General features: G+C 31.2%; 57 protein-coding genes, 1 rRNA gene and 1 other annotated feature (1 of these 59 running past the window's edge). Of the genes, 3 read left to right on the forward strand and 55 right to left on the reverse strand.

What is annotated here, in order from left to right; translation table 11 throughout:
- A 16S ribosomal RNA gene (locus C7U55_RS06915) occupies nucleotides 1-308 on the reverse strand; the annotation flags it as partial.
- A gap of 321 nt (nucleotides 309-629) precedes the next feature.
- Nucleotides 630-1,079: a D-aminoacyl-tRNA deacylase gene (gene dtd, locus C7U55_RS06925; RefSeq protein ID WP_106987942.1), complete on the reverse strand. Its 450-nt coding sequence runs from the start codon at nucleotides 1,077-1,079 to the stop codon at nucleotides 630-632.
- Nucleotides 1,080-1,153: 74 nt separating this feature from the next.
- Between dtd and C7U55_RS06930 the strand changes: the two genes are divergently transcribed.
- Complete coding sequence (locus tag C7U55_RS06930) at nucleotides 1,154-2,422, forward strand: replication-associated recombination protein A (protein ID WP_106987943.1); 1,269 nt, start codon at nucleotides 1,154-1,156, stop codon at nucleotides 2,420-2,422.
- Here the strand turns inward: C7U55_RS06930 and miaA are convergent.
- From miaA to C7U55_RS07075, 30 genes are all read right to left on the reverse strand, one after another.
- Nucleotides 2,419-3,342 (reverse strand): tRNA (adenosine(37)-N6)-dimethylallyltransferase MiaA, encoded by a 924-nt coding sequence (gene miaA, locus C7U55_RS06935; RefSeq protein ID WP_106987944.1) that lies wholly within the window; start codon nucleotides 3,340-3,342, stop codon nucleotides 2,419-2,421. The genes C7U55_RS06930 and miaA overlap by 4 nt on opposite strands.
- Complete coding sequence (mutL, locus tag C7U55_RS06940) at nucleotides 3,342-5,132, reverse strand: DNA mismatch repair endonuclease MutL (RefSeq protein WP_106987945.1); 1,791 nt, start codon at nucleotides 5,130-5,132, stop codon at nucleotides 3,342-3,344. Before mutL ends, miaA begins: the two co-directional genes overlap by 1 nt.
- Nucleotides 5,133-5,141: 9 nt before the next feature.
- Nucleotides 5,142-7,646 carry a DNA mismatch repair protein MutS gene (gene mutS, locus C7U55_RS06945; protein ID WP_106987946.1) on the reverse strand — a complete coding sequence of 835 codons (2,505 nt, stop codon included), beginning with the start codon at nucleotides 7,644-7,646 and terminating at the stop codon, nucleotides 5,142-5,144.
- 107 nt (nucleotides 7,647-7,753) lie between these two features.
- Nucleotides 7,754-8,233 (reverse strand): outer spore coat protein CotE, encoded by a 480-nt coding sequence (cotE, locus tag C7U55_RS06950; RefSeq protein ID WP_048924483.1) that lies wholly within the window; start codon nucleotides 8,231-8,233, stop codon nucleotides 7,754-7,756.
- A 57-nt stretch (nucleotides 8,234-8,290) separates the two neighbouring features.
- A complete protein-coding gene (locus tag C7U55_RS06955) occupies nucleotides 8,291-9,793 on the reverse strand; it encodes an IMP dehydrogenase (protein WP_106987947.1) in 1,503 nt (500 codons plus the stop codon).
- A gap of 91 nt (nucleotides 9,794-9,884) precedes the next feature.
- Nucleotides 9,885-10,220, reverse strand: a complete 336-nt coding sequence (locus C7U55_RS06960; protein WP_106987948.1) for a YlbF family regulator — start codon at nucleotides 10,218-10,220, stop codon at nucleotides 9,885-9,887.
- Nucleotides 10,204-11,646, reverse strand: a complete 1,443-nt coding sequence (gene miaB, locus C7U55_RS06965; RefSeq protein ID WP_106987949.1) for a tRNA (N6-isopentenyl adenosine(37)-C2)-methylthiotransferase MiaB — start codon at nucleotides 11,644-11,646, stop codon at nucleotides 10,204-10,206. Before miaB ends, C7U55_RS06960 begins: the two co-directional genes overlap by 17 nt.
- A 90-nt stretch (nucleotides 11,647-11,736) precedes the next feature.
- The gene (locus C7U55_RS06970; RefSeq protein ID WP_022000709.1) at nucleotides 11,737-11,982 is read right to left on the reverse strand and encodes a hypothetical protein; all 246 of its coding nucleotides are present in this window, start codon (nucleotides 11,980-11,982) and stop codon (nucleotides 11,737-11,739) included.
- A 74-nt stretch (nucleotides 11,983-12,056) separates the two neighbouring features.
- Nucleotides 12,057-12,317: a stage V sporulation protein S gene (locus C7U55_RS06975; protein WP_106987950.1), complete on the reverse strand. Its 261-nt coding sequence runs from the start codon at nucleotides 12,315-12,317 to the stop codon at nucleotides 12,057-12,059.
- A gap of 57 nt (nucleotides 12,318-12,374) precedes the next feature.
- Nucleotides 12,375-13,160 carry a TIGR00282 family metallophosphoesterase gene (locus tag C7U55_RS06980; RefSeq protein ID WP_106987951.1) on the reverse strand — a complete coding sequence of 262 codons (786 nt, stop codon included), beginning with the start codon at nucleotides 13,158-13,160 and terminating at the stop codon, nucleotides 12,375-12,377.
- Between the two features lie 69 nt (nucleotides 13,161-13,229).
- On the reverse strand, nucleotides 13,230-14,786 hold the full coding sequence (gene rny / locus C7U55_RS06985) for a ribonuclease Y (RefSeq protein ID WP_048924477.1): 1,557 nt from the start codon (nucleotides 14,784-14,786) through the stop codon (nucleotides 13,230-13,232).
- Between the two features lie 375 nt (nucleotides 14,787-15,161).
- The gene (gene recA, locus C7U55_RS06990) at nucleotides 15,162-16,181 is read right to left on the reverse strand and encodes a recombinase RecA (RefSeq protein ID WP_106987952.1); all 1,020 of its coding nucleotides are present in this window, start codon (nucleotides 16,179-16,181) and stop codon (nucleotides 15,162-15,164) included.
- A 35-nt stretch (nucleotides 16,182-16,216) separates the two neighbouring features.
- Entirely contained in the window at nucleotides 16,217-16,687 is a 471-nt protein-coding gene (locus tag C7U55_RS06995) for a CinA family protein (RefSeq protein ID WP_106987953.1), read from the reverse strand.
- On the reverse strand, nucleotides 16,687-17,280 hold the full coding sequence (gene pgsA / locus C7U55_RS07000) for a CDP-diacylglycerol--glycerol-3-phosphate 3-phosphatidyltransferase (protein ID WP_106987954.1): 594 nt from the start codon (nucleotides 17,278-17,280) through the stop codon (nucleotides 16,687-16,689). The genes C7U55_RS06995 and pgsA overlap by 1 nt, the downstream gene beginning before the upstream one ends.
- On the reverse strand, nucleotides 17,280-18,278 hold the full coding sequence (locus C7U55_RS07005) for a helix-turn-helix domain-containing protein (protein ID WP_106987955.1): 999 nt from the start codon (nucleotides 18,276-18,278) through the stop codon (nucleotides 17,280-17,282). Before C7U55_RS07005 ends, pgsA begins: the two co-directional genes overlap by 1 nt.
- A gap of 159 nt (nucleotides 18,279-18,437) precedes the next feature.
- Nucleotides 18,438-19,793, reverse strand: a complete 1,356-nt coding sequence (locus tag C7U55_RS07010) for a sodium-dependent transporter (RefSeq protein ID WP_106987956.1) — start codon at nucleotides 19,791-19,793, stop codon at nucleotides 18,438-18,440.
- A 115-nt stretch (nucleotides 19,794-19,908) separates the two neighbouring features.
- Complete coding sequence (gene fucO / locus C7U55_RS07015; RefSeq protein WP_106987957.1) at nucleotides 19,909-21,054, reverse strand: lactaldehyde reductase; 1,146 nt, start codon at nucleotides 21,052-21,054, stop codon at nucleotides 19,909-19,911.
- A gap of 137 nt (nucleotides 21,055-21,191) precedes the next feature.
- Nucleotides 21,192-21,947, reverse strand: coding sequence for a sensor domain-containing diguanylate cyclase (locus C7U55_RS13965; protein WP_106987958.1), 756 nt, complete (start codon nucleotides 21,945-21,947; stop codon nucleotides 21,192-21,194).
- Between the two features lie 244 nt (nucleotides 21,948-22,191).
- Nucleotides 22,192-24,171, reverse strand: coding sequence for a bilirubin reductase, long form (bilR, locus tag C7U55_RS07025; RefSeq protein WP_106987959.1), 1,980 nt, complete (start codon nucleotides 24,169-24,171; stop codon nucleotides 22,192-22,194).
- A 1-nt stretch (nucleotide 24,172) separates the two neighbouring features.
- Nucleotides 24,173-26,086: an oxidoreductase gene (locus C7U55_RS07030; RefSeq protein WP_106987960.1), complete on the reverse strand. Its 1,914-nt coding sequence runs from the start codon at nucleotides 26,084-26,086 to the stop codon at nucleotides 24,173-24,175.
- Between the two features lie 128 nt (nucleotides 26,087-26,214).
- Entirely contained in the window at nucleotides 26,215-27,264 is a 1,050-nt protein-coding gene (locus C7U55_RS07035; protein WP_106988034.1) for a helix-turn-helix transcriptional regulator, read from the reverse strand.
- 67 nt (nucleotides 27,265-27,331) lie between these two features.
- Nucleotides 27,332-28,252, reverse strand: coding sequence for an aldo/keto reductase (locus C7U55_RS07040; protein WP_106987961.1), 921 nt, complete (start codon nucleotides 28,250-28,252; stop codon nucleotides 27,332-27,334).
- Between the two features lie 11 nt (nucleotides 28,253-28,263).
- Nucleotides 28,264-28,683, reverse strand: coding sequence for a PPC domain-containing DNA-binding protein (locus C7U55_RS07045; protein ID WP_106987962.1), 420 nt, complete (start codon nucleotides 28,681-28,683; stop codon nucleotides 28,264-28,266).
- A 14-nt stretch (nucleotides 28,684-28,697) separates the two neighbouring features.
- A complete protein-coding gene (locus C7U55_RS07050; protein ID WP_106987963.1) occupies nucleotides 28,698-30,053 on the reverse strand; it encodes an MATE family efflux transporter in 1,356 nt (451 codons plus the stop codon).
- A gap of 59 nt (nucleotides 30,054-30,112) precedes the next feature.
- The gene (locus tag C7U55_RS13705) at nucleotides 30,113-30,286 is read right to left on the reverse strand and encodes a hypothetical protein (protein WP_164488715.1); all 174 of its coding nucleotides are present in this window, start codon (nucleotides 30,284-30,286) and stop codon (nucleotides 30,113-30,115) included.
- 126 nt (nucleotides 30,287-30,412) lie between these two features.
- Complete coding sequence (locus C7U55_RS07055; RefSeq protein ID WP_048924463.1) at nucleotides 30,413-31,630, reverse strand: iron-containing alcohol dehydrogenase; 1,218 nt, start codon at nucleotides 31,628-31,630, stop codon at nucleotides 30,413-30,415.
- A 131-nt stretch (nucleotides 31,631-31,761) separates the two neighbouring features.
- A complete protein-coding gene (locus tag C7U55_RS07060; RefSeq protein WP_106987964.1) occupies nucleotides 31,762-32,652 on the reverse strand; it encodes a LysR family transcriptional regulator in 891 nt (296 codons plus the stop codon).
- A gap of 72 nt (nucleotides 32,653-32,724) precedes the next feature.
- Nucleotides 32,725-33,240 (reverse strand): DUF5662 family protein, encoded by a 516-nt coding sequence (locus C7U55_RS07065; RefSeq protein ID WP_106987965.1) that lies wholly within the window; start codon nucleotides 33,238-33,240, stop codon nucleotides 32,725-32,727.
- A complete protein-coding gene (gene scpB / locus C7U55_RS07070) occupies nucleotides 33,227-33,805 on the reverse strand; it encodes an SMC-Scp complex subunit ScpB (protein ID WP_106987966.1) in 579 nt (192 codons plus the stop codon). Before scpB ends, C7U55_RS07065 begins: the two co-directional genes overlap by 14 nt.
- A complete protein-coding gene (locus tag C7U55_RS07075; protein WP_106987967.1) occupies nucleotides 33,805-34,533 on the reverse strand; it encodes a segregation and condensation protein A in 729 nt (242 codons plus the stop codon). Before C7U55_RS07075 ends, scpB begins: the two co-directional genes overlap by 1 nt.
- 95 nt (nucleotides 34,534-34,628) lie before the next feature.
- Here C7U55_RS07075 and C7U55_RS07080 point away from each other — a divergent pair, with 95 nt between their 5' ends.
- A complete protein-coding gene (locus C7U55_RS07080) occupies nucleotides 34,629-35,450 on the forward strand; it encodes a hypothetical protein (protein ID WP_106987968.1) in 822 nt (273 codons plus the stop codon).
- An 87-nt stretch (nucleotides 35,451-35,537) separates the two neighbouring features.
- On the opposite strand, the gene C7U55_RS07085 is transcribed toward C7U55_RS07080, so the two are convergent.
- The 23 genes from C7U55_RS07085 to C7U55_RS07195 form a co-directional block, all read right to left on the reverse strand.
- Nucleotides 35,538-36,809, reverse strand: coding sequence for a spore germination protein (locus C7U55_RS07085; protein ID WP_106987969.1), 1,272 nt, complete (start codon nucleotides 36,807-36,809; stop codon nucleotides 35,538-35,540).
- Nucleotides 36,806-37,156, reverse strand: a complete 351-nt coding sequence (gene spoVAE, locus C7U55_RS07090) for a stage V sporulation protein AE (protein ID WP_048924456.1) — start codon at nucleotides 37,154-37,156, stop codon at nucleotides 36,806-36,808. Before spoVAE ends, C7U55_RS07085 begins: the two co-directional genes overlap by 4 nt.
- A complete protein-coding gene (locus tag C7U55_RS07095; protein WP_106987970.1) occupies nucleotides 37,153-38,157 on the reverse strand; it encodes a beta-ketoacyl-[acyl-carrier-protein] synthase family protein in 1,005 nt (334 codons plus the stop codon). The genes spoVAE and C7U55_RS07095 overlap by 4 nt, the downstream gene beginning before the upstream one ends.
- On the reverse strand, nucleotides 38,135-38,578 hold the full coding sequence (gene spoVAC / locus C7U55_RS07100; RefSeq protein WP_106987971.1) for a stage V sporulation protein AC: 444 nt from the start codon (nucleotides 38,576-38,578) through the stop codon (nucleotides 38,135-38,137). Before spoVAC ends, C7U55_RS07095 begins: the two co-directional genes overlap by 23 nt.
- A 71-nt stretch (nucleotides 38,579-38,649) precedes the next feature.
- The gene (gene trpA, locus C7U55_RS07105; protein WP_106987972.1) at nucleotides 38,650-39,423 is read right to left on the reverse strand and encodes a tryptophan synthase subunit alpha; all 774 of its coding nucleotides are present in this window, start codon (nucleotides 39,421-39,423) and stop codon (nucleotides 38,650-38,652) included.
- Nucleotides 39,416-40,597 carry a tryptophan synthase subunit beta gene (gene trpB / locus C7U55_RS07110; protein ID WP_106987973.1) on the reverse strand — a complete coding sequence of 394 codons (1,182 nt, stop codon included), beginning with the start codon at nucleotides 40,595-40,597 and terminating at the stop codon, nucleotides 39,416-39,418. The genes trpA and trpB overlap by 8 nt, the downstream gene beginning before the upstream one ends.
- Nucleotides 40,587-41,180: a phosphoribosylanthranilate isomerase gene (locus tag C7U55_RS07115; protein WP_106987974.1), complete on the reverse strand. Its 594-nt coding sequence runs from the start codon at nucleotides 41,178-41,180 to the stop codon at nucleotides 40,587-40,589. The genes trpB and C7U55_RS07115 overlap by 11 nt, the downstream gene beginning before the upstream one ends.
- Nucleotides 41,167-41,958 (reverse strand): indole-3-glycerol phosphate synthase TrpC, encoded by a 792-nt coding sequence (gene trpC, locus C7U55_RS07120; protein WP_106987975.1) that lies wholly within the window; start codon nucleotides 41,956-41,958, stop codon nucleotides 41,167-41,169. The genes C7U55_RS07115 and trpC overlap by 14 nt, the downstream gene beginning before the upstream one ends.
- Nucleotides 41,959-41,969: 11 nt before the next feature.
- Nucleotides 41,970-42,977 carry an anthranilate phosphoribosyltransferase gene (gene trpD / locus C7U55_RS07125; protein ID WP_106987976.1) on the reverse strand — a complete coding sequence of 336 codons (1,008 nt, stop codon included), beginning with the start codon at nucleotides 42,975-42,977 and terminating at the stop codon, nucleotides 41,970-41,972.
- Nucleotides 42,970-43,548: an anthranilate synthase component II gene (locus C7U55_RS07130; RefSeq protein WP_106987977.1), complete on the reverse strand. Its 579-nt coding sequence runs from the start codon at nucleotides 43,546-43,548 to the stop codon at nucleotides 42,970-42,972. The genes trpD and C7U55_RS07130 overlap by 8 nt, the downstream gene beginning before the upstream one ends.
- Nucleotides 43,532-45,004: an anthranilate synthase component I family protein gene (locus C7U55_RS07135; protein WP_106987978.1), complete on the reverse strand. Its 1,473-nt coding sequence runs from the start codon at nucleotides 45,002-45,004 to the stop codon at nucleotides 43,532-43,534. The genes C7U55_RS07130 and C7U55_RS07135 overlap by 17 nt, the downstream gene beginning before the upstream one ends.
- 46 nt (nucleotides 45,005-45,050) lie before the next feature.
- Nucleotides 45,051-45,287: a binding site (T-box leader), on the reverse strand.
- A gap of 72 nt (nucleotides 45,288-45,359) precedes the next feature.
- Nucleotides 45,360-46,130, reverse strand: coding sequence for a pyrroline-5-carboxylate reductase (proC, locus tag C7U55_RS07140; RefSeq protein ID WP_106987979.1), 771 nt, complete (start codon nucleotides 46,128-46,130; stop codon nucleotides 45,360-45,362).
- 43 nt (nucleotides 46,131-46,173) lie between these two features.
- Nucleotides 46,174-47,256 (reverse strand): cell division protein FtsZ, encoded by a 1,083-nt coding sequence (ftsZ, locus tag C7U55_RS07145; RefSeq protein WP_106987980.1) that lies wholly within the window; start codon nucleotides 47,254-47,256, stop codon nucleotides 46,174-46,176.
- Between the two features lie 19 nt (nucleotides 47,257-47,275).
- A complete protein-coding gene (locus C7U55_RS07150; RefSeq protein WP_106987981.1) occupies nucleotides 47,276-48,538 on the reverse strand; it encodes a cell division FtsA domain-containing protein in 1,263 nt (420 codons plus the stop codon).
- Nucleotides 48,539-48,634: 96 nt separating this feature from the next.
- The gene (locus C7U55_RS07155) at nucleotides 48,635-49,387 is read right to left on the reverse strand and encodes a cell division protein FtsQ/DivIB (protein WP_106987982.1); all 753 of its coding nucleotides are present in this window, start codon (nucleotides 49,385-49,387) and stop codon (nucleotides 48,635-48,637) included.
- A 1-nt stretch (nucleotide 49,388) separates the two neighbouring features.
- Complete coding sequence (murB, locus tag C7U55_RS07160) at nucleotides 49,389-50,303, reverse strand: UDP-N-acetylmuramate dehydrogenase (RefSeq protein WP_106987983.1); 915 nt, start codon at nucleotides 50,301-50,303, stop codon at nucleotides 49,389-49,391.
- A gap of 2 nt (nucleotides 50,304-50,305) precedes the next feature.
- Nucleotides 50,306-51,382 carry an undecaprenyldiphospho-muramoylpentapeptide beta-N-acetylglucosaminyltransferase gene (gene murG, locus C7U55_RS07165; protein ID WP_106987984.1) on the reverse strand — a complete coding sequence of 359 codons (1,077 nt, stop codon included), beginning with the start codon at nucleotides 51,380-51,382 and terminating at the stop codon, nucleotides 50,306-50,308.
- Nucleotides 51,383-51,523: 141 nt separating this feature from the next.
- On the reverse strand, nucleotides 51,524-52,702 hold the full coding sequence (locus C7U55_RS07170) for a HAMP domain-containing sensor histidine kinase (protein ID WP_227212619.1): 1,179 nt from the start codon (nucleotides 52,700-52,702) through the stop codon (nucleotides 51,524-51,526).
- A 122-nt stretch (nucleotides 52,703-52,824) separates the two neighbouring features.
- Nucleotides 52,825-53,478, reverse strand: coding sequence for a response regulator transcription factor (locus C7U55_RS07175; RefSeq protein WP_048924441.1), 654 nt, complete (start codon nucleotides 53,476-53,478; stop codon nucleotides 52,825-52,827).
- Nucleotides 53,479-53,578: 100 nt separating this feature from the next.
- On the reverse strand, nucleotides 53,579-54,931 hold the full coding sequence (gene glmM / locus C7U55_RS07180) for a phosphoglucosamine mutase (RefSeq protein WP_048924440.1): 1,353 nt from the start codon (nucleotides 54,929-54,931) through the stop codon (nucleotides 53,579-53,581).
- A gap of 12 nt (nucleotides 54,932-54,943) precedes the next feature.
- Nucleotides 54,944-56,347 carry a CdaR family protein gene (locus C7U55_RS07185; RefSeq protein ID WP_162297427.1) on the reverse strand — a complete coding sequence of 468 codons (1,404 nt, stop codon included), beginning with the start codon at nucleotides 56,345-56,347 and terminating at the stop codon, nucleotides 54,944-54,946.
- Nucleotides 56,340-57,152, reverse strand: a complete 813-nt coding sequence (cdaA, locus tag C7U55_RS07190) for a diadenylate cyclase CdaA (protein WP_106987987.1) — start codon at nucleotides 57,150-57,152, stop codon at nucleotides 56,340-56,342. The genes C7U55_RS07185 and cdaA overlap by 8 nt, the downstream gene beginning before the upstream one ends.
- 162 nt (nucleotides 57,153-57,314) lie before the next feature.
- On the reverse strand, nucleotides 57,315-57,605 hold the full coding sequence (locus C7U55_RS07195; protein ID WP_106987988.1) for an MFS transporter: 291 nt from the start codon (nucleotides 57,603-57,605) through the stop codon (nucleotides 57,315-57,317).
- Between the two features lie 54 nt (nucleotides 57,606-57,659).
- Here C7U55_RS07195 and C7U55_RS07200 point away from each other — a divergent pair, with 54 nt between their 5' ends.
- Nucleotides 57,660-57,671, forward strand: partial view of a hypothetical protein gene (locus C7U55_RS07200; RefSeq protein WP_106987989.1) — the 5' end (the start) only. It continues 510 nt past the right edge of the window; the window shows 12 of its 522 coding nt (coding positions 1-12); the start codon lies at nucleotides 57,660-57,662; its stop codon lies beyond the right edge, outside the window.

Raw genomic sequence — 57,671 nt, forward strand, 5'->3', positions numbered from 1 at the left:
GTGTGGCCGGTCACCCTCTCAGGTCGGCTACGCATCGTCGCCTTGGTGGGCCGTTACCCCTCCAACTAGCTAATGCGCCATAAGTCCATCCTCTACCTATGCCGTAGCATATTTCATATCATCTCCATGCGGTTATGACACCTATGCGGTCTTAGCTATCGTTTCCAACAGTTATCCCCCTGTAAAGGCCAGGTTACTTATGTATTACTCACCCGTTCGCCACTCTTCACATATGTGAAGCGTTCGACTTGCATGTATTAGGCACGCCGCCAGCGTTCATCCTGAGCCAGGATCAAACTCTCCATTGTCCTTCTATCTCTTCAGACAACTTTGGTCTGTTTAGCTCTTTTTTCTTTTAAACTTAAATTGACGTTGTGTTTTATTCTTTCCTGTTCAGTTTTCAATGTCCTCTCACTCGTCTCTCTCGTCGAGTGCTCATTTATACTACCATCCATTTCTTCTTTTGTAAAGCTTTTTCTCTATCTTTTTTTATCTTTTTTCCTGTTCCCTTCCTTTTTCCCCTCTGTATCGATGTTTTTTATCCCTCTCTTTTTTTACCTTTTTTTCTTCTTTGTCTAATATACTGTGCTTTTACAACAAAAGAAGGCCTTTTCAGTGGCCTTCTTTTGCTATAAAATTTCTTTACTGTCTAAAATAATTGTTGTTGGACCATCATTGATTAATGAAACATTCATCATAGCACCAAAAATTCCCGTTTCTACATGAACTCCTTTTTTTTCAAGATATTCATTAAAATATTCATAAAGCGGTTTTGAAAGATCAGGTTTTGCTGCATCCAAGAAACTTGGTCTTCTTCCTTTTTTACAATTTGCATATAAAGTAAATTGTGAAATAGATAAAATTTCCCCTTTTACATCCATTAAAGATAAATTTAATTTTTCATTTTCATCTTCGAAAATCCTCAAATTAATTAATTTATCCGCCATCTTTTCTACAACTTCTTTATTATCATCATTGGTAATTCCTACTAATAACATGAAGCCTTCATCAATTTTCCCATTGACTTTTCCCTCAATTTCAACGCTTGCTTTGCTTACTCTTTGTATAACTAATCTCATTTCATTTCTACCTTTCTTTTTCTAAAAGTGTTATAATCATTATACTTCATTTAAAAAAAAGGGGGAAGAATTTTATGAGTGGAACTCTTGCATACAATATGCGTCCTCAATCTTTATCGGATATTTTAGGACAAGAACATATTATTGGTGAAAATGGACTTTTTACTAAATTTGTTGAAAAAAATCATCCAATGTCTGTCATTTTATATGGACCACCTGGTTGTGGTAAAACAACATTAGCTATGGCTCTTGCCCATGATTTAAATATGCCCTTTCGTACTTTTAATGCTTCAACCGGTAATAAAAAGGAAATGGATTTAATTATTGAAGAGGCAAAATTATCAAATGGTCTTTTTGTCATTATAGATGAAATTCATCGTATGAATAAAATGAAACAGGATAATCTTCTTCCCTATGTAGAAAGTGGATTACTTATTATTGTTGGTTGTACAACAGCTAATCCTTATCATTCTATTAATCCTGCCATTCGCTCAAGATGTCAAATCGTTGAAGTAAAGCCACTTCAAAAAGAGCATATTATCCAAGGATTACATAAAGCTTTAAAAAGCGAAAAAGGCTATCATAATCAATATACATGCGATGAAGAAGTCTTTAAACATATTGCTCGTTTATCCTCAGGGGATATTCGTTTTGCCTATAATTGTCTCGAAGTTTGTTCAATCATTGCTCATGAAAATCATATTACGATTGAAGACGCTAAAAATGCTTTAACACAAGCTAACGCACAATTTGATAAAGATGAAGATCAATATTACGATACTTTAAGTGGATTACAAAAATCCATTCGTGGAAGCGATCCTAATGGAGCTATGTACTATTTTGCAAAGCTTATTGAATATAATGATATTGAATCTTTAGAAAGACGTGTTCTTGTTTGCGCCTATGAAGACGTAGGACTCGCAAATCCCAACGCTTGTATGCGCACTGTCGCTGCTTTCCAAGCAGCTCGCACAGTCGGTTTTCCTGAAGCAAGAATTCCTATTGCCAGTGCCATCATTGATTTATGTCTATCCCCTAAATCTAAATCATCAGAAGCAGCTATTGACGCAGCCTTAGCTTCGCTTAATCATCAATCACTATCTGCACCAGAATATTTAAGATTAACACCTGTTGGATTAGATGATGATGAAAAATATAACTATGATCGTCCTGAATTATGGGAATATATTCAATATCTTCCCGATCCGATTGCTCAAAGTCAATTTTATGTTCCATGGATGACAAGCAACTATGAAAAAGCACTTGCCGAAAATTATCGTCGAATTCTAAAACATGGCCGCACAAATCAAATGAAAAAATTAAATCATACTAAAAAATCCTAATTTTTATTAGGATTTTTTAAATCACGAGAAACTTCCTCTATCGTCTTTGAAAAATTTTCAAGACAGACATCATACCAATGAACATCAAATTGATTTTTAAACCAAGTATATTGTCTTTTAGCATATTGTCTTGAATGTTTCTTGATGTTTTCGCTTACTTCATTTAAGTCACATTTTCCTTCAAAATAATCAAACCATTCTTTATAACCAATTGCTTTCATACTTTGGTTTTCTCTTGTAAGACCTTGTTTAATTAATGATTCCATTTCTCCTTGTAAACCATTTTTCATCATTAAATCGACTCTTAAATTAATACGCTCATAGAGTAATTCTCTTGGTAAAGTCAATCCAACAAAATAAGCATCATATAAACAAATATGTTCTTGTTCATTAATCATTTCACTTTTCTTTTGACCTGTTTGTTCATAGATTTCAATAGCTCTTAAAACACGTCTTCGATTATTGAAATGAAGAATTTTTGCACTTTCTTCATCAATTTGTTTTAAATGAGCATAAAGTTGTTCATTTGTATAATCTTTATATTTTTTATTGATTTCATCATGATTATTTTCCATTTCACTAAAAGTATAATCATATAATGCCGCCTTTATGTAAAGACCTGTTCCACCTACAATAATGGGTACATGTCCTCTATTTGTAATTTCTGTAATTTGTTTTCTTACTGTTTGTTGAAAATCATGCACACTATATTGATCTTTAGGATCTAATATATCAATACAATGGTGTGTAACACCTTCCATTTCTTCAATAGTTACTTTAGCCGTTCCAATATCCATTTGACGATAAACTTGCATTGAATCACCACTAATGACTTCACCATTTAGTTTTTTTGCAAGAGCTACCCCCATTTTTGTTTTTCCTACACTTGTAGGTCCAATAACAACGATTACTTTTTCCATTAGACGACCCTCTTAAATAATTTTTCTAAATCATATGCTGAATAATGAATAATTGTTGGTCTTCCATGAGGACAGACATAAGGATTATCACAACGCATGAGATTATCAACTATTGTTTGCATTGATTCAATTGATAAATGACTATTTCCTTTAAGCGATGCTTTACAACTTAAAGTAGCAATAGCATGTTCTTGCAAAGAAAGTAAATCAATTTTATTGTCTTTTAATACTTGTTGAATCATATCTTCAATAAAAAGATGTTCATTAATTTGATTCATCCACATTGGAAGTTGTTTAATAATAAAGCCATTACCAAAAGGATCTAAATAAATCCCTACTTCTTTTAATAACTCTTTTCTTTCTTCAATAATCATACATTCACTTAAAGGATATTCTACCGTGATCGGTACTAATAAATCTCTCATTGTCATATCTGGATGACTATATTTTTCTAAGAAATATTCATAATTGATTCTTTCTTGAGCTGCATGTTGATCAATTAAATACATGCCCTCTCCATCTTCACCAACAATATATGTTCCATGAATTTGTGCTTTAACAAAGATTTTCTTTTTCATTTCTTTTAGCGGTGTTTCTTTAATTTCTTCAACAATTTTTTGTTCTGAAATTTCTTGATTTATAGGTGATGCTTGATATTCTTCTTTTTCTTCATAAATATAAGAAGGCATTGTTCTTTCAATTGGTTGAACTTGTAATGGTGGTACTTCTTGTCTAAAATCGATTTCTAAATCTAATTGATCTAATTGTGGCTTAAAGACTGGTTTTTCTTCTTTTGCTTGATAAGTTAAATTGACTCCTTCTAGAGTTTTCGAAACACCATCAAAAATAAGTTGTTTCAATTCACTTTCTTTAGAAAATTTAACTTCTAATTTACTTGGATGTACATTCACATCAACAAGATAAGGATCAATTTCTATATTGATAATAGCAATTGGATAACGATTATCTGCCAAATATTTGCGATAAGCTTGATTAATAGCATCAATAGCAATTTGATTTTTAACAATACGATGATTGACTAAAGTGACAATATGATTTTTACTTGCTCGATTGATTTCAATCTTACCAATATATCCTTCAACTTCAAATTCATCATTTTCTACTTTTAAATTCAACATATTTTTAACAACTGATAAACCATAAATTTGATGAATAACTTCTAATAATTGACCATTACCATTTGTTTTATAAGTCACTTTTCCATTATGCATTAAAGTAAAGGCAATATTAGGATGCGATAAAGAAAGTCTTTCTACATAATTTTGAATATGAGCAAATTCAGCGTTGACTGATTTTACATATTTTAAACGTGCTGGAACATTTTGAAAAAGTTTTGTAACAGTAATTTTTGTTCCTCTTTTTAAATCACTTTGTTTTTGTTCAATGAATTTTCCAAATTCATAAACCACTGTTGAACCACTTTGACCATCACTGGTTTTTAATTCAAAGTGAGAAATTGAAGCAATTGAAGGAATTGCTTCACCTCTAAAACCAAGTGTTTGAATACAAAAGAGGTCTTGATCATTGGTAATCTTACTTGTGGCATGTCTTGAAAAACAAAGTTTTGCATCTTCTTGATCCATTCCTAAACCATCATCAACAATTTCAATAAGATTCATTCCTCCTTCTTCAATAATAATATCTATTTTAGAAGAAGAAGCATCGATACTATTTTCTACAAGTTCTTTGACAACATTGGCCGGTCTTTCAATAACTTCACCTGCCGCTATTTTATTTGCTAAGATTTCATCGAGTTGTTTTATCTTCATTTTATACCTCTATTTTAATAACTTTTTTAATTCAATAAGTGTTGATAAAGCATCTAATGGTGATAAGGCCATTGGATCAATTGTTTTTAAATATTTTTCAACTTCACTTTCTTTTTCAATAATTGTTACTTTTTCTTCTACTAAACGATCTTCTACATTATTTTCTTCTAATGTTTCTAAAACACGATTGGCACGTTGAATAACTTCATCAGGTAATTTTGCTAGTTTAGCAACATTGACCCCATAGGATTTATTTGATTTTCCTTTTTTAATTAAATATTCAAAAACAAGATGATCATTATCTACACGGGCACTAGCATGTACATTTTGAATACCTAATCCTTTATCTTCTAAGAATGTAAGTTCATGGTAGTGGGTAGAAAATAAGGTCATGCAATGAATATTTTTGGCGATATATTCAATCATTGCCTGAGCAATAGCCATTCCATCAAAAGTCGCTGTGCCTCGACCAATTTCATCAAATAATATCAGTGAATTTTCATTTGCATAGCGTAAAGCATTGTTTGCTTCTAACATTTCTACCATAAATGTTGATTGTCCACTAATTAAATCATCACTTGCCCCAATACGCGTAAAGATTTGATCAAAGATGGTAAGATTAGCATATTTTGCAGGGACAAAAGAACCAATTTGAGCCATGATGATCATAAGGGCTACTTCTCGCATATAAGTTGATTTACCACCCATATTTGGTCCAGTAATTAAAACAACTGGATTCTTTTCATCAATAGAAACATCATTAGGAACATATTGACCATGTCCCATGACTTTTTCAATCACACCATGTCTTCCTTCTGTAATTTCTAAAGTTTTATTATTATTGAAAATAGGTCTTACATAGCTATTTTCACTTGCCAACATTGCAAGTGATTGATAAACATCGACTTGAGCAATGATTTTTGCAATATCTTGAATGAGATGTACTTCTTTTTTGATTTCATTTCTAATTTGAGTAAATAAAACATATTCTAATTTTTCTATTTTATCTTGTGCCGATAAAATCTTACTTTCCATATCTTTTAATTCAGGTGTAATAAATCTTTCAGCATTCGATAAACTTTGTTTTCTTGTATATTCAAATTCATCTTTAACTTGATCTAAGCTACCCTTAGTAACTTCAATATAATAACCAAAAACACGATTATACCCTACTTTTAAGTTTTTAATTCCTGTTTTTTCTCTTTCTTTTTGTTCAAAATCGATCAACCATTGTTTTCCATGATTTCTTAAATAACGAAGTTCATCAAGATCTTCACTAAAGTGATCTTTAATAATATTTCCTTCTTTAATTGTAAGAGGTGGATTATCAATGATAGCATCATCAATCAGCTTCGTAATATGAGATAAATCAATAAGTTGATCGGCAAGTTGATTTGTAAGATCTTCATTAAATGAATAGAGTTGTTGTTTTAATTCAGGAATCACTTTTAAAGAAGAAGCAATCCATTTTAAATCGCGCGCATTAATATTTCCAAAAGCAATGCGACTTGAAAGTCTTTCTAAGTCATATACTTCTTTTAAGATTTCTTTAATGGATTCTCTTTGAATAAATTGTTGCGTAAAGATTTCAACAATATCTAATCTTTTTTCAATTGCTTGTCGATTTAAAAGAGGACGATCGATATAGTTTTTTAAAAGACGTGCCCCCATAGCTGATTTCGTCATATCTAAAAGCCAAAAGAGTGAACCATATTTTTCATGATCTCTTGCATTTTCAGTAAGTTCTAATGATTTTTTTGTATAGAGATCCATTGTCATATAATCTTTATTATTAATTTCTTCAATGATTTGAAGATGTTCTAAATCTCTTTTTTGTGTTTCAATTAAATAATTTAAAAGTAAAGTGGCAACTTTTATTTGTTTTAAATCTTTAATATTTTTAAAGATATCTTGGTATTTTTCATTAAAAGTCTCATTATCATAACGTGATACCATAATGCCTTCATGGAAAGAATATGTACAATTACTTTCAACAACGATTTCTTTTATTTCCATTGTTGCAAGCTGATTATTTAAAATATTATCTTGTTTATCAATATTAACAACTTGGAATTCACCTGTTGTAATATCACAAAAAGCTAATGTATAAACAAAATCAAAAGTCATCATACAGGCAATATAATTATTTCTATTTTGTGTTAATGATTCATCAAAAATAGTACCTGGTGTAACAATTTGAACGACACCACGTTCAACGATTCCTTTTTTACCAGGATCTGTTAGTTGTTCGACGATTGCCACTTTATGACCATTGTCTACAAGCCTTTGAATATATCCACTTGCACTATGAAAAGGGACACCACACATTGGAACTCTTTCTTTTGCTCCTGCATTTTTCCCTGTCAAAGCAAGTTCTAACTCTTTTGAAACCATGATGGCATCATCAAAAAACATTTCATAAAAATCACCTAAACGGAACATCACAATAGAATCTTTATTTTGTTCTTTGATTCCTAGATATTGCATCATCATTGGACTATATTTTTCTTTCATCCTACCACTCTCCTTATTGATACTTTGATATTATAACATGATGGTGGTCGGGAAGAAACTAATTTAATTGTTCATTTCCGACAAAAAGTCGGAAATGAATGCTTGTCTTATGTGATAAAATCTTGGTTTATTTTCATATCGATTTCTGGCGTTTCTTCATTTTTACTTTCTACGAGAATCGTTGTATCTCCTATGATTTTTAAAGACATTTGTTTTTCTATTTCAAGATGCACGGTTTTATTTTCAAGCTTTGCATGGATACATCTTGGTAAATAGAGACTTTCTACAACAACTTCATCCTTTTGGCTCGTTTCATGATTTTTAATACTTAAATCAATTTCATCACAATAAGTCACCTTTTGTTTCAATAAGAAACTGTCATTTAAATGACTATACCAAATATGCAAATCAAAACTACCCTCAATCACCGGTTGTTGTTTAATAACACCTCGATATTGATGATTGCAAATCCAGCACCCTAAAATCTTATCAATATCATTAACAAGATAATCATGCTTTGAAATCGTCTTTTTTGTTCCTTTTGCAAGCGTTGCCTTTGTCATTATTTCATACACTTTTCCAGACATTTTGTCACCCCATATAAGAATATGTCAGAAAATAAAAAAAAGACTTCGTTTGAAGTCTTATTTTTGTTCTTTTGAATCTTTTAATACAACGTCATGTGCTCCACCTTCAACAATTGAAGTTGCAGAAACAAGTGTGATTTTTGCTTTTTGTTGTAATTCAGGAATCGTTAAAGCACCACAGTTACACATTGTATGTTTGATTTTTGATAAAGATAATCCCACGTTATCTTTTAAGCTACCAGCATAAGGTACGTAAGAGTCAACCCCTTCTTCAAAGGAAAGTTTTGAATCTCCACCCATATCATAACGTTGCCAGTTACGAGCACGAGCAGAACCTTCACCCCAGTATTCTTTCATATATTGTCCATTAATTTGAACTTTATTTGTAGGAGATTCATCGAATCTTGAGAAATATCTACCAAGCATAATAAAGTCAGAACCCATCGCTAAGGCTAATGTCATATGGTAATCATGAACGATACCACCATCTGAACAAATTGGTACATAAATACCAGTTTCTTTAAAGTATTCATCTCTTGCTTTTGCTACTTCGATTGTTGCAGTAGCTTGTCCACGACCAATACCTTTTTGTTCACGAGTGATACAAATCGATCCTCCACCGATACCAATTTTAACAAAGTCAGCACCACATTCTGCTAAGAATCTAAATCCTTCAGCATCAACTACATTACCAGCACCTACTTTTACAGTATCACCGTAATTTTCTCTAATCCAGTCAATTGTTAGTTTTTGCCATTCTGAGAATCCTTCTGATGAATCAATACATAATACATCAGCTCCTGCTTCTACTAAGGCAGGTACACGTGTTGCATAGTCACGAGTATTGATTCCAGCACCGACGATATAACGTTTATTTTCATCTAATAATTCATTTGGATTTTTCTTTCTATTTTCATAGTCTTTTCTAAAGACAAAGTAATGTAATCTTTGTTCAGCATCCACAACTGGAAGTGAATTTAATTTGTTATCCCAAATCATGTCGTTACATTCTTTAAGAGATGTTCCTAAATCAGCACAAATTAATTTTTCAAATGGTGTCATGAATACAGAAACTTTTGTATCCATTGATAAACGAGAAATACGATAATCTCTACCAGTAACAACACCTAATAATTTACCATTTGCTGTTCCATCTTCTGTTACAGCCATTGTAGCATGTCCTGTTTTTTCTTTTAATTCTAAAACATCTTTTAAAGTTGAATCTGGTGATAGGTTTGAATCACTTGGAACAAATCCAGCTTTATAATTTTTAACACGTCTTACCATAGCTGCTTGGCTTTCAATTGATTGAGAGCCATAAATAAATGAAACTCCACCTTCTTTAGCTAAAGCAATTGCCATATTATCATCAGATACAGCTTGCATAATTGCGGATACTAATGGGATATTTAATGATAATGCAGGTTCTTCACCTTTTTTAAATTTAACTAGTGGTGTTTTTAAACTTACGTTTTCAGCACGACACTCAGCAGATGAGTATCCTGGAACTAATAAATATTCATTAAAAGTATGCGATGGTTCTTCAAAATAAAATGCCATTTTTTTATCTCCTTAATCTTTCTATATTTTTGAAAAATTATAATCCCCAAATTTAAATAAGTCAATAATTAAAAAGAAAAAGTAGGTTTCCCTACTTTAAGGCATTATTAATTTGTTGATTGATTGTTTGAAGTATTTCATTTACCTCATTTTGTAAATATAAGTAATTAACAACTAAAGGATGATTTTCATAATATTCTTTTTTTTCTTGATACTCTTGTATTGTCTTTGTGACATCATCATCCTGTCTTGCTTTTTGATTGACAATCTTTTTTTGTAATACTTTTAATTCTTTTTCTAATCGTTTTAGTTTTTCATCATTTAAAACAAGTTTTTCATACTTTTGATATTCTTGAACAACTTCCAAACCTAAAATCTCTTGATTCAATTTTTGCGCAAGTTCTTCAATTCTAGTCAACTTGTTCACCTTTTAAAGCCCAAGTTTTTACTTCTGTTACTTTTACAGGCACAATTTTACCAATATCTTCTTTGCGTCCTTTGAAGTTAATCAATTTTTGATGCGCCGTATATCCTGTCATCATAGTTTCATCACGTTTAGATGGACCATCCACTAAAACATCAACAATTTGATTTAAGAAACGTTGATTTTGTTTTAAAGCTTTTTCTTTAACAACTTCATTTAATCTTTCTAAACGATCTTGTTTTTGTTCAAATGGAACGTTATCTTGCATTTTAGCCGCTGGTGTTCCTTCACGAGGTGAATAGATAAATGTATAAGCTAAATCATATTCACATTCTTCATATAAAGAAAGGGTATCTTGGAATTGTTCTTCTGTTTCATTTGGGAAACCAACGATAATATCTGTTGTAATTGAACAATCCGGCATCACTTCTTTAATCATATGGAAAAGTTCTAAATATTGTTCTCTTGTATATCTTCTACCCATTAATTTTAAGATTTCTGTATTTCCTGATTGTACTGGTAAATGGATATAAGGCATGATGTTATCATATTGGTTAATGATTTCAATCATTTCTCTAGAAAAATCCCATGGATGACTTGTTGTAAAGCGAATACGTGCAATTCCCGTTTTAGCAACTTCTTCTAAAAGAGTCGCAAAATCATAGTCTTCTTCTAAATCTTTTCCATAACTATTGACATTTTGTCCAAGTAATGTGATTTCTTGATAACCATCTTCTTTTAAGCCTTTAACTTCATCAATAATATCGCTCATTAAACGAGAACGCTCTTTTCCTCTTGTATAAGGAACAATACAATATGTACAGAATTTATTACATCCATACATAATATTAACCCATGCTTTATGTCCATTAGCACGTGTTACAGGTGTATTTTCAATAACATCCCCTTCTTTAGACCATACTTCTACAACCATTTCTTTATTGAACATCGCTTCTTTTAATAAAGTTGGTAAACGATGAATATTATGTGTACCAAAGATCAAATCTATATGTGGATGTTTTTCTAATATTCTTTTAATAACAACTTCTTCTTGAGCCATGCAACCACATAACCCAAAAATAAGATTCGGATTTTTCTTCTTTAAGTTTTTAACATATCCGACTTTACCAAATACCTTTTCTTCAGCATTTTCACGAATCGCACAGGTATTTAATAAAATGACATCGGCATCTTCAATTTCTTTTGCAGGTGTATATCCCATCATTTCAAAAATACCCGCTAAAGTTTCACCATCACGTTCATTAGCTTGACATCCATAAGTATGGATATAATATGTTTTTCCTTTACCTACATTTACCATATCACTTGGTATTTCAAAAGCATCTTTTAAATGATCAACTTGTTTTCTACTTCTTTTTTGAGCCTCTTTTAAATTTGGCCCTTTAAAATATTCACTATAATCTTTCATTTTTTCACCACATTTCTTTCCTATTATATACATAAAGTTAACTTTTGGCTAGAAAAAAATAAGGACTTATCAGCCCTTATCATTTTTATCTTATCCAAAGAACCCATCTGGTTGAATTGAGAAGTATAATACTTTTCCTTCAGGAGTTCCTTTGAAAACTCCTTTGCAATGACCTGCAGCTTCTTCAGGTGACAATTCAGTTTCACATTCAAATTCAGCTTTGATTCCTACTTTTTTAACATATTTACATGATACTTTATCATCTGAATATCCATCAAAGAAATCAATAATTTTTTGAACTTGTCCTGTTTGCATTAATAATTTACATTTTGCCATTTTAATAAAACCTCCATTTACATGTCAGTATTATACAATGATTATCTAAAAAAAGAAACCCTTTTCACGAAAAATTAACGTAATTCAATAACAAGACGAATGGCTGTAATTATTTTATCATCTACTGTCAAATCATGAAACGAAGGAATACAAATAAGTTCTTTTCCTGTAGGAATAATATACCCTCTGGCAATAGCAATCGACTTAATAGCTTGATTAAGAGCTGCAGCTCCTATTACTTGAATCATAAGTTTATCCTTTTCTCGCATTAATGATGCAATAGCTCCTGCCACGTGATTAGGAACTGATGTTGAAGATACTTTTATTATTTCCATATTTTTGCCTCCTAATTCACTATATGAATTCTTTATAAAAAAATAACAAAAAAGCATCTAAGATGCTTTGTAAGGATGATCCTCATTGATCAAAATTCTTTCAATTGAAATTGGTTGATGTTGTTCATTAAACTCCATAACCACACCAGCAAGTTGCCCTGAATTTTCTGATATTAAAAACTTAGAACTTAACCCTCGCATACGGGCAATCACACTATCTAAGTCACAGCCAAGTGAACTTAAATAAGGTCCTGTCATACCTGCATCAGAAATAAAAGCTACTTTTCCATCAATAATTCTTTCATCGGCTGTTTGAACATGGGTATGTGTTCCTAAAACTGCTTGTACTTTATCTCTACAATAATAAGCAAGTCCAATCTTTTCACTTGTTGCTTCAGCATGAATATCAATAATGTGAATATCTTGTTCAAGATTTAAATAATCATCAATTTGATCAAAAGGATTTGAGTAACGATTATCCATAAAAACACATCCAAGAGCATTAGTAACACGAATCTTTGTCCCTTTAACATTAAACACCCTTGAAGAAACTCCTGGTAAAACCCTTGGTTGGTTATAGGGAACCACTAAACGATCCGCTTCATCAATAAAATCAAAAAGCTCTTTTTTATCAAAAGTATGATTTCCCATTGTCATACAATCAACACCTTCAAAAGTAAAAAAATCATAATGCTTTCTATTTAAACCTTTACCATGAGTGGCATTTTCAACATTAGCGATAACAAAATCAATTTGGTAGTCTTTACGAATACGATAAAGATAATCCTCAATCATTTGTCGTCCTACATTTCCAACGACATCTCCAATAAATAAAACCTTCATTTTCATTCCTCATTTCTAAATCAAAAACATTCTAACATAACAAAATAAAAAAAGGGAATGATTTTCCCTTTATTTAGCAATTTCACTTGCTCGAATTTCTCTTATAACAGTTACTTTAATATGTCCTGGATAAGTTAATTCATTTTCAATTTTTGTCTTAATATCACGTGCAATCTTATGACTTGCAACATCATCAACTTGATCAGGTTTTACGACGATACGAATTTCGCGTCCTGCTTGAATAGCGAAGACACGCTCAACACCATCAAAGCTTTTAGCCATTTCTTCAAGTTTTTCAAGTCTTTGGATATAGTTTTCAATTGTTTCACTACGACTTCCTGGTCTAGCAGCGGATAAGGTATCTGCCGCAGCAACTAAGATTGAAATAACACTTGTTGCCGGAACATCACCATGGTGAGACTCAATAGCATTAACAACTGTAGCATTTTCTCCATGTTTTTTTGCAAATTTTGCACCTAATTCAACATGGCTACCTTCCATTTCATGATCCATAGCTTTACCAATATCATGTAATAAACCAGCACGTTTTGCCATTTGTTGATTTAAACCAAGTTCAGCTGCCATAATACCAGCTAAATGTGCTACTTCTAAGGAATGTTGAAGTGCATTTTGTCCATAACTTGTACGATATTTTAATTTACCTATTTGTTTGATAATTTCTTTGTCAATACGAGAAATACCTAATTCAAATACCGCATTTTCTCCCGTTTTACGAATCACTTCATCTAATTCTTTTCTTGTTTTTTCAACAACTTCTTCAATTCTTCCAGGTTGAATACGTCCATCTCTAATTAATGTTTCCAAAGATAAACGAGCAATTTCTCTTCTTACTGGATCAAAACAAGAAATTGTAATAGCTTCAGGTGTATCATCAATAATTAAATCAACACCTGTTGCTTGCTCAATTGCTTTAATATTACGCCCTTCACGACCAATGATACGTCCTTTCATTTCTTCACTAGGAAGAGCAACAACTGTTACTGTTCTTTCAGTAACTTCTTCTTGAGCATATCTATTGATTGCATTAGCGATAATATCTCTCGATAAATCAGCCGCTTTACTTTTAGCTTCTTCTTCTTGTTCTTTAATATAAGCAGACATTTCTAGTGAAATTTGTTGTTCAACTTGTTTGAACAATTCTTCTTTTGCTTCTCTTGCTGACATAGCGGCAACTTTTTCTAATTCTACAACTTTTGAATCAATTTTATTTTTAAGTTCAGCCTCTAATTTATCTATTCCAGCCTCTTTTTCATTTAATTGTTTGACTCTTTGTGCTAAAACTTCTTCTTTTCCTTGAACGGTAATATCTTTACGTTCAATTTCTTTTTCACGATCAGAAAGTTTATTTTCAAGTTCAATAATTTCATGTCTTTGTTCTTTAATTTCTTTTTCCGCTTCTAACTTTAATTCGTAAGCTTGTGTTTTGGCATCTAAAATTGCTTCTTTTACTAAGTTATCAGCCTTTGTATTGGCATCATCAATAATTTTTTCTGCACTTACATTTGCTTTTGAAATATTAAGTTTGGCATATATAAAATAAATAAGAACACCTACAGCGATAGCTAGAACATAGGATAAAATAGAGACAATATTCATACTTGGCATAAATTCATCCTCCATTTTTTCTATGTATATTCTTATATGACGTGTTTACGCACAAGTATATTATATGTCAAATTCACATTTTTGACAATATTAAGTTGTCATGCAAAAAAAGTGATTTAAATTGAAAAGACCTAACATTTTACATAATGTCGATCCCTCTTTTCTTTCATTCATACTCCATATAAAAATCATATTATTGATATTTAAAAATGAAAACATTTTTTCATTGACTCTCGCTCTTATCAAAAAAGGACAATCTATAGGATTATCCGTTTTCAACTATAATATGAGATCACCGAAAACGTGCATAATATTATAATTAAAACTAAATACAATGTTTTCCTTGAAATTTTACATAGTAAAAAGGAAGAAGATTTACACTTCTTCCTCACTTGGCATTAATGATACTTTAATTGCTTCTGTAATTTCATTCATAATATCAGGATGTTCAATTAGATAACGTTTTGCATTTTCACGACCTTGTCCAATCTTTTCACCCTTATAGGCATACCATGCTCCTGATTTATCCACAATATCTTTTTCAACCGCTAAATCAAGTACTTCACCATCTCTAGAAATACCTTTTCCATAAATAATATCAACAGAAGTTGATTTAAATGGTGGTGCAACTTTATTTTTAACAACTTTAATATTTACTTTATTTCCGACAATTTCTGTACCATTTTTGATAGCTTCACTTCTTCTAATTTCAACACGAACAGAAGAATAGAATTTTAAAGCACGTCCACCTGTCGTTGTTTCAGGATTTCCAAACATCACACCAATTTTTTCACGTAATTGGTTAATGAAAATAATTGTGCAATCTGTTTTATTCATGACCCCTGATAATTTACGTAAGGCCTTCGACATTAAACGTGCTTGTAGACCCATTTGTTGGTCTCCCATTTCACCATCTAATTCCACTTGAGGAACAAGTGCAGCAACTGAATCGACAACAACTAAATCAATCGCTCCTGAACGAACAAGTGTTTCTGCGATTTCTAATCCTTGTTCTCCACTATCTGGTTGTGAAAGAATAAGTTCATCAATATTGACTCCTAAGTTTTTAGCATATACAGGATCAATTGCATGTTCTGCATCAATAAAAGCAGCAGTTCCCCCTTGTTTTTGAACTTCTGCAATTGCATGTAATGTTAGAGTTGTTTTCCCACTTGATTCTGGTCCGTAAATTTCAATAATTCTTCCTTTTGGATATCCTCCTATTCCTAAGGCCATATCCAACGTTAATGAACCCGTTGGAATAACCGCTACATCAACAGCTGCACGATCTCCAAGTTTCATTACTGAACCTTTTCCAAATTGTTTTTCAATTTGTTTGATTGCATCATTTAAAGCTTGTTCTTTTTTTGTATCAACATCTTTTTTTACTGCCATAATTTTACCTCCTAACCCTATATACGCTTTTTTTCTTAATTTTTCTTCAAATTTTCATTAATTTTTTCAATTATTTTCTTTTTTGCAAATTCAACAGCCTTTGAAGCAATTTCTTGTCTACTTCCTGTTAAATTCAATTTATAAACAACAACATCTTGATAAGCAATCCCAATATAAACTTCACCTACTGGCTTACCTTCCATTGCATTTGGACCAGCATTTCCTGTAAAAGAAACACAAAGATCAGTATCTAAAATACTCTTTCCATTGACGCACATCAAAGTTGCAATTTCTTTAGAAACGACCCCGTATTTTTCAATCAAAGCATGATCAATCGATAAAAGTCTTTCCTTTGTTTCACTTTGATAAGTAATCAAAGAACCCTTATAAACCTTAGAAATGCCAGGAATACTTCCTAGCATTGTCGCAAAATTTCCTACTGTAAAACTTTCTACAGAAGAAATTGTTATTCCCTTTTCTATCAATAATTCAGCAAGTTCATTCATTACATTGACTCCGTTAACATATCTTTACTATCCATAAAATAATCAATTCCACTTACCACTGAAATAATACAAGCAATCCATACCATTATTTGTCCAACTGGTAAATGAATGATTGAAAAAGGAAAATCATTAAGTAATAAGAAAATCACACTAATCATTTGTGTTACTGTTTTTAATTTTCCTAAATATTTTGCCGCAATAACAACTTGCTTATTAGCTGCCACTAAACGAATCGCATCTACAATCGTATCCCTAGAAATCATAATAATAGGAATAATAATTGAAATTGTTCCATCACTTGCTAATAATAAGAAAATTGTATTGATTAATAATTTATCTGCAATAGGATCCGCAAATTTTCCAAAGGTTGTAATTAACTTTGATTTTCTAGCAATTTGTCCATCAAAATAATCTGTCAAAGAAGCTACCGCGAAAATGATAAATATAATAATATTTACAAGTGAAATATTTGCATTCAATATATGATAAACAGGCATATTGATTCCAAATGTTGTATAAGGAAACATATAAATAAGAATTAGAATTGGAACTAGGATAATTCTTGTAACCGTTAATTTATTAGGTAAGTTCATTATTTATCCAACGTTAACTTAAATGTTCTAACCTTACCATTAGATCTTGTTCCATTATGATCGCTTTCTTCTAATGGGATTTTTTGGTCATTAATATAATAACGATGTCCTAAGTTCCAACTATATGAAAATTCTAAATATTGAAAATCATTGACATTAAATTCTAATTCAACACTTTCACAAGCTGAATCATCTTTTAATGCATCCGAGGCAGAAATGTTTGCTAGATTACTACTATAAACACCTCGTTTAAAAGTATCAGTTTGATAGCTATTTGTATCGCCATTGACATGTAGATCAACTGTTGTCGCAAAAGTAAAGTCTACTTTTAATTTAAAAGTATCTCCTTCATATCCTTCTGGTAATTTAAAACTGTAATCTCCATCTGCATTTTTAGTAAATGTGATTTCAGATGTTGTTTGCTTTTTCGTTGTTTTTTTCTTCGTTGTTGATTTTTTTGTGTCTTTTGTTGTATTCTTTTTTATATTATCACTTGTTTCTGTTTGTGAAGGATTACTATTTTCGAACTTTGCATCCTTTGAGTTTGTGAAAATAAATGAATAACCTAGAACACAAATAATTGCAATCACAATAACGATCACAATTGCATACTTCACATATCTTAAAATATAGTGATCTTCATAAACACCTTTTTTTACGGGTTGTTTTTTAGGTGGTTGTATATTTTTTACTTTATCTATAAAAGTAACAGATCCTATATCTTCCTTTTTATCATCTATAGTTTTTAAATCAGCCTTTTTAATTTCCCTTGTAATTGCATAATAATCATCTGCAATTGTCTCATCTATTTCTAAGTATCTTGCGATTTTTTTAAGATACATTTTTACATAAAGCTCGTCTCCGACGAAGCGTTCAAAAGCACCATCTTCAATATCACGAATAATATTAACAGAAAGTAATGTAGCTTCTGCAACTTCCTCGATTGTAACGCCTTTGGCAATGCGGGCTGCTTTTATTTTTTCACTTATTTTGTCCATAAAGACATCCTCCTTTACACATAGGCATAATTAAACAAATAAATTATAGCACAAATGTTTTATTTAACAAATACAAAAACTCATTTTATTTCACTTATATTATATACTCTTTAAATAACATTTATATGAACAAAAAAAGAAAAAGCTTCCAAAGAAGCTCTAGAGAGTAATGATTCCAAACGTTGATAAAATATAGCTTAATAAAATAACGATCAAAGTTGGAACACAAATGTATTTCATAACAAAATTATAGATTTTTTCTCTTTTAAAAACCGATGAAATTTTAACTTCATCTGATACCGTTGATATCTTTGTAACAAAAATAATTAATAAAACTGTAGATAATGCAGCAACTGGCATCATACAAGAATTTGTCACAAAATCAAAGAAATCTAATAATGTCATGCCTAATGGTTGAATCCATCCTAAAACACCATAACCAAGTGAAATAGGAATACCAAGTAATAACATTTCACCAATCATGACAAAAGACGCTTTTTTTCTTGAAATATGTAATTGTTCCATTAATGTTGCAACTGAACATTCCATTAATGAAATAGCTGATGTTAAAGCAGCAAATAAAACAAGTAAGAAAAATACAAGACCAATAAAACCACCTAATTGAAGTGAATCAAATACTTTAGGCATAGTAATAAACATTAAAGAGGCCCCTGCATTTAAACTTTCTTTTCCTGAAAAAGCAAAAACAGCTGGAATAATCATCAACCCTGCAAGAAAAGCAATCAAAGTATCCATGATTTCTACTTGTGAAATAGCTTTTTCCATATCCACTTCTTTTTTCATATAAGAACCATAAGTAAATAAAATTCCCATTCCAATAGATAAAGAATAAAACATTTGTCCTACTGCCGCAATAACTGTCATGATACTAAAATTTGAAAAATCAGGAATAATATAATATTTCAATCCTTCAATTGCTCCTGGTGTCATCAAACCATAAACAGAAATAAAGATAGCCATAGCAACTAAAATTGGCATTAATACTTTACTTACTTTTTCAATTCCTTTTTCAACACCTTTAATAACTACAATAAAAGTAAGAACAGCAAAAACAATAAGCCAAAAAGCTGGTGACAACGAACTTGATATAAAACTAGAAAAATAAGTATCTTGTGTAAGTAAATGAGATGATCCTCTTAAATATTCAAATAAATATTTACATACCCAACCACCAACAACGCAATAATAAGGTACGATCAGCACTGGAATAATTGAATTAAGCCATCCCCCTATTTTTAATTTTTTAGCACCAAGCATTTTATAAGCTTTGATTGGATTATTTCCTGTCTTTCTTCCTAAAGCTGTTTCACTCACAAGCAAAGCAAAGCCAACAGTCAAAGCTAAAATGATATAGGTCAATAAGAAAGTACCTCCACCGTATTTTGCAGCTAAGTACGGAAAACGCCAAATGTTTCCTAACCCAACAGCAGAACCGGCAACTGCCATAACATATCCTAATCGCCCTGAAAAACTAGATTTTTTATTTGTTTCCATCGAATTTCCCCTTTTTAACATGCAAAAAGAATTATATTAAAACAAATAAAAAAGTCAACTCTAATGTGAAATAAATAACAAAAAAACAGCCCAAAAGGACTGTTTTTAATGATTATTATAATAATGATTTATATAATTCTTTGATTTCTTCTACATTTGTATCTCTTGGGTTACCTGGACAGCAAGCATCAGCTAAGGCAGATTCACTTAAGAATTGTAAATCTTCTTCTTTAACGATTTCTTTTAAGTTAGCTGGGATACCAACATCTTTTGATAATTGTTTAACAGCATCTACAGCAGCTTTACGATATTCTTCTTGTGACATACCTGTTGTATCAACACCCATTGCTTCAGCGATATCTTTATATTTTTCACCAGTATATGGAGCATTGTATTCCATAACTGTTGGTAAGATAATAGCATTTGCAACACCATGAGGTGTATCATATAAAGCTCCAAGTGGATGAGCCATTGAGTGAACTAATCCTAAACCTACGTTAGAGAATCCCATACCTGCAACATATTGACCTAAAGCCATACCTTCTCTACCTTCAGGAGTATTTTCTACAGCTCCTCTTAAGGATTTAGAAATAATTTCAATTGCTTTAATATGGAACATATCTGACATTTCCCAAGCACCTTTAGTAATATATCCTTCGATAGCATGAGTTAATGCATCCATACCTGTTGCAGCAGTTAATCCTTTAGGCATTGATGACATCATATCAGGATCAACGAAAGCTACAACTGGAATATCATGTACATCTACACATACCATTTTACGATCTTTTTCAACATCAGTAATAACATAGTTGATTGTTACTTCAGCTGCTGTACCAGCAGTTGTTGGAACAGCGAAAATTGGTGTACAAGGATTTTTAGTTGGTGCAACACCTTCTAAGCTTCTTACATCTGCAAATTCAGGGTTTTTATCAATAATACCTACTGCTTTTGCTGTATCCATTGATGAACCACCACCAATAGCGATCATATAATCAGCACCAGCATCATGTAATGCTTTGACACCTTGTTGAACGTTTTCAATTGTTGGATTAGGTTTGATATTTGAGTAAAGTTCATAAGCTAATCCTGCTTTATCTAATAAATCTGTAACTTTTGCAGTCACTCCAAATTTTACTAAGTCTGGATCTGAACATACTAAAGCTTTTTTGAATCCTCTTGCTTTTGCTTCTTCAGGAATAGATTCAATTGCTCCTTTTCCATGATAGCTTGTTTCATTTAATACAAATCTGTTTGCCATAATTAAATCTCCTCTTTTCTAACTACATACATTTTAGTATCATGTGAAAATAAAAACAAGTTACATTTAAGCCTATGTGTAACATTTCACATACTTTTTTTAAAAAAAGAGTAATTTCATTTTTTAGAAATTTACTCTCATTTATGATTTCTTTGTTGATGAATTATTTTTTTATGTGCATACATATTTTTGTCAGCAATATAAAAAGCTTCTTTAAATGGTAACGTATCATCCATCGCTGTATAATAGCCAAAGGCTGCATCAAGTTTTAAAATATTATCTGTCTTCGAATGAAAACTTTCTTGCAATTGTTCAATTAGCTTTTCAGCTTGTTGATGATCATGATGTGGACATAAAATTAAAAACTCATCTCCACCTACACGAATTGCAATACTTTCTTTAGAAATTGTTTCTTGAATGCTATTAGCAATTCTTTGTAATAATAAATCTCCATATTCATGTCCTAAATGATCATTAACTTCTTTTAAATAGTTACAATCGATCATAATCAAGCTTGTTGGAAAATCATCTTTTCGTACATAGTTTTTACTTCTTACTTCCATATAATTACGATTATATAATCCCGTTAGTTTATCTGTAAATGATAACTCTTCTAATTCTTTTTCAAGTCGTATTTGTTTTGTTACATCCGTAACGATTCCAATGATTCCAATAATCTTATCTTGATGAAAAACAGGATTTTTTCTTATTTCATAATATAATGATCCTGTTTCAAAAGGAAATTCACTAATATAATCACTGCCTTTTCCTGTTTCAATAATTTTTAAATCATCTTCATAATAAAGTTGTCCTAATTCCTTATTTTTTTGAATTTCTTTATCTGTTTTTCCAATAATACTATTTTCTTTTCCACCATTGACAAGAGCACAAATTTCTGAGGCAAAACGATATTTACATTCTGTATCTTAAAAAAAGATATTGGCAGGCGCACTTTTCATAAAAAGTAAAACTTCTTCTAGATTAAATCCTATTTGCTCATTCATATTTTTTCCCTCCCATGATGATTCTTTATTATTTACTATATAATATAAAATAAGATTTATTTTGTAAATATTGTACCCCCCCCCCTCGATTTTTGTCAAATTATCTTATAAAGAAAAAAGGGAACAAAGTCCCTTAATCAATTGCATTTGCTGCTTGATATGCACTTCTAACGGCGCTAGCAATATCAGCTGTTCTTTCACCAGAACAATCACCAATATAAGCAAATGGTATATGAATATTTTCTTCTACAAAAATATTTTTCTTTGAACCTAAAGCATTAACAATTGTATCTGCTTTAATTTCTTTATCTTCTGTATAAACAATATTATTTTCAATATGATCCACTTTCGTATTAACATATTGTTTAACACCATGACTTTCAAAGTCTTTCATCATTAATGGTAAAACAGTTGTTGATTCACCTGCAGCAATTTTATCCATCATTTCCACAATTGTCACTTGATGACCTTTGTTAGCAAGATATTCTGCAGTTTCAGCACCTACAAGACCACCACCGATAACAACACAAGCACCTTGTACTTCTTGTCCATTTAAAACATCCCAACTTGAAACAATGTTGCTTTCTTTATGAGGAATAGGCATTTCCATGTTATGTGCTCCAATAGCTAGAAGTGCATAATCATAATCATTAATATCTTTTACTTCTTCATTTAAATGAATATCGACATTTAATGTAGGTAAGATTTTTTCATAATATTCAACACTTCTTAAAATTTCACTTTTGCGTGGTGGCACAGCAGCGATATTGATTTGTCCACCTAATTTATTTTCTTTTTCAAATAAAGTAACATGATGTCCTTTAATAGCTGCAACTCTTGCCGCTTCTAAACCAGCAATTCCTCCACCAATTACAACAACATTTTTAGGAGCGGCTGTCTTTTTAATCGACATTGTAGCTTCATTACCATTTTCTGCATTTAAAACACAAGAAATATATTTTCTATTTTGAATTGCATCCACGCAGCCTTTATTACAGTTTAAACATTCACGAATACATTCTCCCCTTTGTACCTTTAAAGCAATATCAGGATCTGTAAGTAAAGAACGTCCATAACCAATAATATCTGCATCGCCATCATTTAAGATTTTTTCTCCAGCCTCAACACTTACAACTCTTCCGACTGTCGCTACCGGAATTGAAACAGCGTCTTTTACTTTTCTTGCAACAGGTAATGTCCAATTATAAGGAACATCTCCCATAGGTGGAATGGTATCTCCCATATTTCCTGTATGATTCGCTTGAGCTACTTGAATCATGTCGACACCTACTTCTTCAAGTCTTTTAGCAAAAGCAATTCCTTCTTCTTCCTTTAAACCACCTTTACCTCTAAAAGTACCATCTTCATTTTTAGTAACAATTGGTAATTTATATTCTATCGTAAGTTCAGGGGCTGCTTCTTTAATGGCTTGAACAACTTCTAAAGCATAACGAATACGATTTTCAAAACATCCACCATATTCATCTTCGCGATGATTTAAAATTTCTGAACAAAGTGATCCTAAAAGACGATCTCCATGCACTTCAATGGCATCAATTCCAGCAAGCATCGCTTTATGAGCACAACTTGCAATACTTTCTTTGATTTGATTAAGTTGTTCATGATTTGCTTCACTTACAAAGTGTTGCATATCATGATGAAGTTTAGCATACGCATCTTTTGTAAGCTTTTGCGCAATTTCTGTTTGTTTTAAAGCTTCATCTTCGTTTCCTTGTTCTTTTGCCTGCGCCGCTTTTTGACGAGCCATTCCCGCTTCCATAATCATTTTTCCAACACCAGGAACATCATATTCTGGATGGAAGATTTGTAAAGCGACTTTACAATCATATTGATGTAAGGTATCCGCTAATTGTTTAAAAGCTGGAATTTGTTCATCATTATAAAGTTTTGGTGTTGGCGAAGCTGTACGAACAGGAGCAACATCTCCAATAACAACATAAGATACGCCACCTTTAGCCAGTCTTTCATAAAAACTTAAACTTCTTTGTCCAATAGAGCCATCTCTTTCTTCATATCCTGTCGTAAGAGGTGGAAACATAATTCTGTTTTTTAATGTCATTTTTCCAACTTGAATCGGTTCTAATAGTTTCATATTATATCTCCCTTGTTATTTGATATGCTTGACTGATGGCATCTTTAAGTGTTCCAACCTTTTGACAATCACCAATTAAATGGGCATTTTCAATTGGTGAAGAAATTGGTTGATATCCCACCGCAAACACTAAAGTATCCACATCATTTAAAACATATTCTTGATTATTTTTTTCATATTTAATTGTTGTTTCATCAACGTAAGTAATTTTAGAATTAAGTTCAATCTTAACCCCTTTTTCCATCATACGTCTTGTAAGTAAACTCTTGGTTGCTCCTGATTCACCTGTCATTAGACCATTTGTCATTTCAATTAAAGTAATATCTCTATTTGTAGAGAATAAATCATTAATTAATGGTGCTAAATAATCAGCTGTTTCACAACCAACAGAACCGCCACCAATAATCACAATTTTTCTACCTGGGAATTTTTTACCTGATAAAATATCATCCGCTGTCATTGTTTGTTTAAACACTTTATAAGCTTCTATTTCTTTTGGTGTTGCTCCAACGGTTGTAATGATTTCATAATCTTTAAATTCTGTTTCAATCATTTCTTTTGTAACCGTTGTATTGTAACGAATATCCACACCTTCTAATTGATTTTTCATATATTTTACAACTTTTGTAATTTCTTGTTTACCAATAGGTACACAAGCAATGAGTAATTGTCCACCTAAACGATCTGTTTTTTCGCATAAAACAACGTCATGTCCTCTTTTTTTAGCAACATAAGCTGCTTCCATCCCTGCTGGTCCACCACCAATAACAAGAACTTTTTTCTTAACGGATGCTTCTTCAATTTCTTCTTTTTCTACAGCTGGATTCACTGTACAACTGATTGGTTTTCCAAACATGATTCCTGTAAGACATCTTCCACAACCAATACATGGACGAATATCATCAATACGCCCTTCTTTAGCTTTATTAGCGAATTCGCTATCACATAAATTAGGACGACCAATCATACAAATATCTGTTTTACCGTTAGCAATCAATTCATCCGCCACCCATGGTTCATTAATACGAGAAACCGTTGCTACTGGAATCGAAACATGTTTTTTGATTTCTTCACTGGCATGCATATGTGGTGCTGGTGCTGTTCCACTTGCAGGCATAGAGCTTCCTCTTTTAATAGTATTTCCACCTGAAACATGAATAAAGTCAACAGTCGCCTTTTCTAATTGTTTAGAAACATAGATCATATCATTAAGTGTTAAACCACCGTCACTGTATTCATCTCCTGAAATACGTACATCAATGATAAAGTCTCTACCACATTGTTTTCTTACTTCTTCAATAACTTCTAAAGTAAGACGTAATCTTCCATGAATATCACCACCATATTCATCAGTTCTTTTATTATAAAGAGGTGTTAAAAAACCACCAAGTAAACCATGAGCATGCGCTGCTTGGATTTCCACACCATCTCCACCTGCTTTTTTAAAACGTAACGCTGCTTCACCAAATTGTTTAACAAGTACTTTTAATTCTTCTTTTGTAACTTCTCTTGGTGCACTTTTAGCATAATAAGGTCCTACATTTGATGGAGCTATTAATTGTGGTGTTCCTGGTATTGGAAAAGCCATATAAGCAGGATGAAACAACTGCGATAAGATTTTAGTATCATATCGATGCACAGCATCCACTAATTTTTTCCATCCTGGGATATAAGAATCATCATAGATTGACATATCTCCTGGTAAATATGTATAGGTTGGTTCTACGGTTGTTACTTCTGTAACAATCAAACCAACGCCTCCTTTAGCACGGGCTTCATAGTGTTTTACTAAGGCATCTGTGACGTATCCTTTATCAGCAAGATTTGTTGATAAAGGAGGCATAAAGATACGGTTTTTTATTGTTGTATTTCCTATTTGAATAGGGGTAAATAAATGTTGATATTGATTATTCATAATGTTTTCTCCTTCATGTTTATTTTATCACAAGCACAAAATGAAAACGTTATCATATAATGATAGTTATACCTATTTTTTGTCCTACAAAAATAAAAACAAGGACAAATTAACGCCCTTGTCAGCAACTATTCTTTTATTTTTATCATTAATTCATTCTTTTCTTGTTTTAAAGAAGCATGATCTATTTGTTTATAATGATAAAGGATTTCCTCATTTTCTTTAGTAATTTCAAGATTTTCATCTTGATAAATTCTCTTTTCATTTATAAGATGTTGAATCAATTCAATTTGTTTTTGATCTAAAGACATCCTTTGTTTACGTTGTTCTTTATTATACTTCAAATTCTTTTGAAATTGTTTACGATAGATACTTGGAGTAATTCCATACAATTCTTTAAATGCTTGACTATATGCTTTAGAACTTGTCATACCGCAATGAAAAGCAATTTCATCAATTGAATCCTTTCCCGCAAGAAGTGCTTCTAAAGAGTGACGTATTCTTACCATTGATAAATACTTTACAAAACTGACGCCTGTATATCTTTTAAATAAACGTGAAGCATAGGAATTACTAAAAGATAGATTCTTAGCAATATCTTCTAAATGAATATCTTTTTGATAATTTTGATCAATGAAAAGAATAGCTTTCATATAATTTTCATGATTTTTAGATGTTAAAGGAAGTTGTTCTATTGAATATTCTTTATTCTCACTAATGATATAGATTAAGTGAGAAATCACTTTATTCAATAAATAAACATTATCTTTCTTTTGAATAAAATGAAGTAATAAAATACCAAGTTGTTGTTGAATTTGTAGAAGTAACTTTTCATTTTGATTTTTACGACAAACACAAGATTTAAAACTTTGATCAATATCTCCTACCATATAATGAGGTAAATATGAAAAATCAATATGTAACGTTAAAATAATACTTTCAGGCTCATTCATTTTAAGCATATGAATATCATATGGTGCAATTAAAACAAGTTCATGTTTCTTAATAAGTGTTGACATACTTTCCGTAATAACTTCATAACTACCTTTTAAAACATAAGAGATTTCTAAACTTGATTGTCTTGAAAAAGCTAAACGATTAAATTGGTTAATACTTAAACTTAGAGGATAACCAAATTTTTGTCCTGAAAAGTCATAATAATAATTCATATTTTGCATATTTACCATCTCATTTCTTCTTTTATCTTATCATGAAAAAAGCAATAAAAAAAGCCTCGTTAAAGGCTTATGGTAATGGTTTATCACTTGCAAGATAGAGATCATACCATTCTTGACGTGTAAGTTGTATTTTACAAGCTTCACTGATTTCTTTTAAATGAATAGGTGATGTTGTTCCAACAATCGGTTGCATTTTAGCTGGATGTCTTAAAAGCCACGCAATCGCAATTGTTGGTTTTGTTACGTGATATTTATTTGCAATTTCTTGCATAACATCGTTTAATTTTTGATAGTCAGGATGATCAATAAAAGTTCCTTCCGCCCAAGAAGCTTGAATTGAACTCCATGGTTGAATTGTAATATCATTTAAACGACAATAATCTAAAACACCACCATCTTTATCTTGAGCAAAAGCTTCTTTCATATTCATATTTAATCCCGAATCAATCATCACTGAATGAACAATCGATAATTGAAGTTGATTAATAATTAAAGGATATTTTGAATATTTCTTCAACAATTCAATTTGTAAAGGTGTATGATTTGAAACTCCAAAATATTTTACTTTTCCTGCTTGATAAAGTTCATCAAAAGCTTCTGCTACTTCTTGAGGATCACATAAAGCATCTGGGCGATGAAGCAATAAAATTTCTACATGATCCGTATTTAATCTTTTTAGTGAATCATTGACACATTGAAGAATATGTTCTTTAGAAAAATCATATCTTTTTCCTGGTACAATGCCACATTTTGTTTGAAGAATCATCTTTGCACGATATTCTGGATGACGTTTTAAAACTTCACCAAATACTTCTTCTGATTTTCCTCCACCATAAATATCAGCATGATCAAAAAAATTAATTCCTAAATCTAATGCTGTTTTTACAAGTTCTTCTACTTCTTCTACACTTTTACCACTAATTCTCATACATCCTAAAGCGATTTTAGAAACTGTCAAATCACTTTGTGGTAATTTATAATATTCCATCTTTTTATCTCCTATAATTTCAATAAATTTAAACCAACTTCTTCATCAAAATAACGATCTACTTCTCCATTAATAATTTGAATAACCATTTCACAGGTTGCAGAAACAATAGCTTTATTTAAATGTCCACCGAATACTTGTCCTTGATCATTTCCCGCTGATAAATGCATATGACTGTAATATTCATCATTCATTGTATTGATTGTTCCCGTAAGCGAAACAATTTCAAAATCACCTTTAAATTCATTGGCATAATATTTCTTTTCTTTTGTTTTAAAAACACCTACCGTAAATTCATTAATGGCACCAAGAGCTGAAATACTGGCGAGTTTAATCTTTTCTTTTAAAGCAACGTTTTTAACTTGTTTAACAATATCTTCTCCCTTATCCATTCTTACAATAATTGTTTGTTCAAATCTTTGATATTTCATTTTATCCTCCTTATCTATCTTTGATCAACACGATATTTCCATCTACCTGATAGAAAACGCGTAGAAAGTAATAAACATCTTGATACATTATCTAAAACCATCATGATCCATACACTTTCAAGTCCAAGCGAAAATACATTGATCATCAACATGGAACCAAAAATACGAATCCCCCACATTGTCATTAAAGAAAAAACAAAAGGTGCTTTTGTATCTCCCATCCCATTAAATGTTCCTTCTAAAATAATTAAAATACCATATATAGGTTCACTTACTGAAACTATACGTAAAACTCTTGTTCCTAAAGCAATAACGCGTGGATCTGGTGTAAATAAAGCCATTAAATGACCGGCAAATATAAATAAGAAAATTCCCGCCATCAACATAATACTTGAGGTAATGCAACAAGTAAGATAAGTCATACGTTTAACTTTCACTTTATCTTTTTCACCTACCGCATTTCCTACAAGAGTGCTTACAGACGATTGAAAACCATAACCCGGTGCATAGAAAGCTTGTTCAGCTTGAATGGCAATGGTATGTGTCGCAAAAGGAACAACTCCTAGTTTCGCAATTAAGGAAGCAAAAGTAACATGTCCTAAACAAATCACACTTCTTTCCATAACAACAGGTGTCGCAATTTTTAAACATTCTAAACATAATGGTTTATGAAAATGGAAACCGGTATGTTTAAAATCAAAAATTTGATTTTTATAATAATGTCTAAAAATCATAACGCCTCCAACAACATAAGAAATTGCTGAAGCAATGGCCGCACCTGAAACTGAAAGTCCCGCTCCGTATACTGTTATGCCAAACATCTTTCTTGTGGGATAAATCAAAATAAAATTTAAAACAATATTAATTAAATTCATATAAACATTGATCATCATCGGCGTTTTCATATCTTTAACTGCACGAAGCGTTGATGATAAAACGATAATCATTGTCCTAAAAATAAAAGGTGAAGAAACAATAAAGAAATAAATTGATGCATCTTTTCTTATTTCCTTTGCTCCATTTAACCAACCTGGTAAAAATGGTGCAATAATAACACTTATAATTGACGTTAATAAACCTATAACCAAGGAAATAAAAAGGGCTTGTTGTCCTGTCATCTGTACCTTTTTATGATTTTTTGCGCCATCAGCTTGAGCACATACCGCTAAGATTCCAACCCCAAAAGCGACTGAAATGCTTCCTAGAAGCCATGTAACTGATGATGTTAAACCAACTGCAGCCGAAGCTGTTGCTCCCATGGCACCGACCATAGCCGTATCTACATAAGTGACAATCGTATTCATTGCTTCTTGAATAATTGCCGGCCAAGCAAGATGACATATTCTTTTAATATCTGTTTTATACTTCATTCTCTCATCCTTCCATTAAGTCTATTATACAACAAAAAAGGGAATAAACAATGTTATTCCTATGCTGCTTGATATAAACGTGTTCTTTTAACATCTAGATATTTCCAGTATTTTCTTTCCCGACCGCCTACAGCTATTACTAATTGATCACTATAGCCAAATTCTCTGGCAATCGTTCCTTTTTTCACTTTAGAAATGTGTGTTAATTTACCATCAAGTATTGCATATTTCATAATAGCTACCCCCTTTATCTACTTCTATTATATATATTTAAGGAAAAGCTATTTTTATTTATATATATTTAAACACCTGTTTTTTGTATTTAAAAAGGAGATTTTAAATCTCCTTTTCTATTTATACTAGAAATCTACTTCAGTATCATAGTAGCATGCTTTTAATAGAGCAACCATTTCATCATGATTTGGAATACGTGGGTTTGATCCAGTACATGCATCAGCAATAGCGTTGTCTGCGATTTCATCAACACGTGCTAAGAAGATATCTTCTGGAACAAATCCAGTTTCAGCTGGCATACCATCTGCACCATATTTATTAATTCCATGAGGAATATTTAATTCATCATTCATCCCTCTTAAATATTTAATTAATAAAGTAACTTTTTCATCATCGTTAGCTCCACCTAAATGCATATAATCAGCAATAACACCATAACGTTTTTTAGCTGTTGGATCTTTTGCATTGAATGCAATAACTTTTGGTAAATACATTGCATTGGCAGCACCATGGATAATATGTCCACCTTGATCAACGAAAGCAGCTCCTGTTTTATGAGCCATTGAGTGAACAATACCTAATAAGGCATTAGAAAATGATTGACCTGCTAAACATTGAGCATCATGCATTGTATCTCTTGCATCCATGTCTCCATTATATGATTTTACTAAATTAGCTTGAATTAATTCAATTGCATGAATTGCAAGTGGATCTGTATAGTTACAATTTGCAGTAGAAACATAAGCTTCAATAGCATGAGTCATTGCATCCATACCAGTATGAGCAACTAATTTAACTGGCATTGTTTCAGCTAAATCAGGATCAACGATAGCAACATCTGGGGTAATTTCAAAGTCAGCGATAGGATATTTAATTCCTTTATTATAGTCTGTAATAATTGAAAAAGCAGTAACTTCTGTAGCTGTACCACTTGTAGATGGGATTGCACAGAAATGAGCTTTTTTACGTAATTTTGGAATACCAAATACTTTGCACATATCTTCAAATGTGATATCAGGGTATTCATATTTAATCCACATTGCTTTAGCCGCATCAATTGGTGAACCTCCACCCATAGCTACGATCCAATCTGGATTAAATTCTTCCATAACAGCTGCACCTTTCATAACAGTTTCAACTGATGGATCTGGTTCAATACCTTCAAATAATTTAACTTCCATTCCAGCTTCTTGTAAATAGCTAACAGCACGATCTAAGAAACCATTACGTTTCATTGATCCTCCACCAACACATACAATTGCTTTTTTTCCTTCTAAAGTTTTTAGAGCTTCTAACGCTCCTTTTCCATGATATAAATCTCTAGGTAATGTAAATCTTTGCATAACTTATTCTCCTCTTTTCCTACATTTAATGATATCACTTACATTTCCTTTTGGTTAGATACTAAAAAGGCATAGAGATATGCCTTTTTTTATATATCAAGTTATTTTTTTCACATTACATGTGCATTTTTTCACTTTACTTGTTCGATCACTTTTTTTAAACATTTAATAAAATTTTGATCTTCTTTTGATAAAACATAGCCTTTACGATAAATCAAATAATCAACATAGGGTGTTTTTTGATCTTTACATTCTTTTAAAATAAAATGATTATGTTTTAAAAGCTTTTTAGGAATAGGAGCTACCCACATATAAGTTTCAGGAATTTCATTTAAAAGTTCAAATTGAATTCCTCTTTCATAGATATTCATTTGTTTATGATGTTCTTGTTTTCCATCTTGAATATGTATATCTCCATGTTTTAATTCAATTTGTTTCTTTAAATCTTTAATACTTATTTCTTGATCTTTAAGCGGATTATCATTTGAAATAAGTATTTGATAATCAAATGAAAACAGTTTTTCATATGTTAATTCTTTTAAAGTTAAAATATTAAAATAATAATCTTGATCTCTTATTGGAAAACGCACAATTCCTAGATTATTTTCCCCATCATAAACATTTTGAATTGTATCAATCGAATTTGTTTCTCGATAATTTAAATTCAATTCTTTTTTCATATTATTATCCATCTTCAAATATTCAATAAACGCTTCCGATATATAGCTTGAACGAGGTACACAAATATCTAAATTAAGCTTATGGGGATCATCTTGATACATATTTTTTAAACAATCTACTTCTTGAACGATCTTTTTAGCTTGCATCAAGAATTCCTTTCCTTTTGTAGTAGGAACAACACCTTTATTATGTCTTTCAAAGATTTTAATATTGGCTTCTTCTTCTATTTCTTTAATTATTTTTGATAAACGAGGTTGATTTACATAGAGATGTTGTGCTGCTTTGGAAATTGATTCACATTTTTCAACTTCTATCAAATATTTTAAATGTAAAAAATTCATTTTCTAGCTCCTTAAATATAATATAACTATTATATCATTTCTATAAAAAAATTCTATGCAAAAACATAGAATTTATAAATAAGTTTCTTTAATATAATCAATTGTTTCTTCTAAATTACTTTTAGATAAATGAACTAACATATCTTTAATCATTGCATCTGTTTCTTCATGAATCACATAATAACCATGTGTTTTATTATAATAATCTAAAGGAGCAGAAACATCAAAGTCATTTCCACGATAGACCATCGTTGCCGCAACACGATCACAAAACATTTCCACAACATATTTTGTCGGCATTTTAGCAGGAACGACTCCTTGTCTTGAAAAATCAACCCAATATTCCCAATGATGTTTATTTCTTCCTTTATGATGAAGCCAAGCGGAAGAATAACCAATCGTTTCTCTTTCAATAGAATTAGGGGAACGTGTTCCTACCCAATATTTAGCTCCTGTTTTAAGTTCAGTTGGTGAATACTTTGATAAATCATGAAGGATTCCTTGTTTATAAAGACCACATTTAAAACAAAGCATTGTCACATAATATTTATGTTTATTAATTGTTTTCAAATGATTAATCAGTTTCACTTAAATCACCTTCTTGATATCTTGTCGCAAATATATCTTCATCACTTTCAGTTTCTACAATATCCCCTAATTCAGGAAGTTCATCTAAAGAAGCCAGTGAAAAAGCATCCATAAATTCATCCGTCACTCCATATAAAATAGGAAGTCCTGGACTTTCTTCTCTTCCTACTTCTTTAATAAGCGCTTTGGCAAGAAGTTTACGAATCATCGCATCACACCCTACCCCACGAATATCTTCTACTTTTGAACGGGTAATCGGTTGATTATAGGCAACAATGGCCAATGTTTCTAAAGCTGCTTGAGAAAGTTTTGCTTTGGATTGTTCTACCATTTTTTGATAATAAGGGAAATAGTCTGGGTTGGTCGCAAACTTATATTTACCACCAAAATTGACTACTTGGATTCCATTAAAACCTCTATGTTCATATTTTTCAATAAATTCATCCATCAATTCTGTTGCTTTCTTCTTAGAAACTTCTAATACAACTGAGATTTCTTTAATATCGAGTCCTTCATCTCCTCGAATATAAAGCATACCTTCTATGATATGGTCATAATTCTCCATTAAGCTTTTCCCTCCACATATATTTCATTAAATAAGCCATCTTGGCTAATTTCTATTTCTTTATCTTTCGCTAAAACTAAAATTGATAAAAATGTCACAATAAAGTAATAACGATCTCCTCTTTCAAATAAATCTTCAAGTTTTACTTTTTTATTCACTCTTACTTTAAAGAATTTTCTAATTTCATCACTTCTTTGTTCAATAGAAATATCTTTTTTAGAAATATGGGTATCAAGAGGTTTTGATAAAGCTTTTCTTTGAAACATCTTTTGCATAGCTTTCATTAAATCATAGACTTCTAAATCTTGAGGAATCATCGTTGAAGTATCCATAACATATTGTTCCATATTATCCGCTGGTTTAATGATTACTTCTTGACGTTTTTCATATTTTTCTTGAATTTCCTCAAGAACATCTTTATAACGTTTATATTCAATCAATCTTTTAATTAATGCTTCTCTTGGATCTTCTTGGTATTCATCATCAATTTGTACCTTTTCTTTAGGTAAAAGCATCTTACTTTTCATTTCAATTAATTGTGCTGCCATCACTAAATATTCTGACATGATTTCAAGTTGTGATGATTCCATCATATGTATGTATTGTAGATATTGATCTGTAATGACAGAAAGTTCAAGAGTTTGTAGATCCATTTCTTTTTCTTTAATTAAATGAAGTAATAAATCCAAAGGGCCTTGAAAATCCTCTAAAATAACTTGATATTCCATATTTCCACCTCTGATTGGTATTATAACATAAAAAAATATTTTTTATTTATTATCTTCGTTATTTCCTATATAATACGCATGAAAGGGGTTGTAAAATGTTTTCATTATTATCTATTATTTTAGCTTTTTTTGCGGGAATTTTAGGAGCACTAATCGGTGGAACACAAACCTTTATTTGTACAGGCTTTGTCGGTCTCCTTATATTTTTATTAGAACATGTTGGTGTTGATACAACATTTTTAAATGAAGCTTTATCAAATAATTTATTTTTACCATGTATTATCTTTAATGCTGCCGGTCTTGCGACAGCTTATGCAGGAACAAAACATAACATAAGAGGTGTTGAAACCTCAAGATCACTTGCTTTTACCAATGATCCAAAGGTTTTACTCGTAGGCGCTATCGGTGGGGTTTTAGGTTATTTGATTTTTGCCTTTGAAAATTATTTTTCATTTCCGATAGATACTGGAGCTGTTTCGGTTATTCTTGTAGGAGTTTTAGGAAGAATCTTATTCAATCAAGAAGATACATATAATAAAAAGAATTTAGATTTCTTAGAAAAGGCATCTCCTTCATTTTGGGGATTTCAATTTCTCATTGGTTTAGCTGTTTCTACTGTTATGGCTTATTTTGCAAAAGAAACAGGACTTTATACAATTGGTTTTTCTATTAGTGCCTTAACACTTATCTTTGCATTAAGTGATCCAGCTTTTCCAGCAACACACCACACAACACTTGTTGTTGGTTATGCCATGGCACAAACAGGAAATGTTGTCATAGCTATTGTTTTTGGAGTCATTGCTCATTTTATTGGGCTGATTTTTGGCATGGTATTCAACACAGATTGTGGAACACATATCGATCCACCAGCTGTTGCTATTGCTACATGTAGCTTTATTTTATTTACATTATTTTAAAGCAGGAGAATAACTTCTGTTTTTTTGTTTAATAAAAAATGTATAAATCGTACATATATTTTAAAAGATTTATGTACAGTTTATACACTACTTCTTTGGTTCTCTAATAATGAATTGAAGTAAATCTTTTCCATTAAAAGGAATCAACGGATATAGATAAGAAAAACCAAAAGGTTTTAATGATATTAAATACATGTATAAAATAATTTGATACGCAATAAAGCCTAACCAGCCAAATAATCCTGAAAATAGAATCATAAAGATTTTTACATATTTATTCGTTAGTGAGAGTTCATAATTAGGAGTTGCAAAATCACAAACATTTCCAATAGATACAAATAATAAAATCTCACCTGAAAAGAAACCCAGTTCAATCGCAAATTCACCTAATAAAATCGCAGCAATCATTCCCATCGTATTTGAAATAGAATCAGGCGTATGAATAGTCGCAATTCTTAAAAGTTCAATAGCCAGTTCTACCAAAATAATAGAAAAGAGTGTTTTAAAACTGATATTTCCTTGATTTTTAATCAGCATCCATAAAGGAACTAAATAAATAGAAAGAAAAACTGCACTAAAACGAATTAAACGAATAAAAGTTCCAATAATAGGTGTTTGACGATGTTCTTCTACGTGTTCTAAAATTTCAAATAGAGTTGTAGGCAACATCATAACCGAACTTGAAGTATCACAAATGATGGCAAGATAACCATGATGAATATGTGTCGACACAACATCTGGTCGTTCACTATATCTTACAAGTGGAAAAGGATTATAACCTTGATCAAAGATCAGTTCTTCTAAAGCTCGATCTGTCATAATTAAATCTTCATTTTTAATTTCTTGTAATCTTGCTTTAATACTTTTTAACATTGTTTGGTCTATTTTACTTTGTAGATAACATAAACAAATATCTAATTTATTCGTTTTTCCTACTGTTACTTTTTCCATCACTAAATCTAAAGTACGTATTCTTCGACGAATCAGTCCTGCACAATTTAAAAGATTTTCATTAAAACCATCTTTACTTCCTCTTACTGATTTTTCTGTATCAGGTTCATCAATAGAACGAGAAGGAAATTGGCGGGTATCTAAAACATAGACTTTTTGTTTTTCTAAATCTTTTACAATAGCACATCCTGTAAGCATGGCATATTCATATTTGGTAGTATCTGTTTCTTCTTTGACATCACCATTATTTAAGCAATCTTTTAATGTTTTTCCTTTCGCATTAGTAATACCTTCAACTAAATAAGCAATTAATTCATCAGAGCAGAGACTTGAAACATAATTGATTTCTATTTTTCGATTATGAAAATCAAGTATTCTAACATTGATATCAAATGAATTATTATTCATGATTTTGGTTTAAAAAAGATTGCGACTAAAAAAGCAAATAAAATAGCTGAAGCAATACCGGCTGCCGTTAAATCAAACATTCCCATAGCCAATCCAAAAACACCATATTCTTTTGTCATTGCCATAGCACCATGCATTAGTGAATGTCCAAAGCTCGTAATAGGAAGCATTGCTCCGGCATGGAAGATTTTGATTAAGCGATCATAAATATGAAATAAATCTAAAAGTGCCCCTATAACTACAAAACTACAGGTAATATGTCCTGGTGTTAATTTGGTATATTCATATATTAATTGAGCAACAACACAAACAAAACCACAAAAAAGAAAAGATAATAGATAATTCATACAACAACCTCCAATACGTAGCCATGACAAACACAAGGAATGGATAATTTTTGATTTGTCATAACAGGATTTAATAAAGCACCTGTTGCTAAAACAAGCACTCGTTTATATTTTCCTTGAAGCATCATTTTATAAATGTAACCAAAGCTAACAAGTGCATTACAAACAGGACCACTTCCACCTTGATAAACATTTTGAGTAACATCATATAAAAGACAGCCACAATCATCATATTCATTATATTTTTGATTTTCTTCTTTCAATAAATCTTTCATGATTGTTTTACCATAATGAGATAAATCACCTGTTAAAATAAGATCATAGTAGGTTCCATCTCTTTTTAAATCTTTCATGTGTTGTAAATACGTATCTAAAGCTGCTGGGGCCATGGCACGTCCCATGTCATTTGCATCGTATTGATCGTAGTCGATTACTTTACCTAAAGTTATCGATTCAATTCTAATTGAACTTGGTTTATTCGATAAATAAACCGCTACACTTCCTGTTGCTGTAAAAGTCATGGTTTCTTTTCTTTGGATTCCATATTCTAAAGGGTAACGAAATTGTCTTTCCGCTGTAGCATTATGAGAAACCGTACAAGCAATTGCTTTATGAATATTATGATTTTCAATCATAATTGAAGCATTAGCTAAGGCAAGACCAATGGTGCTACATGCACTGTATAATCCAATAAAAGGACGATGAAGATGATTTGCGTAATAGTAACAAGCTGTTAATTGATTATTTAAATCTCCCCCAAAATAAAAATCTATTTCTTCTTTTTTTACTTTTCCGTTTTTTAAACAAATCAAAAGAGCATCTTTCAACATTTCAATTTCTGCTTGTTCATAACTGACATTATGATGATAATGATCAGGATAATGTTTATCAAAATAATGACCTAAAGGTCCTTGATATTCCACGATTCCTGCTGTCGTTGCAACACTTTGAATATAAACATTATCAAAGACAAAACTGCTACCAGAAATAGGTGATGACATAACGCAATCCTCCTACAATAAATGAAGCAACAATTCCAAAAGTAATAACTGCTCCGCCAAGTTTAAAAATATTTGCACCAATTCCAGTAACTAAGCCTTCACTTCTTGCTTCTAGTGCACTTGAAGTCATGGCATTAGAAAAACCAGTAATAGGAATAAATGAGCCTGCTCCGGCAAAATCACCTAAACGATCATAAATACCTAGACCTGTCAGTATTGCAGCAATCAATATAAGGGTAATCAACATAATAGGTGTGGCTTCTTTTTCACTAAAAGAAAAGATTTTTTGATAGAAATTTAAAAAGAATTCTCCAATCATTCCAATAATTCCCCCAACAATAAAAGCATTAAATGTATGTTTTAACACTTGTTTTTGAGGTTTATTTTTTTCTGCAATTTCATTATATTTTTTTATATTCATAGATTTACCTCCACATTTTTAGGATAGACAAAAAATATGAATATAAACAAAAAACAGATGTTTCCATCTGTTTAAAGTTCATTTGTAAGTAATTGGATATATTCTTTTAAAGGTTCATCAGCCTTTGCACCATGTTCTTTGATAATATTAACAATGGCACTTCCAACAATAACACCGTCTGCATATTGTTTAAATTCTTTAACTTGTTCTGGTTTATTGATACCAAACCCAATAGCTACTGGTGTATCTGTGACTTGATGAATATGATTGATAATTTCTTCAAGATTGTTTGCAAATGAAGTATCCTCTCTTGTTCCAGTAACTCCCATTGAAGAGACTAAATAAATAAATCCTTTTGCATCTTTTGCAATCATTTCAACACGATCTTTACTTGTTGGAGCAATCATAGAAATTAAAGTAACATCATAGTTATAACAAACATCTTTGACTTCTTGACTTTCTTCATAAGGTAAATCAGGAAGAATGATGCCATCAATGCCTACTTCTTGGCATTTTTTAAAGAATGCATCATAACCGTAATGAAAAACGACATTTAAATAGGTCATAAAACAAAGTGGAATATCACTTTTTTCTCTTACCTTTTTAACCATTTCAAAAACATCATCTGTTGTGACTTTATTTTTTAAAGCACGCACATTAGCTTCTTGAATAGTCGGACCTTCCGCAATAGGATCAGAAAATGGAATACCAATTTCAATAAGACTTGCTCCTGCTTGTTCCATATCTAAAATATAATCAACTGTTTTATCTAATACTGGATCTCCTGCTGTCAAAAATCCAATAAAAGCTTTTTTATTTTCAAAGGCTTTATGTATTCTATTCATAGATTTCTTTCCCCCTATATCTCGCAATTGCAGCAACATCCTTATCTCCTCTACCTGAAAGACAAACAATTAAAATGTCATCTTTTTTCATTGTTGGTGCAATTTTGATTGCATGAGCAATCGCATGGGCACTTTCAATAGCACAAATAATTCCTTCAGTTTTTGCAATGTATTCAAAAGCATCTACTGCTTCATCATCAGTAACTGGAACATATTGTGCTCTTTTTGTATCATGTAAATAAGCATGTTCAGGACCAATACCTGGGTAATCTAAACCAGCTGAAATAGAATATACAGGAGCAATTTGTCCGTATTTATCTTGACAGAAATAAGATTTCATTCCATGGAAAACACCTAATGATCCTGTCGCAATTGTTGCGGCTGTTAAAGCCGTATCGACTCCTTTACCAGCAGCTTCACAACCAATAAGTTTTACATCTTTATCATTAATGAAGTTATAGAACATTCCCATGGCATTACTTCCACCACCTACACAAGCCATAACAGCTGTAGGAAGTTTTCCTTCATATTCAAGAATTTGTTCTCTTGCTTCTTTAGAAATAACACTTTGGAAATCTCTAACCATCATTGGAAATGGATGAGGTCCCATAACAGAACCTAAAACATACATTGTATCATCCACACGTTTTGTCCATTCTCTCATCGCTTCATTGACCGCATCTTTTAAAGTCATCGTTCCTGTAGTAACAGGATGTACTTTAGCTCCTAAAAGTTCCATACGATAAACATTTAAAGCTTGACGGTCTGTATCTTCTTTTCCCATAAAGATCTCACATTCAAGGCCAAGTAAAGCCGCTGCTGTTGCTGTAGCCACCCCATGTTGTCCAGCACCTGTTTCCGCAATAATTCTTGTTTTTCCCATTTTTTTAGCCATTAATGCTTGTCCTAAAACATTATTAATTTTATGAGAACCGGTATGATTTAAATCTTCTCTTTTTAAATAGATTTTTGCTCCACCTAAATCTTCTGTCATCTTTTTAGCGTAATACAACAAAGATGGTCTTCCTGCATATTCTTTTAATAATGTATTAAGTTCATCATTAAAAGCTGGATCATTTTTATAAAATTCATAAGTCTCTTCAATTTTGTGAATTTCACTCATCAAAGTTTCAGGGATATACTGTCCCCCATGTATCCCATATCTACCCTTCATTTCTAACTCTCCTTACGATTTTCTTAATTTTTTTTTCATCTTTAAATCCATCTGTTTCAACCCCACTCGAAACATCTAATGCATAAACGTTCTTTTTTAAAGCATCATCAATATTTAAAAGATTAATTCCTCCCGCTAAAAACACCGGCTTATCTACTTCTTTTAACATCGACCAGTCAAAACTTTCCCCTGTTCCACCTGTTCCATGATCATAGAGATAATAATCAACATCATAATGTTCATTAAAAGAATCCTCATTTTTAATTTGAATCGCTTTAATAATAGAAACATCTACCTTTTCTTTTAAAGCTTGAATATATTTTTGATCTTCTTGTCCATGAAGTTGAACAAGATCAATCACATGCTCCTTCACTAACTTTTCAACAAAAGAAATATCCTCATTTACAAAAACACCAACTACTTGAATTGAAGATGTTAAATACTTTTTCAAATCAACTACTTGATCATATGTTAGTTTTCTTTTCTTCCCCGCAAAAACAAAACCAATATAATCTGGTTGATACTTATTGACATATTCAATATCTTCTCTTCTTTTTAAACCACAAATCTTAATCTTCTTCATCTAAGCCTTTTAAGACTTCTAGTGTATGTCTTTTATCATGGCTTTTCATCATTGTTTCACCAATTAAGACACCATTTACACGATGTTTTTCTAATAATTCAATATCTTCTCTTGTTTTAATACCACTTTCAGAGATAAAAATCACATCATCATCAACCATATCTCTTAATTTTAATGTTGTATTTAAATCAACACTGAAATCTCTTAAATCTCTATTATTTACACCAATAATTTTAGCACCCACACGTAATGCTTTTTTAACTTGCATTGAACTATGTGTTTCCACAATTGCTGACATACCTAAATTATGTGCTAAATTGACACAACGCATTAATGTAATTTCATCTAAGACACCTGCAATCAATAAGATGGCATCTGCTCCTAAGATTTTAGCTTCATAAACCATATATTCATCTACAACAAAATCTTTTCTTAAAACAGGAATCTTCACAATACGTTTGATTTCTCTTAAAAAATCATCATCCCCTTTAAAAAAATCAGGTTCAGTAACAACTGAAATAGCATCAGCACCAATCATTTCATATTCTTTCGCAATTGCTTTAAAATCAAAAGTAGAAACAATTTGACCTTTTGATGGAGAATGTCTTTTTACTTCTAAAATATAAGACATTCCTTCTTTTTCTAAAGCTTTTTTGAAAGGAAAACTTTGATCAATAGGCATAGCAAATGCTTTTTCTTTTAATTCATAAATTGAATGACGTTTTTTGTTTGTTTCAACACGTTCCTTTGTACTTTCAACAATATCTTCTAAAATCATAATATACGCTCCTATTTGTTTGATTCTTTTATAAATTCTTCTAATTTATCTTTTGCCTTTCCACTATCAATGAGTTCAGCCGCTAAATCAACCCCTGCTTTTAAAGAATTAACCTTACCTCCAACATAAAGTCCAGCCCCTGCATTCATTAAAACCGCTGTTCTTGGACCTCCTTGTTTACCACTTAAAACATCTAAAGTAATTTGAGCATTTTCTTTTGGTGTTCCACCTATAAGTTCTTCTTTTAAACATCTTTGTAAACCAAATTGTTCTGGAAAAATCGTATAAGTTTTAAATGTTCCTTCATTGATTTCACATACAAATGTTTCATCAGATGCAGAAATTTCATCTAAGCCATCTTTACCATAAACGACCATTGCTCTTTTAACCCCTAAATTACTTAATACTTGAGCAAGTGGTTCAACCAATGCTTCATCATAAACACCCATTACTTGATAAGTAGCTCCTGCTGGATTTGTAAGTGGTCCTAAAATATTAAAGACTGTACGAATACCTAATTCTTTTCTTACAGGTGCAACATATTTCATCGCTAAATGATAGTTTTGTGCAAATAAGAAACAAATATTAATATCATTTAATAATTGCTTACTTCTTTTTTCGTTGATTGTAATATCAACCCCTAAAGCTTCTAAACAATCCGCTGCTCCACTTTTTGAACTTGCTGCACGATTTCCATGCTTAGCAACTTTAACACCCCCACTAGCAATCACTAATGAAGAGGTTGTAGAAATATTAAAAGAGTTTGATCCATCTCCTCCGGTTCCTACAATTTCAAGAACATCTTGATCATTTAATAACTTCACACAATGTTCTCTCATTCCTTTAGCACTTGCTGTTATTTCATCAATGGTTTCACCTTTAAATGAAAGTGCTGTTAAATAAGCAGCTTTTTGAATATCAGAAGCTTGCCCATCCATGATTTCATTCATGCATTCATAAGCTTCTTGATATGTTAAATCTTCTTTTTTAGATAATTTAATAATTGCTTCCCTAATCATTTTGTATCTCCTTTAAAAAATTTTCAACTATTTTTTTACCTTCTTTTGTTAAAATCGATTCTGGATGAAACTGTAAACCATAAATTGGATAGTTTTTATGACAAACCGCCATGATTTCTCCATCATCACTTTCCCCTATAATTTGTAAACAATCAGGTAAATTTTCCTTTTTAGCAGCTAAACTATGATATCTTGCAACCCTTGTTTTTTCCCCGATTCCTTTGAATAAAAGATTATTCGTATTTACTTTAATAATGGAAGATTTTCCATGCATCACACTTTTTGCGTAACCAACAATGCCCCCAAAAGTTTCAACGATGGCTTGATGTCCTAAACAAACTCCTAAAATCGGATATTTTGTATAATAGGTTTGAATGACCTCTTCTATAATTCCTGCTTCACTTGGTTTACCAGGACCTGGTGAAATAATAATGCAAGAAGGAGTGAATTTCTCTATTTCTTCAACAGATATTTCATCATTTCTTACAACCTTGATTTCTTCATTAATAGAACCAATCAATTGATAGAGGTTATATGCAAAACTATCATAGTTATCAATAAGTAGAATCATAATCAATACCTCCATCTGCCATTTTAATTGCTTCTACAACGGCTCCTGCTTTATTTAAACATTCTTGATACTCACTTTCAGGAACACTGTCATAAACAATACCTGCCCCACTACAAATAGAAATTTCATTATTTCTTTTATAAGCTAAGCGAATACCAATGCATAGATCCATATTTCCTGTAAAATCTAAATAACCAATGGCACCACCATAAATGCCTCTTTTATTTTGTTCTAATTGATTAATAATTTGACAAGCTCTTATTTTAGGTGCTCCTGATAACGTTCCTGCAGGAAGTAAAGAATCAATTGCATCTAAGGCATCATATTCATCTTTGATTTCACTACTTACCACACTCGCTATATGAATAACTCTCGAGAACTTTAAAATATCCATATAAGAAATAACTTTTACACTATTAAATTTAGAGATTTTTCCTAAATCATTTCTTCCTAAATCAACGAGCATATTATGTTCAGCTAATTCTTTTTCATCTTTTAATAATCCTTCTATTAATTGTTGATCTTCTTGATCATCTTTTCCTCTTTTTCTTGTTCCCGCAATTGGGAAAGTTGTTAACTTCTTTCCTTCTAGCTTAATAAGGGTTTCAGGAGAAGCTCCTGCTACTTCAATATTATCACTTGCAAAGTAGAACATATAAGGTGACGGATTCGTTGTTCTTAATACACGATAAGTATCAAAAAGAGAACCTGTTGCTCTTGCATATTGTCTATTTGATAAAACAACTTGGAAGATATCCCCTTCTTTAATAAACTCAATACCTTTTTCAACCATTTGACAATATTCTTCTTTAGAAAGAACGGGTTTAAAATCATCTAATAGTTTTAATGGCTGAACAAGTGTTTTAACATGTTTACGAACAATGTATTCAAGTTCATCTAATTCTTTAATTCCTTTTTTATAATTCTTTTGTAAATCATCTGTTTTAATATTGACGATAAGAATCAATTTTTGTTTAAAGTGATCAAAACAAATCACTTTATCAAACAACATTAAATCAACATCATTAAAACCATTATCCTTTTGATTTTTAATAATTGAAGGCTCACTGTATTTAAAATAATCAAAACTAAAATAACCAACCAATCCCCCTGTAAAAGTAGGAAAACCTTCTAACTTTAAACTACGATTTTCATTTAAAACCTTTCTGATATATTCTTTAGGATGTTCTACCTTAAAGATTTTATCATTGACTTTCATCATCTTGTTGTAACATGTAATTTCACTTTTAGGATCAAATCCAATAAAAGTATATCTCCCCCATTTACTTTTATCTTCATGACTTTCTAACATGTAAACATGTTTAGAATACTGTTTTAGTTTTCTCATCAATTCGATTGGTGTAATCATATCACTATAGATTTCTTTTTTTATTGGAACTAAATCGCAATCATCTAGATTCATTTTTTCTAATGTTTCCAATTCTGGATAATACATTAAACTCCCCCCTTATAATTAAAAAAACCGTCCTGAAAGTTAAACTTTCAAGGACGGTTATATCCGCGGTGCCACCTTGTTTCATGATTATAAAATCATGCCCTTAGCTAGATGCTATCACATCTACGACTACTTACGTAAGCCTAACGTCAAAGAATACTCAGCCTAAGCCTTTCCTTTTGCCCTCAGTGGTCCATTTAATAGCCTGCGTTCTGTTTGCTTCCACCATCCAAACTCTCTATAAGTGCACGATCTATTTTTATCTCCACTTCATCGGTTTTTACTTGTTTGTATTATAAAACTGTTTCAAAAACAAAGTCAACAAAGTTAAACAATGTTTTATTTTTTATACAATCTATTTAGCTTTATCAATTGCTTCAATAACCGCATTTCTAAAGCCATTTTCTTCTAAAGCTTTGACTCCTTTGATGGTAATTCCTCCTGGTGAACAAACTTGATCCTTTAATAATCCTGGATGAGCATTCGTTTCTTGCACCATTTTGGCACTTCCTAAAACGGTTTGACTAGCAAGTTTATAAGCTAAATCACGTGGTAAACCATTTAAAACAGCTCCATCAGCAAGTGCTTCAATAAACATATAAACAAAAGCAGGTCCACAACCACTTAAAGCTCCTCCAGCAATCATTTGTTTATTATCAATCACATAAACTTCGCCAATGCTTTCAAACATTTGATAAGCAAAATCAAATTCTTCTTGAGTCAATGTATTTTCTCTTTCAAATAGTGTTACACCTTTAAAAACCTTTGCAGGTGTATTTGGCATAATTGTAAGATGATGTGTTCCAGGAATGAGTGTTTCATATTTTTCATGACTATATCCTGCCACGATTGATATAATTGTTTTATCATCTAAAAGATCTTTTACTTTATCAAGTACACTTTCAATGACATTTGGTTTAACCCCCATTAAAACATAATCACTATGTTCTACCAAATCTCTTTCGCTTGTACAAACACACATCCCATAATCTTTTTCCATTTGTGTAAGTTTATCTTGGTTGATGTCAAAACCACAGACATCTTCTCCTTTGATAAATTCACTTTCAATAACACCTTGACAGATTGTCCCTGCCATATTTCCTAATCCTATAAAGCCTAATTTCATTTTTAAATCTCCCTTTTATAAAAAAGAGCTAACTGCGTTAGCTCTAAATTCTTCTGTTTTTAATAAATGCTGGTGGAAAACCATCATCATCGTCATCATCATCGTCAAACGAATCATAAGTTTGAGGTTCATCACCTAATGGTTTTGCGACTGAAGGTTGTACAGTAACTTCTTCTTTTTCTTCTTCAAATCCAGTCGCAATAACTGTAACGATGATTTCATCATCTAAGTTTTCATTAATAGCGATACCTAAATATGTGTTAATATCATCCCCAACTTCTTGAGTAATTGTTTCAAGGGCAATATTTGCATCATATAATGAAATATTTGGTCCACCTGTAACATTAATAATTGCATCTTTAGCTCCAGCAACAGAGACTTCTAATAATGGTGAAGAAATAGCACGTTTAGCAGCTTCTTTTGCTTTATCATCACCAGAAGACATACCAATACCAATTAAAGCATTTCCTCTATTTTTCATAACCGCACAGATATCAGCAAAGTCAAGGTTGATAAATGCTGGAACAGCAATTAAGTCAGTAATTGTTTGAACACCTTGTCTTAAAACATTATCTGCTTCTCTAAATGCTTCTTGCATTGGACGACCACCAATTAATTGTAATAAACGATCGTTTGAAACCACGATAATACTATCAACATTTGCACGTAATTCATCAATACCTTCAATAGCTTGTTTTTTACGTTTCATTCCTTCAAAAGTAAATGGTTTTGTAATAACACCAACAGTTAACGCTCCAAGTTCACGTGCAATCTTTGCGAATACCGGTGCAGCACCTGTTCCTGTTCCACCACCCATACCTGCAGCGATAAAAACCATATCAGCTCCTTCTAAAGCTGTTCTAATATCACCTTCAGATTCTAAAGCAGCTTTTTTACCCATTTCTGGATTACCACCTGCTCCTAAACCTTTTGTTAAATCTTTTCCTAAAACAATTTTATTTTCAACTGGTGAGCGACGTAAAACTTGTACATCAGTATTAGCGACAAAAAATTCTACCCCTCTTACCCCTTCTTCAACCATTCGATTGACAGCGTTGTTTCCTCCACCACCAACACCAATGACTTTTATTCTTGCTACTTGTTCAAAATCTAATTCTTCGTTCATGATTTTCCCTCTCTTTTATTTATTCTTCTTCACCAAAGAAAGTATCAAGTAATCTACTGAACCTTCCAGTTTTTTCTTTTGTATCCTTTGTTTTTGTTAAACCTTTAAATTTTACAGCCATTGTATTAGAAATATCTGGTAATATAACCGATGTTTCATAAGCTCCTAAATATTTTGCTCGATCCGACATATAGAAAATCATTCCTACTGCTGAAACAAACGCCATATCGCGAATCCCTATAATATCTGGACGATAAACTCTCACAGGACCTTCTAAAACATTTCCAGCTACCTTATCTAACATTTCAAGTTCACCGCCACCACCAACGATCAAGGTCTCATAATGACTACCATCATCAATGATCTGTAATTTTTCTTTAATTACATTTAAAGCATCAACAGTTGCTTCTTCCAAAATATGCGCAAAATCTTTTTGCGTATAATCTTTTCGTCCATCCGGTAATTCTGTTGAATGAATAATATCTTCCTGTCCTATCGTATAATCTAAAGAACCATATTTAATTTTATAAGCTTCTGCTTGATTCATTGAGATTTGTAGGTTTTGAGCAATAGCTCTTGTCAGGTTATATCCACCTACAGAACATACTGTCAAATATTTTAAATAACCATCTTTATAAAAAGAAATTGTTGAAGTCTTATACCCCATATCAATCAATACAGCACCTTCTTGAAGATAAACAGCATCAAACGCTTCTTTCGCACACGCAAAAGCATTAATACAGATATCCATAACTTCTAAGCCTGCTTTTTCTACAGCCATAATATATGGATATAAAATACATTTTTGTGAAGTAATAACGAGTGTATCAACAATTAAATTTCTTGATGATTCTCCAATCGGTGGTTGATTACTGATCCCAAAATCACCATTAAATTTAACAGGAATCACACAGACTACTTCTTCTTCAGAAGATCTTTTAAATTTTGTGGATAATTTCAATCCTCTAACAATATCATCTTTTGTTATTTTTGCTTCATGATTTAAAGAAACAGTACTATTACTTTGATAGAGTTTTGAACGAATGGTTGGTATTGTTAAACCAATAGCTTTGATTTCTCCATCAAGAAATTCATTAGCTTCTTGGACAACCGCTTTAATATCATTTACCAATAAATGTTCATCTTCAATAATACCTTTTTTTACACCATGACTTGGGACTTTTTTTGAAAAAAGCACATGCAAATTAGAGTTCATTATTTCGCCAACAAGTAATTCAATTGTTGCACTACCTATATCTAACACTGCATAAACTTCATTCATGTCTATCTCCCCTTACTACATATATTCTAATAATATCATAAAAGCTACGATAATTAAAGGTTTTAGTTTCAATCACGTAGCTTTTTTCTTTGTTATTTAATTGTATACATACACATTTTTACCTAAAAAATCATAGTATTTATTTTCAGGATATTTTTGAGTAACTAAATAGTAATTCGTTGATGTCAGTTGACGAGCCATATCTTCAATTCTTACATAAAAGATCTTACCATCATCCAATTCCAATTTACACTTTGTTTGATCTTTATCATTGGGTTCAAAAACGATACTTGAAATCTGATTTTTGATAACTGATGGCAATTGTTTGTATTCTTTAATAAATTGTTTTAAATGTTTTTCATCAAAATTTATAGCTTGTGGATATCTTTGAACATAAGAAAGCTTTTCTTGCTTTGTATCCTTTTCCATAACCCCATCTTCATCAACAATATAAAGTATATTATCGATATAACTATAAAGCATCGCATTATTTTCTTGAACAGTAATTTTCACATTTCCTAACAAATCTTTTTTTACAGTTGCTTTTTTTATAAAAAGCATTTGTTCAATTTCTTTTTTCACTTGATTCTTATTTACTTTAAAGAAATATGTTTCTTTTGATTTAATTGAAATATGTTCAATAATATTTTCTTGATTCGTCAGATGACATCCACTCACTGAAATCTTCTTCACTTTGCTTGCATTCCCTGTCATAAAAATAATACAAGCAATGATTATTAAAACAATCAAGACAAAGCATCTTCTTCTCTTTTGCTTTTTCTTTTTTATTTTCTTTTGCATGTTTTTTACTTGATTAACATCATGCTCATTGTACATATACGTAGCCATTTTATAACTCCCAGTTAATAAAACGTACTTCAGGTTTTAATAAAACACCTGATTGTTCTTGTACTGTTTTTTGAACATAAAATATTAAATCATAAATATCTTTAGCAGAAGCATAACCATTATTGACAATAAAATTAGAATGCTTAGGTGATACTTGCGCACCCCCAATTTCATAACCTCTAAGTTTGGCATCGTCTATCAATTTCCAAGCCGCATTTCCTTCGGGATTTCTAAAAACACTTCCTGCACTTGGTTTATTCCATGGCTGTGACGACATACGTCTTTCTTTTCTCTTATCTAATTTTTCATTGATTTCTTCAACACTTTTGTTTTCTAATTCAAAAGTTGCTTCCAAAACGATCCATTTAGGATGGTCTTGAATAATGGAATGTCTATATGAAAATTCCATTTCTTCTTTCGTAAGTGTTACAACCCTTAAATTTTCATTTAATACTTTCACAGATTTCACAACTTCACTTAAACATGATTTATAAGCACCGGCATTCATAAAAATACCTCCACCGATATTTCCCGGAATACCTCCCATAAATTCAAAGCCACTTAAACCAACTTTTGCACAATCATAAGCAAGTTTAATCATCGCAACACCACTTTGTGCCACAACTTCACTTCCATTGATTGAATAATGATTCATATTCTCTAATGAAATAATAATTCCTTCAAAACTTTTATCTGAAAATAATAAATTAGATCCTCTACCAATAACAAAAAGTTGAATTCTATGTTTTCGACAATATTTAATAATAGAAATAAGTCCTTCTACATCTTTTACTTTAATAAATAATCTTGCTGGACCTCCTACACGATATGTTGTGTGTTTATAAAGAGGTTCATCTTTTAAAATTGTTCCTACATTAAGTTCTAAAAGTTCTTGATAATATTTTTCAAATTTCATAATTATTTTCCTAACATATCCACAATCACTCGATACATATCTTCAAGAGCGTTTGGTTTTCCTAATTTTTTTGCGTTTTCTTTTAAAACATTTAAACGACTTTCATCATTAATAATTGCATCAATTGTAGAAATCAATTTTTCACCTGTTAAATCCTTTTCTAAAATCATATCTGCCGCTTGATTATTGACAAGTTCCCTAGCATTATATTCTTGATGATTTGCAGAGACATAAGGACTTGGAATCAAGATTGCTGGAACGCCTAAAGCGGTTAATTCAGCAAGGGTACTTGCACCCGCACGAGAAACGATTAAATCAGTAATATGCATTAAGGATGGCATATCATTTACATAAGGAACAATATGCACATTTTCATTTTCATAAGCTTTCATTGATTCATAATAAGGTTTTCCTGATACATAAACCACTTGATAATCTTTTCCTTTAAATTGATCCATGCATTCTTTCATTGTTTGGTTCACTGTTTGTGATCCTAATGACCCCATAACAATTGTAACAACCTTTTTTTGACGATCTAAATGGTATTCATCGTAGACATCCTTAGGTTGTTCATGAACAATCACACTGGCACGAGGATTTCCCAAAAGAAGGGTTTTTTCTTTTGGAAATTCTTGATAAGCTTTTTGATAACAACAAACAATTTGATCTACTTTTTTAATTAAAATCTTATTTGTAAGACCAATAATTGAATTTTGTTCATGGATCATGGTTTTGATTTTTAAACCAAAGGCAGCTTGAACAGCTGAAGCACTTGGGTAGCCCCCAAAACCAACAACAATATCAGGATTAAATTTCTTAATTGTTTTTTTTGCATGTCCAATAGAGCATACAAATAATAAAGCAGCATGCGCTTTCTTTAAAGGATTTCCAACAAGTCCTTTAACATTAAGTCCTACATAATCATAACCAAGTTGTGGAACAACTTGTGATTCTAAACGATCTTTTGTCCCAATGAATAGGAACTGAGAATCAGGTTCTTGTTTTTTTATATATTCAACTAAGGCAAGAGCAGGATAAAGATGCCCTCCTGTTCCTCCCGCAGCAACGACGACTTTCATTTCATTTCACTCCTTATTCTTATTCTTAATTATACTCTAATTTTTTAGAATATGAAATAACTACAGTGCATTAAATAGTGCCACTATTTTCTAAAAAAATCAAGATTGAAATAAAAATTTCCAAATATTTCTATTTGGAAATTATTTATGTATTACAAAGCTGACACCATCTTTTCTATTAAGTGCTTCTACTTTAAAGCCATACATTGTTACTGTCTTATAAACAATAGATAATCCTAAACCAAATTGTCCTTTATGTCCAATTTCATAAGGTTGAAATAATGACTCAGGATTTGAATTATCAATGGGCTCTCCATCGTTAAAGATTTCTAAATATTGATTTTTTAAAATAACTTTGATTGTATGATTTACATAACGCGAAGCATTTTCAATAATATTTTCAATACAAATACGCCAATATTCTTCATCACCTTTAAAATAAGTATCTTGAAGTTCAGTAATAATTTCAATATCTGGATGCATTGCATTTAACTGATAAACAATATGTTCGATAAGTTCTTTCATAGAACATACTTCATCACCAACCTGCCCACTTAAATAATCCAATCGATTTAAATAAAGTAAACTTCTTACTTTCTTTTCCAAGCGGTTCGTATTCTCCAAAATAACATCAACGGAAGAATCTTTATCTCCATAAGGATAAACATCATCTTTGATACTTTGTGCATAGGTTTGAATTAAAGCAATTGGTGTCTTCAAATCATGAGAAATATTATGAATCATTTCTTCTTTAATTTCATTTTGTTTATCAATTTCTTCTTTCATCTCAATAAGTGAAGAAGAAACGATACCTATTTCATCTCGTCGATCAATATGTAATGTACTTTCTTTATCTTCTTTAATATCATCAATATAATTCTTAATAAGCTTTAATGGTTTTATTAAAGAAGAAACCCAAATAAATAAAACAAGGGCAATAACGAATAGAGCACCATAAAAAATATTAATAACTTGTCCTTTCAAACTATTAATAAGTGTTTTTGAATACTCGCTATAAACGATTGAAATAATATAATTGTCACTGTCTGCCCTAGCAATTTGATAATAGATTGTTTTATCATTCATTTTTACTTTTGCTTGAAGTTTCTTTTTATTTTTTTTGATCACCTTTAAAAGATCATCTTGAAAAGCATAATCTAATACTTGAAATTTCTTAGCTGATATTTTTTGAGAAGAACGTAACGTATCTTCACTAACACAATAAGTAAAATGATATATTTGTTTTTCAGAATCTAATGCATCTGGCGAAAAATCATAAGAATAGAAATCATTTTGTGAACGCGTTAAAACATCATACATTTCATTATCCATAATATGTGTGAGGTTATTATCAATCAAAGGCAATAGTATCGCTAGAATACTTATTGCGATGATTGAAAATATAATAATAAGCTGCTTTTGTAACGAATATTTTGTAAGCATTAATCTAAACGATAGCCAAAGCCATAAATTGTACGAATGTTAATTTCTGGCATTTTTTTACGCAAACGGCGAAGTGTATCGTCTACTACACGATCACTTCCAAAGTAATTTTCATCCCACACTTTTGATAAAACTTGTTCACGAGAAATCGCAAGGCCTTTATTATTTAAAAAATACACAAGTAAATCATATTCTTTTGTTGTTAAAATAACTTCATTATTATGATAGAATACACGTCTTTTTTCTAAATCAACATCATAACCATCTATTTGTATTTTTGATGGATTATCATAAGCTCTTTTTAATAAATTATTAATTCTTAAAATAACTTCTTTAATATTAAAAGGCTTTGTAATATAATCATCCGATCCTTTTTCTAAACCAATAATACGATCGAACTCTTGGTCTCTTGCCGACATAAAGATAATTGGCATTTTAGGCTTTGATGCTTTAATTTCATTAAACAATTCAAAACCACTAGCCTTATCCAACATAATATCTATCAGCCATAAATGGACATCATCATCTTTATGAAGTAAAGCTTCATCATACGTATAAAAAGAACAAACACTATATCCTTCTTTTTCTAAATAGGTTCTTACTAAATCATTTAAATTCTTTTCATCATCTATAATATTAATCTTAAATAACATTTTTTCTTCACCCCATCTTTATTCATACCATTTTTATTATGTCCATTATATAGAAAATATTGCCATAATCTATGGCAATATTTTGTGAGAATATGTGATTTTAGTGTTTGATAATAAATCCTTGTTCTCTCATTTTTGAGATAATATAATCAACAGATTCTAAACACTTTTCGTTTGTATTTGCTTCAACCATAACACGTACAACTGGTTCAGTTCCAGATTCACGTACTAAAACACGTCCTTCATCACCTAATTTTGCTTCAACTTCTTTAATTGCTTCTTGCACTTTAGGATCATTTTGTGCTTCTTTTTTATCTCTAACGTAAACATTTTTCATTAATTGAGGATAGATAGTCACTGGTTCTACTAATTGAGCAAGTGTTTTCTTGCTTTCAATAACAGCTTCCATGATTTTTAATGATGTTAAAATACCATCACCTGTTGTTGCATGTTTAGAGAAAATGATATGTCCTGATTGTTCTCCACCAATACAATGACCATTTTTTACCATGTTTTCATTAACATATTTATCTCCAACAGCTGTTTTTTCGTATTTAATACCTTCTTTGTCTAATGCTTTATATAAACCTAAGTTAGACATAATTGTTGTAACAATTGTATTGTTTGATAATTCACCATGTTCTTTTAAGTATTTACCACAAACATAAAGAATTAAATCACCATCGATTACACGACCAAATTCATCAACAGCTAAACAACGATCAGCATCTCCATCGTAAGCAAAACCAATATCTAAACCTTTTGATTTTACAAGTTCTTGTAAAGATTCAATATGAGTTGATCCACAGTTTGTATTAATATTTAAACCATCTGGTTCACTATGAATCACATAAGTCTTTGCACCTAAAGCATCAAAAACACTTTTTGCAAGATTAGAGCTTGCCCCATTAGCACAATCTAATCCAACTCGAATATTTTTAAAAGCACGTGTAGGAATAGACATCAAATATCCCAAATATCTATTTCTTCCAACTGAGTAATCTGTTGCACAACCAATTCCATCTTTTGTTGCAAAAGGAATTTCATCAACTTCACCATCAATATATTTTTCAATTAAGTCTTCAACTTTAGCATCCATTTTATGACCATTAGCATCTAAAACTTTGATTCCATTATCATAATAAGGATTGTGTGAAGCAGATATCATGATTCCGCAATCAAATCCATCAGTTCTTGTAATATAAGCAACACTTGGTGTTGTTGTTACGTGCATTAAGGAAACATCAGCACCACTTGCTGTAAGTCCAGCAACAAGAGCATATTCAAGCATATATGAACTTCTTCTTGTATCTTTCCCAATAACAACTTGTGCATGGTCTTTATTTCGACCAAAATACCAACCTAAATAACGACCTACCTTATAGGCATGTTCTACTGTTAAAACTTTATTGGCTTCTCCTCTAAAACCATCTGTCCCAAAATATTTTCCCATTTTTAAAATCTCCTATTTTTTTATATTTACGCGAATTTGTTCATCGCTGTCTAAACGATAACTTAAGGTTGAATCACTTAATTCAACTTCAAGTTTGACATTATGGCGTCCTTTTTTCAATCCACCAACATTAGCATAAACTTTAATATCCTCATTTGTCAAGGCGTTTATACGCTCACTTGTTCCTGTTATGGTTAAATTACATGTATCTTGTGATAAAGTCACATTTCCGCTTTTTCCATTTTTTATATGAATAGGAATATCGACGAATTGTCTTTGAGCTGATGGAACAATAGATATTGTTCCATCTACTGTTGTAAAGGACATTTTATTGACATCAGAAACACTTAAAAGTTTCAAATCTTTAAATGTTTTTCCTTCTTCTAAATCACTAATATCTACTTTAACTTTAACATTTTCAATATCCTTTAATTTACTTTCATCACCATAGATTTTAACTTTATCTTTTGAGAAAGTCATCGAATCAACAGCATAACCTGTCGCAATTGTTCCTGTATATTCAGGGACAAGTGGAACTGATTTACTATAGTTTGAAAGTGAACAATCAACCTTGACAGTAGAAGGAATAACACTTACATCTAAAGCCTTACCACTTCTATCATATGCCTTAATCTTACATTTTTGTGTAAACGAATCGGTTACGCCTTTTAAATCAATAATTGCTTGAACAGAATAAACATTATCAATATTATCCTTCGACCCTCTTACTTCAACTTCACTATGTTCCATTGAATCCACAGAAACAGAGCTTTTAGAGATTAAGCTATCTTCATTTTTAAAATGATATCCTAAACTAAACGTTTTTGTTACCTTTTGTGATACTGTTACTGTGACTGTTTGAGGAACAATGAGAACTTCCAAGTTACTTGAAAAATTACGTGATTTTAATTCTACAGTTTGTTCACCTTCACCCACTCCTGAAAAATCAGCATAAACTTCATAATTTTTCATGAATTTTGTATTATAAATGTCTATCGATGGTCCAACTAATCCTACACTTACGGTTTCTGGCATACCAGCTACAACAAAATCATCTTGAAGATTTTCAATTTTCACCGGAACTGATTGAATATAATCTCCTGAATTCGGTGTTGAAAAAATACTATCAAAGTTTCCTCCATTGACTGTAAATAATAAGATTGTCGCTAGAATAAATGAAAGTATTTTTAAAGAAAGTCCTGATTGCAACATTTTATCTAAAGTGGAGTTAATAAAGTTCATCACTTTAATTGCCCCATTAACAAAGGATTCTCCTTTTGAATCAATTTCTGCATTGATCATTTGTGTTGTTAGATGCTTTTCTTCTAGTTTCTCTGGGTTTTCTTTTTCTTTTGAAATAAATTTTAAGAAAAAATCAGTTGTTGAATCACGATGTTCTTGATCTTTTTTACTCATCATCATCACCATCCTCATCTTCTGATTTAAACCATTCTAGTTCATTAACAAGACTTGCTCTTAATTCTTTTCTCGGAATTTTAATAAGTTCCCCTTTAATAGCAAAAGAAATCGTTCCCGTTTCTTCAGAAACAACAATTGTAAGAGAATCGGTGATTTCACTAATTCCTAAAGCCGCACGGTGTCTTGCCCCATAAATCGGTGAAAGATCACGTTGAGTCGGTGGGAAAAAGGCCGCTGCACAAACAATACGATCATCTCTAATAATGACAGCTCCATCATGTAAAGGTGTCCCTTCCCAAAATATCGTATTAAATAATTCAGATTTTATATCTGCATTAATTTTAGTACCCGTATTAATGTAATCAATTAATGATTGTCCTCTTTCAAAAGTAATCAAAGCTCCTGTTTGGGTTTCCGAAAGCTTTGTAACTGAATCAACAATTTCATCGAGCATATGTTCCTTTTGATCATTAGATAAATGATCCATATGATACTCTCTTTTCGTTTGTCCCATTTTTTCAAGTAAAGAACGAATTTCTGGCTGGAAAATAACAATGATGGCAATAATCCCCCACGTTAAAACCGTATCCACTAAATAAGACATTGTTGAAAGTCCTAAAACACTTGTGACTAATTTAATAAGTAAAATAATAAGAACACCTTTAAACAGTTGCATTGTTCTCATATTTTGTTTAAACATACTAATGCCTAAATATAAAATATACCACACTAACAACAAATCAATCAGTGTACGAATAATATTCATAATTAAAGAGAAGTTTACTTCTATACCTGTTAACATTCTATCGCCTACTTTCTTTAAATTTATTATACTTGATGTTTTTCATTTTATAAAGAAAAGATAGGTTTTTATTCAAAACCTACCTTTTCTTCTTTATTATTAATAAATCTTTAAATTCCTCAATATTAATTTTATAACCATGTTCTTTCTTTTTTAAAGCTTCTAAAACATCTTGATATCTTTTTTTGTAAGAGGATTTGTTATCATACAAATAATCGAAATAAGTAAACAAACACAGGTAACTCCTATAAATAAAACAGCAATTCCATGTTGTGTATATAAAGTTTGTGTAGCTTTTTGACCATTATAGCCTATCCAATCCATACAATTTCCTAAAATACTAACCCCTATAGCAGCGGCTATTTTTTGTGAAACAGTTGCCATTGAATAGAAAATACCATCTTTTCTAACATCGTTTATCAAACAATCCACTTCAACACAATCACTAATCATTGCATAAATCACTTGGTATAAAGCATTCAATCAACATATTATAAAATGATTCACATGACGGAAACC

It is taken from the genome of Faecalibacillus faecis, assembly GCF_003024675.1.
Classification (GTDB): domain Bacteria; phylum Bacillota_I; class Bacilli_A; order Erysipelotrichales; family Coprobacillaceae; genus Faecalibacillus; species Faecalibacillus faecis.

What these genes read in the sequence shown, in the direction of transcription:
- C7U55_RS06970 (WP_022000709.1), bottom strand. Translation starts at nt 11,982, where the DNA reads ATGGCAAAATGTAAATTATTAATGCAAACAGGACAAGTTCAAAAAATT.
- recA (WP_106987952.1), bottom strand. Translation starts at nt 16,181, where the DNA reads ATGGCAGTAAAAAAAGATGTTGATACAAAAAAAGAACAAGCTTTAAAT.
- trpC (WP_106987975.1), bottom strand. Translation starts at nt 41,958, where the DNA reads ATGATTTTAGAAGATATTGTTGAAAGTACAAAGGAACGTGTTGAAACA.
- C7U55_RS07080 (WP_106987968.1), top strand. Translation starts at nt 34,629, where the DNA reads ATGTTTTCATTATTATCTATTATTTTAGCTTTTTTTGCGGGAATTTTA.
- C7U55_RS06975 (WP_106987950.1), bottom strand. Translation starts at nt 12,317, where the DNA reads ATGGAAATAATAAAAGTATCTTCAACATCAGTTCCTAATCACGTGGCA.
- C7U55_RS07060 (WP_106987964.1), bottom strand. Translation starts at nt 32,652, where the DNA reads ATGAATTTTTTACATTTAAAATATTTGATAGAAGTTGAAAAATGTGAA.
- C7U55_RS07095 (WP_106987970.1), bottom strand. Translation starts at nt 38,157, where the DNA reads ATGTCATCACCTATTTCTGGTAGCAGTTTTGTCTTTGATAATGTTTAT.
- miaA (WP_106987944.1), bottom strand. Translation starts at nt 3,342, where the DNA reads ATGGAAAAAGTAATCGTTGTTATTGGACCTACAAGTGTAGGAAAAACA.
- C7U55_RS07135 (WP_106987978.1), bottom strand. Translation starts at nt 45,004, where the DNA reads ATGTATTATCCAGAATTGGAAACATTAGAAAAAATGAATCTAGATGAT.
- C7U55_RS07130 (WP_106987977.1), bottom strand. Translation starts at nt 43,548, where the DNA reads ATGATTCTACTTATTGATAACTATGATAGTTTTGCATATAACCTCTAT.
- trpD (WP_106987976.1), bottom strand. Translation starts at nt 42,977, where the DNA reads ATGATTAGGGAAGCAATTATTAAATTATCTAAAAAAGAAGATTTAACA.
- trpA (WP_106987972.1), bottom strand. Translation starts at nt 39,423, where the DNA reads ATGAATAGAATACATAAAGCCTTTGAAAATAAAAAAGCTTTTATTGGA.
- scpB (WP_106987966.1), bottom strand. Translation starts at nt 33,805, where the DNA reads ATGGAGAATTATGACCATATCATAGAAGGTATGCTTTATATTCGAGGA.
- C7U55_RS07050 (WP_106987963.1), bottom strand. Translation starts at nt 30,053, where the DNA reads ATGAAGTATAAAACAGATATTAAAAGAATATGTCATCTTGCTTGGCCG.
- C7U55_RS13705 (WP_164488715.1), bottom strand. Translation starts at nt 30,286, where the DNA reads ATGAAATATGCAATACTTGATGGTAAATTAACACACATTTCTAAAGTG.
- C7U55_RS07055 (WP_048924463.1), bottom strand. Translation starts at nt 31,630, where the DNA reads ATGCAAAGATTTACATTACCTAGAGATTTATATCATGGAAAAGGAGCG.
- rny (WP_048924477.1), bottom strand. Translation starts at nt 14,786, where the DNA reads ATGCCAAGTATGAATATTGTCTCTATTTTATCCTATGTTCTAGCTATC.
- spoVAE (WP_048924456.1), bottom strand. Translation starts at nt 37,156, where the DNA reads ATGAATTATCTATTATCTTTTCTTTTTTGTGGTTTTGTTTGTGTTGTT.
- pgsA (WP_106987954.1), bottom strand. Translation starts at nt 17,280, where the DNA reads ATGAACTTACCTAATAAATTAACGGTTACAAGAATTATCCTAGTTCCA.
- mutL (WP_106987945.1), bottom strand. Translation starts at nt 5,132, where the DNA reads ATGAAGATAAAACAACTCGATGAAATCTTAGCAAATAAAATAGCGGCA.
- C7U55_RS07085 (WP_106987969.1), bottom strand. Translation starts at nt 36,809, where the DNA reads ATGAATAATAATTCATTTGATATCAATGTTAGAATACTTGATTTTCAT.
- C7U55_RS07185 (WP_162297427.1), bottom strand. Translation starts at nt 56,347, where the DNA reads ATGAGTAAAAAAGATCAAGAACATCGTGATTCAACAACTGATTTTTTC.
- C7U55_RS07170 (WP_227212619.1), bottom strand. Translation starts at nt 52,702, where the DNA reads ATGTATGATGTTTTAACGCGTTCACAAAATGATTTCTATTCTTATGAT.
- ftsZ (WP_106987980.1), bottom strand. Translation starts at nt 47,256, where the DNA reads ATGAACGAAGAATTAGATTTTGAACAAGTAGCAAGAATAAAAGTCATT.
- C7U55_RS06930 (WP_106987943.1), top strand. Translation starts at nt 1,154, where the DNA reads ATGAGTGGAACTCTTGCATACAATATGCGTCCTCAATCTTTATCGGAT.
- glmM (WP_048924440.1), bottom strand. Translation starts at nt 54,931, where the DNA reads ATGGGAAAATATTTTGGGACAGATGGTTTTAGAGGAGAAGCCAATAAA.
- C7U55_RS07150 (WP_106987981.1), bottom strand. Translation starts at nt 48,538, where the DNA reads ATGAATGAAGTTTATGCAGTGTTAGATATAGGTAGTGCAACAATTGAA.
- C7U55_RS06980 (WP_106987951.1), bottom strand. Translation starts at nt 13,160, where the DNA reads ATGAAGGTTTTATTTATTGGAGATGTCGTTGGAAATGTAGGACGACAA.
- murB (WP_106987983.1), bottom strand. Translation starts at nt 50,303, where the DNA reads ATGAAATTTGAAAAATATTATCAAGAACTTTTAGAACTTAATGTAGGA.
- C7U55_RS07115 (WP_106987974.1), bottom strand. Translation starts at nt 41,180, where the DNA reads ATGAAGAAGATTAAGATTTGTGGTTTAAAAAGAAGAGAAGATATTGAA.
- C7U55_RS07075 (WP_106987967.1), bottom strand. Translation starts at nt 34,533, where the DNA reads ATGGAATATCAAGTTATTTTAGAGGATTTTCAAGGCCCTTTGGATTTA.
- proC (WP_106987979.1), bottom strand. Translation starts at nt 46,130, where the DNA reads ATGAAATTAGGCTTTATAGGATTAGGAAATATGGCAGGGACAATCTGT.
- C7U55_RS07155 (WP_106987982.1), bottom strand. Translation starts at nt 49,387, where the DNA reads ATGGCTACGTATATGTACAATGAGCATGATGTTAATCAAGTAAAAAAC.
- C7U55_RS07040 (WP_106987961.1), bottom strand. Translation starts at nt 28,252, where the DNA reads ATGGAATATTATAAATTACCACAAAGTGATTTGACAGTTTCTAAAATC.
- C7U55_RS07035 (WP_106988034.1), bottom strand. Translation starts at nt 27,264, where the DNA reads ATGCAAAATATGAATTATTATTATGACTTTTCAGGACAAAAATTTGGT.
- C7U55_RS07010 (WP_106987956.1), bottom strand. Translation starts at nt 19,793, where the DNA reads ATGGAAACAAATAAAAAATCTAGTTTTTCAGGGCGATTAGGATATGTT.
- trpB (WP_106987973.1), bottom strand. Translation starts at nt 40,597, where the DNA reads ATGAAGGGTAGATATGGGATACATGGGGGACAGTATATCCCTGAAACT.
- miaB (WP_106987949.1), bottom strand. Translation starts at nt 11,646, where the DNA reads ATGAAAGATTATAGTGAATATTTTAAAGGGCCAAATTTAAAAGAGGCT.
- mutS (WP_106987946.1), bottom strand. Translation starts at nt 7,646, where the DNA reads ATGAAAGAAAAATATAGTCCAATGATGATGCAATATCTAGGAATCAAA.
- fucO (WP_106987957.1), bottom strand. Translation starts at nt 21,054, where the DNA reads ATGGCAAACAGATTTGTATTAAATGAAACAAGCTATCATGGAAAAGGA.
- C7U55_RS07195 (WP_106987988.1), bottom strand. Translation starts at nt 57,605, where the DNA reads ATGATTAGTGATTGTGTTGAAGTGGATTGTTTGATAAACGATGTTAGA.
- C7U55_RS06955 (WP_106987947.1), bottom strand. Translation starts at nt 9,793, where the DNA reads ATGGCATTTTATTTTGAAGAACCATCGCATACTTTTAATGAATATTTA.
- C7U55_RS07030 (WP_106987960.1), bottom strand. Translation starts at nt 26,086, where the DNA reads ATGAATAATCAATATCAACATTTATTTACCCCTATTCAAATAGGAAAT.
- C7U55_RS07045 (WP_106987962.1), bottom strand. Translation starts at nt 28,683, where the DNA reads ATGAAATATCAAAGATTTGAACAAACAATTATTGTAAGAATGGATAAG.
- cdaA (WP_106987987.1), bottom strand. Translation starts at nt 57,152, where the DNA reads ATGTTAACAGGTATAGAAGTAAACTTCTCTTTAATTATGAATATTATT.
- spoVAC (WP_106987971.1), bottom strand. Translation starts at nt 38,578, where the DNA reads ATGAATATAAAAAAATATAATGAAATTGCAGAAAAAAATAAACCTCAA.
- C7U55_RS06995 (WP_106987953.1), bottom strand. Translation starts at nt 16,687, where the DNA reads ATGAATGAACTTGCTGAATTATTGATAGAAAAGGGAATAACAATTTCT.
- bilR (WP_106987959.1), bottom strand. Translation starts at nt 24,171, where the DNA reads ATGAAACTATTAGAACCGATTCAAGTTGGAAAAATGACATTAAAAAAC.
- murG (WP_106987984.1), bottom strand. Translation starts at nt 51,382, where the DNA reads ATGAAAGTCGTCGTTGCTGCGGGAGGAACAGGAGGGCATCTTTATCCT.
- cotE (WP_048924483.1), bottom strand. Translation starts at nt 8,233, where the DNA reads ATGTCTGGAAAAGTGTATGAAATAATGACAAAGGCAACGCTTGCAAAA.
- C7U55_RS07005 (WP_106987955.1), bottom strand. Translation starts at nt 18,278, where the DNA reads ATGGACAAAATAAGTGAAAAAATAAAAGCAGCCCGCATTGCCAAAGGC.
- C7U55_RS07175 (WP_048924441.1), bottom strand. Translation starts at nt 53,478, where the DNA reads ATGTTATTTAAGATTAATATTATAGATGATGAAAAGAATTTAAATGAT.
- dtd (WP_106987942.1), bottom strand. Translation starts at nt 1,079, where the DNA reads ATGAGATTAGTTATACAAAGAGTAAGCAAAGCAAGCGTTGAAATTGAG.